Origin of the sequence: Blautia sp. AF19-13LB, from assembly GCF_003479105.1 — a bacterium.
GTDB classification, from domain to species: Bacteria; Bacillota; Clostridia; order Lachnospirales; family Lachnospiraceae; genus Fusicatenibacter; species Fusicatenibacter saccharivorans.
This window is the reverse complement of record NZ_QUGO01000004.1, coordinates 57672-115342: the sequence shown is the minus strand read 5'-3', so window position 1 is coordinate 115342 and position 57671 is coordinate 57672. Positions and strand designations below refer to the sequence as shown.

The following is a 57671-nucleotide window of genomic DNA, read 5'->3' as shown; positions in this document are numbered from 1 at the left end:
GCTGCATCATCTCCACCGGGAGATTGGCGATTTTCTGATGGTCACGGATGAACCCGTGCATGCCGTCGAGGTACTGGCAGAAGAAGCACAGGAATACATCTGCAAAGAAAAACCAGTAGATCAGATGCCAGTAGAACGGCATTTTCATCAGCACACCGATCACATACTGTATCATAAACCAGAGAAAATGAAGGGGCTTTGGCTCATCGAGGAGCGTCGGGATCTCCCACGCTTCCATATCCGCCAGCGGCATTGAGCCGGCCGGCAGTTCCTGCGCTGCTTTCTTTAACTGGCCTTTGCGGATTCTGACATAGCCGCGGATCAGGAAAATCACAGCGGCCATAAGACCCGTCATCACGCCGGAAAGGCTCTCCAGAAATGCAGGAGAAATACCGTTCTCAAACTTGTTTTTTCCATCGTTTGCCGCCACAGCCGCTTCAATTACCGCTGCCGCCTGCACACTGAACAGGGAACAGAAAAATTTCGCTGCCAGATACGTCACCGCGCAGACCGCAATTCCGCCAAGCAGAAACTGCCAGAGTGCTTTCGTTTTCCGGATCAGAATCCAGCTTGCGGCGGCCGGAATCAGCAGCAATAAGGATATGGCGCAGAAATACAGCGCCTCCCTTCCCGTCAGCTCCAGAAAACCGGCGGCAAAGCCATAGATGCCGGCGAATAAAAGCCAGACATGAAGCCAGGTCAGCGGGATCTGTACCGGTGTCTTTTTTATTTCCATGGTTTCACCTCCCAGCCGATTGCGGTGTACGCACGGTTCTGCTCCGACGGAACTTCTTCGCCCGGCAGATACGGAATCACCCACAGCACCTGGTTCTGCGCACCGGAGAGCAGATGAAGAGCCTCACGGACCTCATCGGTTCTGTTTTTGGATACGACAACGTAGGTGTGGCCGGTGAGCTCTTTTTCCGCCTCTTTGTGCAGAAACTCCGCGCTGCCTGTGAGATTGCCCCCAAGCTGCACGCACGCCAGTTTCCGGTTCAGCTCCGCTGTTTTTCCGGCGCCCGCTGCCAGATGGACACGCAGCTCCTCGCCGGTCTCCTCATCTTTCGCATTGCTCTTCACCCACAGATTCATCTTGTTTTTCACCATCCGCGCCGCAAGCGAAGACGTGATGCGGATGCTCTCCTCGACCTGCGCTTCCTCGCGCAGAATGTTGGCGTCCTCGATATCGAGAAGCACCGTAACTTCCACGCTCGTCGTCGCGTCAAACTGGTTGACCATCAGATCTCCCATCCGTGCCGACGATTTCCAGTTGATGCGATTCATCGGGTCTTCTTTCCGGTAATCGCGGATACCAGAAAATTCAAACGGGTCCTCGTACAGGCGATTCCGTGACAGAACCATGCCCGACACGGCACGGCAGATCATCTGAATCCGTGCAGTATCGACCTGGCGCGGGTAAACGTACATCTGTGTCTGCTGCGGGTAATCGCTGTAAAGACCCTCCCGGAAAAAAAGATCGTACGCTACGGCATGCGCACCGGTGATCTCGTAGAATCCTCGTTTTTTCGCCTGAAACGGCAGTGTTCTCGTGATCTGCTGATGAAACAGGAACGAAAAGACATCGCGTTTGTAGCTCTGGTCGGTGATGCTCGCGTTTGCTTTTGCCTCGCGGTCGAATTCCAGATTGCGGCTCATCGAAATGCCAAGCTCGAGTGCCGGAATCGGCAGCAGTTTGTCGTTTACGACGACCTCTTTTAACGTACTCTCCTCGCCCTCATAGATCGCGGAATCCTGGAAGCTGACCTGGATTTTCAGATTTTTCTGCCAGTTTTTCTGGTACAGCTTTTTCTGCAGAAACCAGGCGAGCGCCATTCCAAATAGTAATAAAAGAAGCATAGTCCGTTACCTTCCTGACCAGTTTTCGGTCGGCAGATCGATGCGGTTTAAAATTTCCTCGATCACCGATTCTGCGGCTCTTCCGTCGTCTGCGCCGATCTGCATGGTGAGACGGTGTGCGAGTACCGGAACAGCCACGGTCTTGAAGTCCTCCGGCACAACGTAGTTTCGTCCCTGCACCAGCGCGTGGCCCTGTACGGCACGTAAAAATGCGAGTGTTCCACGCGGGCTCACACCGCTTGCAATTTTGCTGTTGACTCTCGTCTCCTGTACGATGCGGACGAGATACTGTACCAGTTCCGGATGCAGGTAGACTTCTTTACACGCCTCCTGCAGGGTACGGATTTCTTCTTTTTGGCAGACAGACGACAGCTCGGCGAGCGGCTCCTCGGTCAGGAAACGGGCGATCATCTGCGTCTCTTCCGCCGGGCTTAATGCTTCCATCGAAAGTTTCATTAAAAAACGGTCCATCTGCGCCTCCGGCAGCGGGAAGGTTCCGAGCGTCTCGAGCGGGTTCTGCGTGGCGATGACGAGGAACGGCTCCTCGAGCGGCCGTGTCACACCGTCCACGGTGATCTGGCGCTCAGCCATGCACTCGAGAAGGCTGCTCTGCGTCTTCGGCGTTGCACGGTTGATCTCATCGGCAAGCAGAATGTTGCAGAAGGCAGGGCCTTTCGAGAAGACAAACTCTCCGCTTTTGGCATCAAAATAATTGAGACCGGTGACATCGGACGGCAGTAAGTCCGGTGTGAACTGGATGCGGCCGAACTCTGCCTCGACGGATTTCGCAAGGGATTTCGCCATGACCGTTTTTCCTGTCCCCGGGACATCCTCGAGCAGGATATGACCTTTGGCAACAAGGCAGGTCAGGACAAGCTCGATCGTGCGCTCGTTTCCGATCATGACCTTTGCGATATTTTCTTTTAATTGCTGCAATACATTATTTTCCATGTTTTGCTTCCTCCAATAGTAAGATTTAATAAAAAAATCCACCCCTCGCTGCTCTGTTTTGTGAGAACAGCACGATAAATTTATTTTACAGCACATATTTTCGGAATACAAGCAGAAAAAGGACGATGCTGTACATACTTTTCACAGCATCGCCCTTTACGGTTTCTTCTATAAATTAGCTTGTCTCTTACAGTGCTTTCCGGTACAGCGCCTCGATGTCCTGCTGACGGGACGCTCTCGGGTTGACGGCGATGTTTCCGCTCTTCATCGCATCTACCGCCATCGGCACGATTTTGCTCTCGATCTCCTCTGCTGTCACTTCTTTTCCCTTTGCCGCCTGGCGGATCGCATCGGTCAGGCTGGCCGGGATTCCGATGGCTGCGGTCAGCTCGCGGATCGCGCCGACCAGCATCATCGGCTCAAATTCATCGGCGTATGCCGGGATTTCGCTGATGTAGTTGTAGATCTTCAAATATCTTCCATGGTCTGCCAGTGCATTGTACTCTGCGATGACCGGAAGTAGAACGGCATTTGCCACGCCGTGCGGCACATCGAAGAAGGCGCTCACAGGATGACTCATTGCATGGACATTTCCAAGTCTTGCGTAGGAAAATGCAATACCCGCGAACAGCGAACCGGTCAGCATCGCCTCTGCGGCTTCGAGATCGGTTCTGCGCGCCACGAAACGGCGGATATTTTTACCGATCAATTCCATCGCTTTTTCTGCCATGGCATCGGAGAACGGAGATGCAGCTGTAGAAATATAAGCCTCCTCCGCATGGATAAAAGCATCAATACCGCACGCTGCCGCAACGAATGCCGGAGCGGAAGTTAAAAGTTCCGGATCGAGAATCGCGTACTCTGGAAGAAGTTCATAGCTGAATACGGTCAGCTTGTAATCTCTGCTGTGGTCGGTGATCACGGAAAATGCGGTCACCTCGGAGCCGGTTCCCGCAGTCGTCGGAATGGCAATCAGCGGGACAATTTTTCCCGGCACTTTGTGTGCGCCTTCGTATTCCGTGATGCTTCCGCCGTATTTTGCCGTCACACCGACGGCCTTTGCTACATCCATCGGAGAACCGCCGCCGAGTGCTACGAGAAAGTCTGCGCCGGAAGCAAGATAGCTCTCGGTTGCTTTTTCTACTGTCGTCACAGACGGATTCGCCTCAATATCTGTGAAAATATCGGCTGCGATGCCTGCCGCTTTCAGGCTGTCCGCTGCTTTATCCACAACGCCCATTTTTTTCAGGGTAGGACCGGAAAGAATCATCGCATGGGTTCCGCCCATCTTCTTGGCACACTCCGGCAGTTTGGCAAGCGTTCCTGCTCCGACAATAATATTCTGTGGAATCGAAAATTCGAATGGATTCATCTTATTTTTCCCCTTTCTTTCAGAAAGCGTGCCGAAAATTTTTCTTTCCGACACGCTTTGTTTTATCCTATCTCAGCTTCAGCCAGCCATTTTGGCAAGAACACGGTCGATTGCTGCATCGATAACAACGTCGAGTTCCGCATCGTCTGCCTCCGGCATCAGGGACGCTGCGTCCTCGTCGGAGATCAGCTCGATCAGGCTGCCGAACTTCTCTTTATATTTGAACTTGCAGACTGCAAAGAATACAACACCGAGGAGGCTCCAGCCGCCTACCATCAGCCACTCCTGCCATACCAGTGTTCCGCCGGAACCAGGAATGCAGTAAACAAGTATCATACATCCGGACATCAGAACCGCCATCGTTCCAACAAATTTGTATGCCGGAACACGGTACGGACGCGGCATATCCGGTTCTTTCTTCCGCAGGATCAGGAAGGAAAGAGATACCATACAGTAGGCAAGACAGCATCCAAAGTTACCTGCATCACAGATCCACACCATCATGCCTCGTCCTGCAAACGGAGCCAGCATAGTCAGCGCGCCGATCAGGAACAGGGCGTTGATCGGAGTTTTGTGCTGCGGATGAAGCTTTGCGAACATCGGCGGAATCATGTAGGATTCAGCCATAGAGTACAGAGCACGGGAACCGCCGATCATAAAGGAGTTCCAGGATGTGATGATACCGCACATACCGCCGACGATGATGACTTTTGCCATAACCGCTGTACCGAACGCTTTCGCCATCGCATCTGCTGTAACAAGTCCGGTTCCTGCTTCCGAGCTCAGGATTTCGGACGGGTTCAGCACATAGCCGACAGCCAGGATAACACAGGAATAGAAAACAACAGCGAGTACAACGGAGAGAATCATCATTTTACCGATTTTCTTTAACGGAACGTTGATTTCCTCTGCTGCCTGCGGGATAACGTCAAAGCCGATGAAGAAGAACGGGGTAACAACAGCAACTTTGATGATGTTCTGGAACATCGTTCCGGTGCTCTCGCCGACGAACATCTGTCCCTGCAGATTGCTGGAATCTCCGTTGATCACGGATGCCACAATCAGAAGGATACCAGCGCCGCCGATGATACAGGTAAGGACCGTCTGCAGGACGGCTGCTGTTTTTGCGCCCAGCACATTGATCAGTGTGATGAGGAACGCTACAATAACGGCTACGGCTACCCAGGAAGCATAGATATCAAATCCTGCCACGCTGTACATATAGCCTTTCAGGAATCCCGGCCACAGATATGTGATGATGGTTGGGAAGGCGCACGCCTCGAAACACGTAACACTGACGTATCCTAAAATAATCGCCCAGGTACAGATGAACGAACCGTTCTGGCCCATTGCCTTGTAGCTGAAGACGTGCTCGCCGCCGCACTGCGGCATCGCTGCAGTCAGTTCTGCGTAAGTCAGTCCGATGAAAAAGATCATGACACCGCCGATCGCAAACGCAATTGAAGCTCCGACAACGCCGCCTTTCTGAATCCAGCTTCCTGAGGATACGACCCAGCCCCAGCCGATCATGGCTCCGAAAGCGATGACGAGAATATCCCATGCACCTAATACTTTGTCAAATTCTGATTTTTTCTGTTCCATGGCTTATTCCTCCCCGCTTCCGTATTTCTTCTGAATCAGTTCCTCGAGATATTCCGCTGTGCCCTCCACACCAAGGAATGCACTGTTGATCAGAATGTCTCGGTTGTGCCGGTCTCCGCGATTGCTACCGGTCAGCGCCAGATGACGCTTGTGATACCGTTTGTCCTTCTCGAGCAGCAGAATTTTTGCATCGCTCTCGGAAAGGCTGTGGCTCTTCATGATATTCTGAATGCGGATCTCATCCGGTGCATAGATAAAAGCCCGGAGGAGCTTGATATCTTTGCTGTCCTTTAAGATGTAATCCGCGGATCGTCCGATGATGACGCAGGCCTCTTTTTCTGCCAGTTTCCGGATGATCTGCTTCTGTACATGAATCGCACGCTCGGTCAGGTCCGCATATTTGGAGAAGGATCCACGGACATCGCCCTCGGCTCCTTTTCCGGCAATCGTACCGCCCTCTTCTACACGGTTCATGATGTCTTTCGGAATTCCGACTTCTTCAATAATCTGATCCACCAGATCGCGGTCGTAGAACTTAATTCCGAGATCCTCCGCAATTTTCCTGCCGATGGCATTTCCTTTGGCTCCGTACTCGCAGCCGATTGTGATAACCAGATGTCCCATACCGTTTTCCTCTCACATTTAATTTCTCTGTTTTACCTGTTGTTTCCGATTCACAGAATGAAAAGAAAAACAGGACAGGGGCGAAGCATGGTTCTTTGCTTTTTGACGTCCTTGTCCTGTTCTTTTCACGCTATGAGATTTTCTTTGTTTCTATAAGAATTCTTTATTTTTCCAGAGCTTTTACGGTTTCTTCGATGATAGCAACTGCCTTGTCGCAGTCCTCCTCGGTTACGATAAGCGGAGGGATCAGACGAATGATGTGCGCTCCGATGGCTGTGATCAGCAGATGGCGGTCAAGGCAGCCATGTTTGACTTCTACGCCGCTGATGGTATCATCAAACTCTACGCCGACCAGCAGTCCCTGATGTCTGACTTCTTTGACATGCGGCAGTTTTGCTAATTTTTCTGCGAAGTAATCACCGACTTTCTTTGCATTTCCGGCAAGGTCGCGGTCGATCAGTTCGTTGACTTCTGCCAGTGCTGCTGCACAGCTGACTGGATGGCCGCCGAAGGTAGTTCCGTGAGATCCCGGGGTAAAGGCTTTTGCTACTTCAGCTGTTGCGCAGATTGCGCCAATCGGCATTCCGCCGCCAAGACCTTTTGCCATGGATACGATATCCGGTTTGATGCCGTAGTTCATGTAAGACATTACCGCACCGGTTCTGCACCAGCCGGTCTGTACTTCATCAATCAGAAGCAGCATGTCGTTCTCATCACAGAACTTCCGGAGTCCCTGCATGAACTCTTTCGTTGCCGGATGAACACCGCCTTCGCCCTGTACCGGCTCAACCATGATGGCGATGGTGTTTTCGGTACATGCATCTTTGAAGGCCTGCAGATCATTGTACGGTGCATAGGAGAAACCGTAGGTCATCGGTCCGAATCCAACCTGGCATCCGTTGCCCGGCTGACCGGTTGCAGACATGGCACCGAAGGTTCTTCCATGGAAGCCCATCTTTGCGGTTACGATGTGGTAACGGTTCGGGCCGTATTTCTCGATGCCGTACTTTCTTGCCATTTTGATCATGGCCTCGTTCGCCTCGGTACCGGAGTTCTGATAGAAGATCTTGTCCATGCCGATGGTCTCGCAGACTTTCTCAGCAAGCAGTGCCTGCGGGATGGTGTATGGATAGTTGAAGGTATGCATGATATCGTCGAGCTGCTCTTTTGCTGCTGCAACAACTTTCGGGTTTCTGTTTCCGGCGTTGTTTACGGCGATTCCTGCGTAAAAGTCAAGATACGGCGTTCCGTTTTCGTCGTACATGTACATCCCCTCTGCGGTTTCTGCAAGGAAATCGAAACGCTCGTAGGTCTCGATCATGTACTTGTTTACTTTGTCTTTGATGTCCTGAACCGTTAATCCTGTGTCTTTTAATCTCATAGTGTTATCCTCCCATAGCGTTGAAAAGATTTTTTAAATAAAAAACAAAAAAGCAAAGACTACTCGTTGGTAAGCGTCTTTGCTTTGTTTTTCGTTTATTATTTTGTACAACCATACAATAGCACCACTCCCTATATTTGTCAATTACTTTTTTTAAAAAAGTTTTTTATTTTTGCTTTTTCTTTAACACCCGCTTTTTCTATTCTTTTTTGATGCTTTTTCGTCTTCCGCCGTATTTTTTTCATATCCGTTGTTTTTTATTCTGATGTTCCAGCGGACTTCTGTCCATTATATTGAACAGTTCATTCAAAAAAAGAAAGCCTGTTATTCTGCGGCTTTTAGTGATAGTCGAGAAAGAAACACATGCAGCTCGTCTTCTCCGTCCCTCTGTTGCGGTAGATGTGGGTCTGGTCTGTCTCGAAACGGAATGCCTGCTTCAAGTGGATCTCATGCTCTTTTCCATTGCACTCCACGGTCATCACGCCGTCTGTCACCACCAGGTACTCTCTTGTTTTCTCTCCGTGGCCGCCGCTCACATACGTTCCGCCCGGTTCGATGTCGATGCGGTAGATTTCCACAAGCCGCGTGTCCTCATACGGAAAGCACGTCCACACAGTGTACTGCCCCTCCAGCTCTTTCGTCGGAACCAGATTCTCCGGTGTCACAAGATAACTATCCACCAGCGGCGTTGCAATCAGCTCCTGAAATTCAATCCGCAGGCCGCTCGTAATCTTCCCGAGCACGCCAAGCGACGGGTTCGCCGTTCCCTTTTCGATCTGCGAGAGCATACTCTTGCTGACCCCGGTCTGCTCTGAGACCTGGTCGAGACTCATCCCTTTCGACTGCCGGATCCGTTTCAGATTGACCGCCACATTTTCTGTCAGATAATCCATGTTCTTCCACCTGCCTTTCTTCGTATTTCGCTCATTGTAGCACACCTTCCTCCGATATTCCAGTGAATATTTTTAAACTTTCTGCCGCCTTTCCCCGCTTCGCCTTTCTTTTCTTCCTTTATCCGCCCGGGTTTCAGGCGCTTTTCTCTGCCTTTCCCAGGAAAAGCGCCCTTCCGCCGGATTTGTATTTTTGTCAGACCTTTTCCATCCGCATCTGCCGCAGAATCTTCTTTTCCATCCGCGACACCTGCACCTGCGAAATCCCCAGTTTTCCGGCGATCTGCGCCTGCGTCATGTCCTGAAAATAGCGCATGTAGATGAGCTGCCGCTCCTTCGCGGGCAGTCGTCCCAACAGCTCTTCCAAGAAAATCCGGTTCAGCAGCTTTTCCTGCCCGTTCTCTTTTTCCGGAATGCGGTCCATCAGAGAAATATCGTGGTTTTCCCCCTGATAGATGGTCTTCTGCAGCGATTCCACCTCCGCGCCGGACTCCATCGCCTCCACGATTTCTTCCACGGTAACATCAAGCTCCCCCGCTATCTCCGCCAGCGTCGGATCGCGCCCGTTCTCCCGCTCCAGCCGCTCCCGCACCGCATACGCTTTCCACGCCAGTTCCCGGATCGGGCGGCTCACCTTCACCATCCCCTCCGACCGCAGAAACCGCCGGATCTCCCCCGCAATCATCGGAACCGCATACGTCGAAAAACAGACTTCAAACGAAGGATCAAATTTATCAATCGCCTTCAACAGCCCAATGCTCCCGATCTGGCACAGATCCTCCATCTCCACCCCGCGGTTTGCAAACCGCCTCACCATGCTCCAGACCAGTCCCATATTTTCCTCTGCCAGTGTATCCCTTGCCGCTTTATCCCCTTCGTGTGCCTTTTCGATCAGGGCAAGCGTATGTTCCATGCATTCTGACTCCTATGACTTCCGATCCGGCCCTTACATTTCCGGATGCACACCGATTTTCCGTTTCATCACCACTTCCGTCCCCCATCCCGGATGCGACCTTACTTCCAGCTCATCCATAAACGCCTCCATAAACGAAAACCCCATCCCCGACCGCTCCAGCTCCGGGCAGGTCGTAAACATCGGCTCCATCGCCTTCTCCACATTTTCGATCCCGACGCCGGTATCTTTTACCGTCACCTGAAACACCTTCTCCTCCAGATCCAGCACACACTTCATCTGAATTTTCCCTTTTTCCTGACGGTATCCGTGAATCATCGCATTCGTAACCGCCTCCGAAATCGCCGTCTTGACATCCGCCACTTCCTCCACCGTCGGATTCAGCTGCGCCAGAAACGCCGCCGCAGACACCCGCGCAAAACTCTCATTGCAGGGACGGCTCTCAAATTCCAGCGTCATCGTATTCCACCGCATCTTCTCTTCTGTTTTCATCCTTTCTCGCATCATCCCATTCCCCTTTCTGCCCACTCCCCGTCCAAAACCTACTTCCACGTCTTCTCCTCTTCCACCTCAATCACCCGCGTCACCCCCGACATCACCAGAATCCTCCGCATCCGCTCTCCCACATGCACCGCTCTCACCTTCCCGCCAATCAGCTCCATCTCCCGAAACCTCCCCATCACCAGTCCAATCCCCGAACTGTCCATAAACACCGTCTTCCGAAAATCAAACACCACCTCCCTCACATTCCTCTCCACCAAAATCTCCCCCGCCTCCTCCCGAAGCCGGTCAGCCACAAAATGATCCACCTCTTCCGGAAGCCGAATCGTCATCACCGCATCCTTCACCCAAACACGATTATCCATTTCCTATCCTCCCTCTTTCCTGTCATAAAATAAAAAACACAAAAGATTTTTCGCCGTAAAGCGAATTTCATCTTTTGTGTTTTATCTTCTCACTTTTATACTTTTTTGCCCTTCGTCCCACGCACCCTCCGCGTAGTCAGTGGTATCAGCCCGACGAAACAGCGCCGCATCTCCTGCGGCATTCTGCCCCGTGGGCGTCCGTCCTCACTATTCCTCCGTCTTCACAGTCCCCCCCAGCGCCTCAATCTGCTGCTCGGCCTTAGTAGCCTTCTGGGTTCCCGGGAACTTATCGATGATCTCCTGGAACACCGAAATCGCATTATCGGTATCCCCACTCAGCCGATACGCATGCGCCAGATAGTTAAGCACCGTATAGTCACTGTCGTTGATATTCTTAGCCTTCGAAAGCTTATCAATCGCCTCAGTGTAATTCGCATCGTCAAATGCATTCACACCCGACTGCGAAAGCTCCTGGAACATAGACGACTGCATGCTCTTGTAAATAGTGTCATACACAGCCTTTGCGTCCACAGAAAGCACCTCCGGGTTGACCTCGGTCAGTGCGTTTGTTGCGTTGCTCGTGTTGCCCTGCTGCTGCGCTTCCACAGCCTTTAAAAGGTTCTCGTAGGAAGCCGCCGTATCCTGTGCCGTCTGGATCTGCTGCTGCGCAGAAGCCGTCGTTTCGTTCAGAGAATCCACCTGGCTCTGGAGCTGGTTCAGCTGGGCCTCCTGGCTCGCCATCTTGCCGCTGTATTCCACAACCTTCTCGTCCGCCTGCCGGTTAATTCGCTGCGTATTCGCAGGCCCGATCAGGAACCACACAACCAGTGCGCCAAGCACCAGCCCAATACCGATATTCAGCATCGTTGCCGCTGTAGACGTCTCGCGGAACGTCGGCGGAATAATCACCGTATCCCCGCTTACCACACGCTCACGCTCGTCCTCGCGCTGCTCCTCCGTGCGCTCCCTGCGGCCGAACCGCCGCGGCTCCAGCGACGTCTGCGTACCCGTCTGGAAATCAACCTCCTTCAGGAAACGAAGCGTCGTCGAGTTCGTCTTGTCAATTTTCGCCGCCTTTTTCAGAATCTTCCGCGCTTTCTCATACTCACCCTTGTGAATATAAATCAGCGCCAGCAGATGATATCCCTTGATCAGCTTCGGATTCTGGTTCAGAATCTTGCGCAGCTGGATCGCAGCCACATCCTCATTGTTCTCGCGGCAGCATTTCAGCGCACTGTTGTATTTCTTGATCGTCTGATTGATCATATCCAGCTTCGCCTGCTCCGCCTGCAGCGTCGCAATATACTCCGTCGCCACATTATTCTCCGGCATAATATTCTTGCTGATGATCCACTCACTTAACGCCGCAACCGCTTCACCCGTCTCAAAATAGACAAGGCCTAACAAGTTCCGCGCATGGATATTGTATTTGTTAAACTTCAGGCTCCGCCGCAGCATATCGATCGCTCCGGAAAGATCCCGGATCTCCGCCTTGTCGAGGCCCAGATTGTAGTACATATTCGAAAGAGAAAAACATTTTCTCTGTACTCTCAGGTTAAAACCACAGTTGGGACAGATCTCCATTCCGACGTCCACAACCGATTTACAATTCATACAGTTCATTCCGGCACCTTACTCTTCCTTTTCCGCTTCTGTCTCGTTTTCCTGTTCCGGCTTGTCGTTTTTCATCATTTCTTTCAAAATGTCGATCACATCCGTCAGATCACGGCTGTAAATCGCATCCTCCACCTCGTCCACATCGAGACATGGTTTAAACTTCTTCAGTTCTTCTTCGTAATTTAACATAAACAAAAAATTCCTTCCTGTATTCGCTAACCATTCCGCTTTGCAAGATATGCTTTCAGTTCGCCCGCCAGATACAGAGAACCCACGCAGAACAGCATGCCGCTGCCCTTTTTGCCCAGTGCCTTCTCATACGCTGCCCCGATCTCCGGTTCCGCGCAGACATCCGTGCATCCTGCTTTTCTGAAGTCCTCTGCAAGCACTTCCGCCGGTACGACGCGGCTTCCGTCGATCTGCGTTGCAACAACATGGGACGGATGAATTCCCTCGCAGATTTCACCGATCATCTCATGATAGTGCTTGTCTGCAACTGCCGTGAACAGAATCGTGATCTCGTTTTCTTTCGCAAAATAGCCTGCCGTGCTGACAAACTGTGCAATGCCGTCCTCGTTGTGCGCGCCGTCGATGATGACGCCCGGCGCAGCCATTTCCATACGGCACGGCCATTTGATCTTCGAAAGGCCTTCCGCAAGCACGTTCTTAGGAATGTCGTGCACGTCCTGCAGAATATGCATCGTGTAGAACGCAAGGCTTGCATTCATCATCTGGTATTTTGCCACGTACGGAATCGCAAGCTCTGCTTTTTCGCCGCCTGGGTATGCAAAGGTAAAGGTGATGCCCTCGCGGCTCTGTGTTTTCATCTCATAGAACGACGGCTCCATCGGCCATGCCGGGCTTCCCATCTCTTTCGCCTTTGCGGCAATGACAGAAGCCGGACCTGGCTGGCTGGCGTCGTAGATTACCGGGACACCGGCTTTGATGATGCCGGCTTTCTCTCCCGCAATCGCCTCGAGGGTGTCGCCGAGATACTCGGTGTGGTCGCGGCTGATGGACGTGATGATGCATGCCAGCGGCTTTTCGACCACATTTGTCGCATCCAGCCGTCCGCCAAGGCCGGTCTCCATGACCAGGTATTCCACGCCGGCTTCTTTGAAAATCAGCATTCCCATCAGGAACAGCGTCTCAAAATAGCTCGGATGGCCTTCGCCCTCCGCCTCGTATTCTTTGGCTGCTTTTTCCACTTTGAGAAATGCGTCGAGAAACTGCTCATCCGACACATCTTCCCCGTTGATCTGGAACCGCTCGTTGATGCGTACAAGGTGCGGGGAGGTAAAAAGTCCTGTCTTTTTGCCGCCTGCAAGCAGCATCGCATTCAAGTACGCGCAGACGCTTCCCTTTCCGTTCGTGCCCGCCACATGGATAATTTTGATCCCTTCCTGCGGATTCCCAAGGCGCGAAAGAAGCTCCCTCGTATGTTCCGGCGGATGCTTCACCGTAAATTTCGGTATTGTTTCGATATAATCAACTGCTTCTGTATAATTCACTTTATTTCACCATTCTTCAGTATTTTAGGGCTGCTTTCAAACCCTAGTATCATTATAATCGAGTGACCGGATATGTCCATAGCAATTTTCAAAATTTTGTCCCGACTTTTCGACTTTCCCCGTAAAAAGATACAGTGGGACGTCAAAATCCGCCCCACTGTATGATCTTTCGGACACTCTTTTTAATTCTGCAGACCGCCGTCTTCGGCCGGTTTATCGCTGTTTTCTGTTTTTGACGGCTCAATCTTGTCGCCTTCGCCCTCCGGCGCACCGGACGGCGTTGCCGTCAGTTCATCCTGCGGCGCAGTGCTCGTATTGGCATTTTCCTGCGTCACATCCGTTTTCGTGCTGTCCGGGTTCGGCGTCGGTGTCGGTGTAGATACCGGTTTTGGTTCTTCATACGTCTTCGGTTCTGTCCTTGTCAGCACCTTTTTCGTCGAGCTGTTGCTCTGCTGCGCGATTGTAATCTGATCACCATCTTCCAGGGTCAGACTATGCACCATCAGAATCGACGGGCTGACATAAACGGTATCCTGTATCTCCTCGTTGACTTCCACACGGCTCGACGCCGTAAAGTTTTCTCCGTAAAAATACCAGGTATCTTCTCCGGATTTTTCGATTCGTTCCAGCGTTACCGGCAGAACACCCATCTGCAGCTGCACACGCTCATACGGTGTCTCTCCGTCTTCTCCGTAAACGTACCGTTTTCCATACAGCATATCATACTGCAGCACCTCGAGATCCACCTGATAATTCTTCGTATTCCGTCTCGTCTGATGATACCGGAAAATGGTTCCGTCATGAATTCCCACACGGTTCATAACCTCTGCTGCAATCTGGTAGGAAGCAATGTTTTCCTGTTTTCTTTTCAGTCCCATATTATCCCAGATTACGTATTCGGTCTGATACAAATAGCGGTTCTCCAGATCTTCTACTTTCAGTCCCATCGTTGGCAGATGGTCCCCGTACATCACAAGTACCACCGGCTCCGGATAATCCGCAAGCTTTGTCGTCAGCTCTTTGACAAATTTGTCCATCTCATGAATCTGATTTACATAATATTCCCAGGAGTAATTATTTTTTTCCCGGTCTTCCGCGCCTGTCACTGTAATCTCCGGATCGTCAAGTACCGGCTCTGTCGGATAATCACCGTGGCCCTGTACCGAAATCGTATAGATATAATCCGGTTCGTCTGTCGCATCGAGCGTTTTTATGATCTCTTTTGTCAGAATATGGTCTTTTACCCATCCGGTTGCCGTCACATCCGAGATATCCGGCATATATTCCTCCGAGGTAAAGGTATCAAAACCAAGACGTGAGAACACACTTCTTCTGGAATAGAAGTTTGCTTCATTGTTGTGGATCGCATGGGTCGCATAGCCAAGATTCTTTAAAACATACGGCGCACTCTCACACGTCTCCTCTGAAAGCACCGATTTGTACGGATACTCACCCGCTCCGAAATACCGGAGGCTCATGCCGGAAATAGTTTCAAACTCTGTGTTTGCTGTTCCGGCTCCCACCACCGGCACGCGGAGATAACCGGAAGAATAATCCTTCATCAGCTGCCGGTAATACGGGATCGGATCCTCGGAAATGTTGAGGAAATTAACCAGCTCCGGATCGAAAAAGGACTCCAGCTGCAAAAAGATAATATTCGGTTTTACCGTATCATCCTCTTTTTGTTCGCCTTCACTCGTCTCAATCTGTTTCACGAGCTGTTCGGAATAGCCGTTCGGCTCTGAAATTCCCGTATCAAACAGGGTGACTGCCAGACAGTACGGATAGCCGTAATCCTGGTAGGCAAATGCGATGTTGACGAAATAGCTGGAAAGCACACGCTTTGCAAGCGCCAGATTCGTTGCTCCCGTAAAGAGTACAATTACCAGAGCAATTAACGGCACATTCAGATACCAGCGGATTTTCCCCTGAAATTTCGGTCCTTTGATCCAGACCCATACAAAAAATGCCAATAATGCCACAAGGGCTGCTACGACGAGGATCATGGTACCTTTCGACAGATACTTCGTCACGACCTTTGCGCCGTCACTTAAATTCCGCAAGTCCGGTCCGGTAAACGGCGTGACGCGGTTTGCCAGAATCACACCGTTAATGATGCCGAGCAGCAGCCAGAAACAGCTCATCACCAGCCGTACCAGCACACGTCTGCGGAACAGATAAACTACCATAAAAGTAGTGAAGATCAAAAATGCATTGTACAAAAAGACCCATGGGCTTTCCACCATGTAGCTCCATGCAGATGCCAGCGAATGGCGGGAAAATGCTTCAATCACCAGATACAGAATACAGCATCCCAGGGCCTGCAGCGGCAAAGAGAGCCAGTTGCAGACTTTCACTACGGTTTCCTTGTTTCCATGCAGTTTTTTTCCTTTTTTCATTTATTTTTTCAGCTGCTCCAATCTTGTCTGAACCTGCTCCATCATCTGCTGATAGTTCGCCAGTTTTTCTTTCTCTGCCTGAACTTTTGCTTCCGGAGCTTTGTTGATAAAGTTCGGGTTGCCAAGCATGCCGTTGGAACGTGCGATCTCTTTTGTCAGACGCTCTTCCTCTTTCGTAAGGCGGGCGATCTCTTTTTCCAGGTCAACCAGCTCGGCAAACGGAATGTAGATCGTTGCCTGCGGGATCACTGCGGATACCGCATCGTCTGCGATGCCGGCTTTGTCTGCCTGTACGTGAACTTCGCTTGCTCCTGCCAGAGTTCCGAAGAATACAGCACCGTTTTTGAAGGTTTCCTGTACAGCAGCATCTTCCGTTACAACGAATACGCTTGCTTTCTTTGACGGCGGTACGTTCATACTGGTGCGGACACCACGGATGCTTCTTACCGCCTCTTTCATCATCTCAACGGCTGCCTCATCCTCTGCGTATGCAAAGTCTTCGGTCTCTTTCGGCCATGCGGCGATCATGATGGAATCCTCGTCCGGATTCAGTGTGCAGTAGATTTCCTCTGTGATGAACGGCATAAACGGATGCAGCAGCTTTAATGCATTGCCAAGAACGGTTTTTAAGGTCCACAGTGCAGCGCCCTTCGTCTCGTCGGTCTCGCTGTACAGACGCGGTTTTACCATCTCGATGTACCAGTCGCAGAACTCCTCCCAGATAAAGTCGTAAACCTTCTGTACGGCGATACCGAGCTCGTAGCGGTCCATGTTGTCCGTTACTTCCGTTGCCAGCGTGTTTACCTTAGAAAGAATCCATTTATCTGCCAGTGTCAGTTTGTCTTTTGGCATTTCAGACGGAACTTCTGCTTTTTCCAGGTTCATCATGATGAACCTGGAAGCGTTCCATACTTTGTTTGCGAAGTTACGGCTGGCTTCTACACGCTCCCAGTAGAAACGCATATCGTTTCCAGGTGCATTACCGGTCATCAAAGTCAGACGGAGAGCATCTGCACCGTATTTGTCAATGACTTCGAGCGGATCGATACCGTTTCCGAGGGATTTACTCATCTTGCGTCCCTGGGAATCACGAACGAGTCCGTGGATCAGTACGTGGTGGAACGGAACCTGTTTGGTCTGCTCCAGTGCGGAGAATACCATACGGATAACCCAGAAGAAGATGATGTCGTATCCGGTTACGAGTACGTCGGTCGGATAGAAGTAATCAAATTCCGGTGTTTTCTCCGGCCATCCTAACGTGGAGAACGGCCACAGAGCAGAACTGAACCAGGTGTCCAGGGTATCCGGGTCCTGGGTGAGATGGGTGCTGCCGCATTTCGGGCATTTTTCCGGCATTCCGCCTCTTACAACGGTGATCTCGCCGCAGTCATCACAGGTGTAAGCCGGGATGCGGTGGCCCCACCAGAGCTGACGGGAAATACACCAGTCATGGATGTTATTCAGCCAGTTCTGATAAATTTTGCTGAAGCGGTCCGGGATGAAGTTTACTTCGCCGTTCTTCTCTGCTTCGCTGGCAGCTTTTGCCATATCTGCCATTTTTACAAACCACTGCGGTTTGATCATCGGCTCTACGGTTGTCTTACATCTGTCGTGAGTTCCTACGTTATGAACGTGATCCTGAACCTTTACCAGAAGACCAAGCTTTTCGAGATCCTCTACCATGGCTTTTCTTGCCTCGTAGCGGTCCATGCCGGCGTATTTGCCGCACTTGTTGTTCATGGTTCCGTCATCGTTTAAGATGTTGATCTCTTCGAGGTTGTGGCGTTTTCCTACCTCAAAATCGTTCGGGTCGTGTGCCGGTGTAATTTTAACGCATCCGGTTCCGAACTCTTTGTCTACGTAAGCATCTGCGATAACCGGGATTTCACGGTCGGTCAGCGGCAGTTTCAGCATTTTTCCTACAATATCGGTGTATCTTTCATCCTCCGGATTGACAGCTACGGCAGTATCGCCGAGCAGAGTCTCCGGACGGGTCGTTGCGATTTCTACGAAGCGGCCTTCTTCTCCAACTACCGGGTAGTTGATGTGCCAGAAGTGGCCTGCCTGCTCCTGATATTCAACCTCTGCATCGGAGATGGAAGTCTGGCATACCGGGCACCAGTTGATGATGCGGCTTCCTTTGTAGATCCATCCTTTTTCATACAGACGGCAGAATACTTCTTCTACGGCTTTGGAGCATCCCTCGTCCATGGTGAAGCGTTCTCTCTCCCAGTCTGCGGAGGAGCCGATCTTTCTTAACTGGCTGTTGATGCGTCCGCCGTACTCTTTCTTCCACTCCCAGCAGTGCTCCAGGAATTTTTCGCGTCCGATTTCATCTTTGTCGATGCCCTGCTCTTTGAGCATATTGGTAACTTTTACCTCGGTTGCAATCGCCGCATGGTCGGTTCCCGGCTGCCAGAGGACTTCATATCCCTCCATCCGTTTGAAACGGCAGAGAATATCCTGCATGGTGTTGTCGAGTGCATGGCCCATGTGAAGCTGTCCGGTTACGTTCGGAGGCGGCATCATAATGGTAAACGGTTTTTTGTTCGGGTTTACAGTGGCGTGGAAATATCCTTTATCCAGCCATTTCTGATACAGTCTGTCCTCGAGTCCTTTCGGATCGTAGGTCTTTGCGAGTTCTTTGCTCATGAGATCCTCCTTTTATGTTTGGTGTATTGTGGTATTTATTCCCGCAGAGGCTTGTCTTAAATCAAAAACGCCCTTCACATACACATAACATGCATGCAAAGGGCGAAAATTCCGCGGTACCACCTTAATTTGTATCTCGTTTCGGAGTCTGTAACGTGACTCATGCGTGAGAACCTAATCATCACATCTTCTGTGCTTTTCAGCTCTCCGGTTCAGAAGCTACCTTCCATGACCACCTTCCCGGACAGCCTTTCAGCCGGTGAACCGTCCTCTCTTTTGGGGCCTGCCATGTACTCCTCTTCCTCATAACCTTTTCTTTTTCTGTTGGAATAGAAACTGCATTTATCATAATCGCGTTTTTTTATTTTGTCAAGCCGCCGCGGGCAAAAACCTTTCTTCTTATGGAAGTTCTAAGATTTCACGCGCTTATTTTCGGTGAATCCGCGATACACAGTACTGCATTTCTGCGCGGCCGTACGACGCGTAGCGGACCTGTTCTTTCGAAAACGGCTTCGCATTGCTTGGCCGTCCCAGGTTTTCGCCGTGGATCACCTGATCCACAAGGTCGATGAGATCTGCGAGAACGCCGAGGCTGAGCGGATTGTAAACCGGATGCGCCGTCGATTCAAACACCTGCGTGTGATGACCGCCGAAGAATTTCATGCGGCCGCCCTTTTTCACCAGCCACGCCATCAGACCAACCAGACCATCGTAATACTCTTCCAGGCTCGTTCCGCCCGGCACCTGCATCCAGACACCGCAGCCGCTTCCGATCGCATCTCCGGTGAACAGGTAATTCTGTTTCGTCTCCAGCACGACAACACTGCCCGGCGTATGGCCCGGAGCCTGACAGATGGTAAGTTCTGTGCCGCCAAGCGAAATGACCGAATCCGTACGGATATCATGAATCTCTTCCCACGGTTTTAGTTTTCCCGCCGTCAGCATCACGAGCGTCTCCGGGTCCATTTTCTTTTCCTCGTGGCACATGTAAACTTCGTCGAATTCATCGATGTGATACATGTGATCCGGGTGCGCATGCGTGATAACCAGCAGCAGAGGCTTATCTGTCAGCTCCCTTATCACTGGCAGAATCTTTGCGCCTGCTGTGATGCCGGTATCAATCACAGCCGCTTTCTCTTCTCCTTCTACCACATAGAACGACGAATTTCCCGCGTCAAGAATACAGTAAATTTTTTCTCCGATTTCTGTTACCTGAAAACCTTCCATTTTGTAAAACCTCCCTTTTGTTCACCGGAACATACTGAACCCTATGTTGAATAAAATCCCCATAACAATAATAATAACCCAGATCAGAGCTGCAATTCTTGCTTTTGGCGTATGGGATTGTGTTCGGAGCGGCTCAGGAAATTCCCCTTTTTTCTCCCAGTCGGCAATCCGTTTTTTTGCCTCCTCTGCCTGTTCTTCCTTCACATAAACAACGCGTCCCTGATACGGTATTCCAGTTGTAATCTGCAGAATTTCTCCGGCTCCTTCGCTTTTTCCATAAGCCATGATTCCATGACGCTGCAGCATCTTTACCATCTTTTTTGTAGTCTGTTCATCTACCGTACGATACACCTTTCGATACCCCATATCTTTCCCTCCTGTGCTTTGTGCCTTAGATCCACCTTCCGCTATTTTATGCTATTTTCTTTTTTTCTCTCAGCATCATCACCCACGCAATCCGTAATCGAAGTTGATTGTGAACAGCATCGTAATCTGGCCAAGTGAAATATGATATCAATGTCCTGCGTTCTCTTCCCCGATGATAATCGAAAGCAGCGTATGATCCAGCATGATCGTGCGGTTCCACGGATTGAAAATCACACCGCTGATCTCCTTTGTTTCGGATGCCATGTGGATCAGCTGTTCCAGACTCACGAGAAACGTAGATTTCACGCTGCTGCTCCCCTTTAATTCCTCATCAAAGCTCGTAAACGCGGCCCACCAGACTTTTCCGTCTGCGCTCTTTACCGTTCCGATCCGGATCTGATCGTCGCCGGATGGCGGTTCCACGGAAAGAATCGCCTGTCCGCCCTCTTTCATTCTGCGGCGGATTACCGTCAGCACATGTGCCAGCAGTTCCGGCGTCGGCTCCTTTTGCAGTCCCAGAATTGCTTCCTCTATCGTTTCATTCCCCTGCAGCCCTTCGTCCTTTAGAGTTTCCATTTCTTTTGCCATTGCTCTTGTCCTTTCTTTTTCGCTTTTCCCACACAGAATCTGTGTACCATCATCCCCGACAGCTTCGGCACTTCCGATGACCTTTACTCTGCGCCTACCCAGATGCCATCTTCCCCGCAGAATCTGCACTCTTTTGATAAATCCAAAACGTTTTCCATCCGCTTTAAGATCTGATCGTACTTCCCTTCCCGCATCAATGCAATCGTCACCGGATCCGTTCCGATCTGCAGATGGCGGAAGCCGCGTTTTCCTTCCTCCGTCCACGGCAGAGTCAGCTCCAGTTCAAAGCCGCCGCTGCTTCCGTACAGCTCACCCGGCTGTTCGTCCGCAAACAGCTCGAAAAACGGCTGATAATATGCCTTGAAATAATTCTCCTCTGGAAACCAAAGTGTCCCGTCCCCGGTCCGCTCCGGCTCTTTTACAACGGCATTCAGATAGCCTCTCTCGTAATACGTCATGCACGCCGCGCTCTTCGCCAGCGGATTTTCATTGATCTTCTCGATCTCCGACGCCGCCCGGCATCCGTTTCCAAAGGCCGCCTGGCTGTTCTCGCTCCTGCCGACCGGCTCCCAGACGCTCCATGCGTTCTGCTTTCCGTATCCGATCAGATCCTGGCGGTATGCACCGTTGTATTTTACAAATTTTTTCTCCCCCGGCTGCTCGATCAGGTTCAGCGGTACCATACAGTCAATTCCGTACAGCTTCTGCGCAATCAGCCGCGTGTAGATGATGCCGAGATAATGACAGATTGCACTGCGCTCCGCCGTGTCGAGATACATAATCTGCTCCGCTTTTACCAGCTGGTCGCCGCGTGTTTCGAGCACACTCTCCACCATCGCAATCCGTGACTGCAGCTCCGCCTTCCGTTTTCCGCGGTAGCGCGCCGACAGACGGCCGTACGGCATCGTGCTTGCAAGAACCGCGTGCAGCAGCTCCAGATTCGTGTATTTGATCATAATATCTTTCTTATTTAAACCGAGCTCTGCGTCGGTATCGACTTCCGTCACATTGATGATATATGTTTTTTCTTCGGTCAGTATCATTTGTTTTGCCTCTCTTTTTCAGTACTCTCTTCCATGCTCCTTCAGCCAGCTCTGCCACACTTTGTAATCGGGCATCTGCTGTGCCACCACCGCGTAAAACCGCGCGGAATGGTTCATCTCTTTCTGGTGCGCCAGCTCGTGGATAACGACGTAATCCATCACGCGCTCCGGCATCAGCACCAGTTTCCAGTTGTAGTTCAGGTTTCCGGCGCTGCTGCAGCTGCCCCAGCGGGTTTTCTGCTCACGAATTGTGATTCTGCCATACGTTACGCCCATCTCTTTTGCAAAATGTGCCGTCTTTTCCGCCAGCATCTGCGCCGCACGTTTAACCGCCGCTTTTCGTTCTGCTTCCGTCAGACGGTTCGCTGTTTTCTGCTCTGCGGCCGCCAACGCTTTTTCCCGGTGTGTGTGAATCCAATCCTGTTTTTCTTTTAAGAATGCTTCGATTTTGTATTTTGCCATCCGTTTCGGTGCGCGCACCACCACGCTTCCATCCGCTTTGACCTGGACGGCGAGCGTTTTGCGGGCGGAATACACGATCTCATAGGGAATCTGTTTTAAAATCCGTTCTGCGCGGTCTTTCTGTTCCATTTATTTTTCCTCAAAAGCTGTCTGTTTTACCATTTTTTTACCTGTTTTTCATTATACCTTTTTCCCGGCGGAAACGCAATCGGATTGCTCACAGAAAAAAACGCGAGCAGAATCACCGTTTTTCTTCCGGCAATTCTGCTCACATTTTTCTTTCTCTTATTTCAGCTCAATTTTTTTCTGCTTTCTTCGGATGCACAGCCTCACAAATAAAATCGCCGCCTGCACACAGAGAATCATCACCAAAATTCCAATCATGGACAGCGCTGTTGCCCCCAGTCTGATCAGTTTTCCCATTCTTTTTTCCTCACTTTTCTTTCTATCGTGCCAGAACCGGATCGGCTGCCGCATCCCACAGCAGGCTGTCCGTCTCACTTTGTTCCAGGTATCCATATTTTACCATTGCCGCCAGCACCTGCTTTTCCCGCTGCAGCGCCAGATCCGCGTGGCGCGACGGCGCGTAGGCGGACGGTGCATTCGGGATTCCGGCGAGGAGAACGGCTTCGCTGTCGGTCAGATCCTGCGGCTCTTTTCCGAAATAACCACGCGATGCTTCTTTGAGTCCGTAATAGCCATCCCCGAAATAAATAGTGTTGATGTACAGCTCCAGAATTTCTTCCTTGGAGAGCTGTCGTTCCACATAAAGTGCTGTCCACGCCTCTGCCGCTTTTCTGGCAAGTGTCTTATTCTGATCGTAATACATGTTTTTTACCAGCTGCTGTGTGATAGTACTGCCTCCCTGCTCCGGTTTCATCACGCGGATGTCATGTACAACCGCGCGCGCCATGCTGATCCAGTCTATCCCGTGATGTGTGTAATACCGGTGATCCTCGACAGCAAGCACCGCTTTTCTGTACAGATCCGGCACCTGTTCAAGAGAAGCCCACTGTGCTTCGCTTCTGATTTCCTCTACCGCCTGCGCGAGCGGCTTTTCCTTCACTGCCTTCTGATAGGAAACATATCCCTGGATTGCCCAGAACATTCCGGCCGTCAGCAGAATCAGGCAGAAAAATGCCAGAAAACCTCCAACCATTTTTCCCGCTGTTCCCCGGTGTTTTCGTGTTCTTTTTCTCATAGTTTCAAACCCCTTTGTTGTTCTTTCCTGCTTTCTATCCTACCATATCTCCCTTAACGCCTTCTTGCCTCTTTCTTAGGAATTCATTAAAATTTTGAAACTGTATGAAATGCATTTTGCACGTTTTTTCAAATAACCGCTGCTGCTGCGGAATACTTTAACCGAATCAGGCAAGTAGCGAAGCGGATTGCGAATATCCGCTTGACAAAACAGAAAAAGACAGACACCTGGCAGATTGTCAGGATGCCTGTCTCTTGTTTTTATCTTTTGGTTTTTCAGAAACGCTCTGTGATTATGCTGCGGTTCCGTAGTTCATTACATGAGCTGCTGACAGTGCTTTTCGAACGGCTACACCGAGAATTTCAGCTACTACAACGGAAATCACATCTTTTACGATGTACGGAACGGAAACTGCCAGGAAGGAAGCCGGGATCGTGTTTCCTGTTACAATAGAAAACTGTACCACACCGAATGCGTGACATACCGCAAGACCTGCGATTCCAAGAACGAATGGTTTGCCCGGGAAGCCTTTTTTAATTCCGGCACCGCAGAGCATTGCCATCGGAATAAATCCGAAAATAAAACCGCCGGCCGGTCCGAGAAGAGCGCCGAATCCACCGCTCATGCCGGCATAAACCGGAACGCCGATCGCGCCGAGGATCAGATAAAGAGCGGACGATGCACCTCCCAATTTCCAGCCAAGCACGTAGCCGCAAAATGCCATTGCAAAGGTCTGCAGCGTCACCGGAACGCCGGTCGGAAGCGGAATCGTCACAATGGACAGTACCGCAAGCACTGCCGTCATCATGCCGGTCAGTACAATCTGTTTTGTGGTAAGTTTTGATTTTTTCATGAATGTAAGTCCTCCTCGCAGGTTCTTGTATCCAATTCTTTCTGCTTTCGAATTGTTAACCTTGTTTCAATATAGGTTAATATTTCATTTTTGTCAATCCCTTTTTTAAAAATGCAGAGAGTTCTGCTACGATTCTGTTACACTTCCTGAAAATAGCGGTCACCCTCTTGTTTTCTGTTTTCTTTCTATGGTATACTATATAGTCTCGGAGTTTTTCTGGGAATGTTCACCCGATACAAACGATGAATTTTTATTCCATTTGAAAGGAGATACCCTCTATGAAACCTTCCGAAAATCCTCTCGGCTCGGAACCGGTCAGCTCTCTTTTGCGGCGTTTTGCGATTCCGAGCGTCATCGCGATGCTCGTCAGCGCCCTCTATAACATGGTAGACCAGCTCTTTATCGGTCACAGCATCGGCGTGCTCGGAAACGCAGCGACCAACGTAGCGTTCCCACTCAGCATGGTCTGCACATCCATCGGTCTGCTCTGCGGCATCGGCGGTGCTGCAAACTTCAATCTCTGCATGGGCAGAAAGGATCCGGAGCACGCGAAATCCTATGTTGGAAATGCCATCTCCATGCTGGCAATCCTCGGTGTGATCCTCTGCGTTGCCGTTCAGCTTTTTCTGCGTCCGATGATGCTTCTCTTTGGTGCGACGCCGGATGTCATTGATTACGCCTGTACTTACACCAGAATTACCTCCATCGGCTTCCCGTTTCTGATCGTCACAATCGGCGGCTCCAACCTGATCCGCGCGGATGGCAGCCCGAAATTTTCCATGCTGTGCAACCTGGTCGGCGCGATCGTCAACACGATTCTTGACCCGCTGTTCATCTTCGTTTTCCACATGGGCATGGCAGGTGCAGCGCTCGCCACGATCACCGGACAGATTTTATCGTTCGCGCTCGTTGTCTTCTATCTGCGCGGTTTTAAAACGCTGCCGCTTTCTCTTTCCGATCTGAAGCCGAAAATAGCCTGCTGGGCACGGATCGCTGCGCTTGGTGCAACTCCGGCATTCAACCAGGTGGCAATGATGGTTGTTCAGATCGTTATGAACAACACACTGACCTACTACGGCTCCAATTCCGTCTATGGAAGCGACATTCCGCTTGCATGCGCCGGTATTATTTCAAAGGTGAATATGCTGTTCTTCTCCTTTGTCATCGGCATTTCCCAGGGACTTCAGCCGATTGTCAGCTTCAACTTCGGTGCACAGAAATATGACCGCGTGAAGGACGCTTATAAAAAAGCAGTTTTTGCGGCGACTGCCATTTCCATCGTCGCCTTCCTCTGCTTCCAGCTCTTTCCGCGCCAGATTATCGGCATTTTTGGTTCCGGTTCAGAAGAGTACCTGCATTTTGCAGAGCGGTACTTCCGCATTTTCCTGTTTTTCACATTCCTGAACGGTATCCAGCCGGTCAGCTCAAACTTCTTTACCTCAATCGGAGCACCGAAGAAGGGTATTTTTCTTTCGCTGACGAGACAGATTATTTTCCTGCTTCCGCTGCTGCTGATTTTTCCGTATCTCTTCGGCATTGACGGCGTGATGTACACTGCACCGATTGCAGACCTTGCAGCCGCATCAGTCAGCATCGTTATGGTCGTGCGGGAATTTAAGATCATGGCAGAGCTACAGAAGGCTACTGCCTGAAAACAGGTTTCTTTCCCGGAGCGTTTCTGCAAAAGACTTTTCGTGAGCTGCGGTTGCCAGGGTCCTGTTAAAATACGGATCTTAGATCATTGCCGTGTAAGTAAAAAAATCGTATGCTGTTGCTTTTTCCACAACAGCATACGATTTTTTTATGCGTTATCCACACTTTTCTTTATTTATTCACATGCATCCACATCAGTCCATGCGAAGAATCATGGTCAGGATTCGTTTTGCACAAAGAGCGATTTCGTCGCGGGTGATGTATCCCTTCTCAAATGCCTCCTGTACGCGCTCCTCGTATCCGTTTGCCATTTTGATATCATTTCCGGCTTTTGTCTCGCGGTAATGCTCGCCGTGGGTCCACCAGTCGGTCGTTACCATTCCCTTAAAGTCCCACTCACCGCGCAGAATACCGGTCAAAAGATCCTTGTTCTCAGATGCCTGAACGCCGTTGATCAGGTTGTAGGACGACATGATTGTGTATGGATCTGCCTCTTTTACAATGATCTCGAAGGCTTTCAGGTAAATCTCACGCAGCGCACGCTCGGAAACGCGGGAATCGCTGTCTTTTCGGTTTGTTTCTTTGTTGTTGCAACAGAAGTGTTTCACACTTGCCCCGATGTGCTCGGACTGCATACCGCGTACCATTGCCGCACCGGATTTTCCGGCCACAAGCGGATCCTCGGAATAATACTCGAAGTTTCTTCCGCAGAGCGGGCTTCTGTGAATGTTGACAGCCGGGGTCAGCCAGATGCCGATGTTGTTTTCTTTGACTTCCTCTCCGCCGGCTTTACCGATCTCTTCGATCAGCTCCGGATCCCAGGTGCAGGCAAGCAATGTTGCACACGGCCATGCGGTCGTGTTGACGCCACACTGCGGCTGAATGCGAAGGCCTGCCGGTCCGTCTGCGGTCATGATATTCGGGATGCCGTACTCAGGCAGATTTCCCATGCCAAACGTGTTGGCAACTCCTGTGTTCGGCTGACCGCCGAGCAGATGAATGAGTGCTTCTGTCGGAAGCTTATCTACAAACTCGTCGAGCGTTTCTTTTCCTTCGACCACATTCATCAGGTTCGGATTCGTCTTTGCTGCTTCCATAAGCTCGCCAAAGCTCTTTCTCTCCTGTGCTTTGACTGCCGGGAGGAAGCCTTCCAGAGTCAGCTTATCCTGACGCTCCAGTCCTTCTTCCTCGACAGGGCCGTTATCGGTCGGAAGCGCTTCGTAGGTTCCATCCGCAAGGAGACGTTTTTCCAGCTTATGCGGAGCGGCAAGGCTGGTGTACTGTGCAGTCACTTTTGCCTCTGCCAGATCGTAGGTGAAGTCCAGTTTCTTCGCATCTCTTACATTGTTTCCAACGTAGAAGACGTAGCTTCCTGCCTCAAGAACATAGGCAGATTTTGCAACCTTTCCAAGGTCATCAAAAGATGCCATATCTTCCACTGTAAAGGAAAGAACGACTCTCTGTGTCTCGCCTGGCTGCAGCAGTCTTGTTTTCCGGTAAGCGCCAAGCTCTTTGGCCGGCTTGCCAAGCTTGCCCTGCGGTGCGCCATAGTAGAGCTGTACAACTTCTTTTCCGGCACGTTTTCCGGTGTTGGTAACAGCTGCTTTTACAACAATCTTTCCATCCTTCTCTTCTGCCCCCAGAACTTCTGTCTCAAAGCTGGTGTAGGAAAGACCGAAGCCGAACGGATAATTGACCTTCTCCGCTGCGCCAGGAATCGTCTCGAAATAACGGTAGCCAACGTAGATATCCTCGTTGTAATCCACGTAATAAACGGATTTATGGAAGTTCTCGGTGGATGGATAATCCTCGAGGGTTGCTGCGTAGGTATCAACCAGTTTACCGGATGGGTTGACGTCGCCTGTTACAACGTCCGCTGCCGCGAGGCCGCCTTCCATGCCGCCCTGCCATGCCATCAGCACCGCCGGAATCTCTTTGCAGTCTTTGAACCAGCTGGTATCAACCATACCGCCGACGTTCATGACAACGATGACATTTTTAAAGTTTGCTTTTACTTTTTCTACCATGGCTGCTTCGCCGTTTGTCAGGCAGAAGTCGCCGTTTTCGAAGATGCTGGCGCTCAGCTCGATCTGTTTTTTCTCATCCTCAAACAGCTCATAGCCTTCATCGTTGATCTGGCATTTGCGGTCCCAGCCCTCGCCGGAGAAACGGCAGATGGTGATGATTGCGGTATCGGTATATGCTTTCGCTTTTGTTACCAGCTCGTCCGGTACTTCCGGCTCTCTTGTCATGCCCGGTACAGCGCCTGCAGCATACTGTTCTTTTACATTTTTCTCATAGAATTCCGGAAGTTCATGGAACAGAGAAACCTCCCCCTCGGCCTCTTTGATCTTCATGCCTTCGTAGAAGTTGCGGATATACGCAACGGTAACGTCACCGCTTCCGCCGCCGCCTTTTACGTAATCAATCGTTCCTTTTCCAAATAAAGCTACTTTTGTGCCTTTTGCGAGCGGCAATGTCTCATTCTCGTTTTTCACCAGAACCATACCCTCGCCTGCTGCTTTTCTGGAAAGTGCGATATGTTCCGCGCTTCCTGTTACCCTTTTTCCGTCTTTTCCCAGCGGCAGAACCGGCTGGTAAAGACTTCTCTGCCATTTACCCATTTTAAGCTTACCTCCTGTATTTTCCGGTGCGCAGATTGCTTTCCGAACGCGCCCCATTCTGTCTCTATGATACGAAGTTTTGGATGGGATGTCAATTGATTTTTCAGCATTTTATCCTGTTTTTTGTTTCTTTTTCTTTCAGTTTTATTCTATTTTACCAATTTTTCAGGCACCAGTCGTTTTCCTTTCTCTCAAAATCTTGATCCGCAGGTGAATGCTCCGTCTGCGTCTCCCCGATATTTCTGCTGCCTGTCGCCTTCCTGTTATATCAGACACTTTTCTCCTTTTGTGGATTGCCCGAAATATAACAGCGTTCTATACTAGAGCGTGTCTGAAAAATCTCGTGATCCTGTTTCTTTCGGAGATACAACAAAAGAATGGAGTTTTCTTATGAAGGTACTGATTTTATCCTGCAATACTGGCGGTGGCCACAATGCTGCGGCCTCTGCATTAAAAGAAAGTCTGAATTTTTATCACCACGAAGCCGAGGTTCTGGATCTGATGAGCCTCGGGCGAAAGCATACCTCCGCACTGGTCGGCGGAGCTTATGTGAAGCTTGTCTCCGTTTTTCCGGCCGGCTTCGGCGCACTCTATCAGCTTGGTGAGCTGGTACGGAAATTTCCCTGGAAATCCCCCGTTTACTATGCAAATGCGCGGCTTGGAAATGCGCTTGCAGATTATATTGATCAAAACCATTTTAATGCCGTTGTCACCACACATCTTTATCCGGCGGAAACACTGACCTGGATGAAACAGAAAGGACGGCTGACGATTCCCTGCGTTGCCGTTGCCACCGATTACGCGTGCATTCCGTTCTGGGAAGAGACGAACTGCGATTACTATGTGGTTCCGCACAAGGATCTGATCCCGGAGTTTGCATCCTGCGGTATCCCGGAAGAAAAACTGCTTCCTCTCGGTATTCCGGTGCGGCCCGCATTTGCGCGCCCTGCATCCAAAGAGGATGTGCGCCGCCATCTCGGTCTTCCCGAGAATGCTCCGCTGTTTCTCGTCATGAGCGGCAGTATGGGATTCGGCAAAGTGCATCTGCTCGCACATGAACTCGTTTCCCGGCTGGAAAACGGCGAACAGGCTGTGATCATCTGCGGAAATAATAAAAAACGGATGCGTTCGCTCCGGCTGCAGTTCCATAAGAACCCAAATGTACATATCATCGGTTTTACACGCCACGTTGCGGAATATATGGCCGCTGCCGATGTGCTGTTTACAAAGCCCGGGGGCTTAAGCAGTACCGAGGCCGCTGTGCGGCGCGTTCCGCTCGTACACACTGATCCGATTCCGGGTTGCGAAACAAAAAACCGTGCTTTTTTTGTCTCACGCGGAATGTCCGTGACCGGCGCACATCAGAAAGAGCTGGCAGAGGCCGGTATTTCGCTTGCCTGCGATGATACACGTCAGATTGCGATGCGCGATGCCCAGCATCAAAACAGCCATCCGCAGGCGGGAACGTCAATTACACACCTTTTGGAAAAATTAGTTTCGGAGTAACTGCTTATGATGCTTACTGCTTATCTGTTTTATAGTTTCTTCGGGTACCTCTCGGGCAGCGTACTGTATTCGTACCTGATTCCAAAATACTTCTGCCACGTGGATGTCCGAACTGTGAATGAAGATCAGAATCCAGGCGCCTTCAACGCCTTTTCAGTGGCTGGACTGCGGATTGGACTGCTCTGCGTCCTGTGCGATATCGGGAAGGGATTTCTGCCGGTGTTTCTGGCGGCGCACAGTTCCGCTGTTTCGATGGGTTCCTGGATTTTCGCCCTGATTCTGCTCGCCCCGGTGGCCGGACACGCATGGCCGTTTCTGCAGCCTGCGAAAGGCGGAAAGGCGATCTCTGTCTCGTTTGGCGTGCTGCTCGGCCTCCTGCCGGATCTGCGGCCGGCGCTTCTTCTGGCGGCGTTTTATCTGACGTTTTCGCTGATTCTCATTATCCAGCCACACAGTCTGCGCTCGATCGTTTCGTTCTCCGGGTTTGCCGTTGCCGCACAAATTTCCCGCTTTCTTCCGTCCGTGCGGCTCGGCAGTCTGCTGGTATCACTCGTGGTGTGCTTCCGCCATCTTTTCAGCCTGCGGGAGCATGAGACCGAAAATGCTGCATTTACAATTCAGTCTTTGTCTGCTAAAATAAGGAAAAAGCAGAAAAAAGAATAATATTTACAGTTCATTTAAAATAGCGGCAAACAATTTACTTCAGGAGGATTGACACATGATTTCAGAAAAAATGGTAACTCTCGGCACAAAAAAATCGGTAATCCGCGAAATTTTCGAATACAGTAAAAAACGCGCTGCCGAGATCGGCTCAGAAAACGTCTTTGATTTCAGTATCGGAAACCCAAACGTGCCGGCTCCGGCCTCCGTTCATGAGATCATCAAGGAGCTGCTCGATTCCAAAGACGATTACTATCTCTTCGGCTACACCTCCGCGCAGGGCGATGCCGATACCCGCGCCGCCGTTGCAGCCGACCTGAACAAACGCTTTGGTACCGCGTTCCATGCCGACAACTTCTATATGACCTGCGGTGCAGCCGCTTCGCTCCGCATCGTCCTTGGCGCTTTAACCGTTCCGGGCGACGAGTATATCGTATTTACCCCGTACTTTCCGGAATACCGTGTTTTCATCGAATCTGCAGGCGCAGCCATGATCGAAACGCCGGCTGATTCTTCCACGTTCCAGATCGACTTTGACCGCCTCTCGGTCACTGTCACAGCGCACACCAAAGGTGTTTTCGTCAATTCCCCGAACAATCCGTCCGGCGTTGTCTACACAGAAGAAAGCATTCAGAAGCTCGCTGCTTTTCTGGAAGCAAAATCTGCCGAATACGGCCATCCGATTTATCTGATCGTTGATGAACCGTACCGCGAGCTTGTCTACGGAGACGTGGAAGTTCCGTATCTGACAAAATATTACAAAAACACGCTGGTCTGCTACTCCTACAGCAAATCCCTCTCCCTGCCGGGCGAGCGTATCGGCTACGTTCTCGTTCCGGATGAGGTCGATGATGCAAGAACCATCTACGCAGCCGTCTGCGGTGCCGGACGCGCCCTCGGCTTCGTCTGCGCACCAAGCCTGATCCAACACGTCATCGCCAAATGCGCAGGACAGGTTTCTGATCTTTCGGTCTACAAGAAAAACCGCGATCTGCTGTATGATTCATTAACCGCCTACGGCTTCACCTGCGTTCACCCGGACGGCGCTTTCTATCTCTTCATGAAAACTCCGGAACTGGACGCGTATGCATTCTGTGAGAAAGCGAAAAAACACGAACTTCTTCTTGTACCCGGCGATGACTTCGGTGCACCGGGATTTGTTCGGATCGCTTACTGCGTTACTACCGCACAGATCGAGCGGGCACTGCCGGCATTTAAGGAACTGGCAGGAGAGTATTTTGCTTAATTCTTCAACTGTCAACTTTTCTTAAATAGATGTTGGGGTCAAAAGGCTTTTTGACCCCTTTTGACCCCAGTATCTTACATATAGTAAAAAACGGACACTGCTTCATCTTTGAAACGCAGCGTCCGTTTCTCTTTTATTCTCCTACATCCTGTTTTCCAATCACAACTTTACATCTTTTCTTCCACATCCCTGTTCTGACACACGCATACCGCTCGCTTTCGATGATCTGTTCCATCGCTGCCGCTCCTTTCTTTTGAGCTATCTCAATCGCATAAGGCGGGCAGGACTTGAACCTGCATTCTGTGCCTTATCCTCTACGAAAAATTTGCTGTACGTTCCACAAACATGAAACATTTTTCTGCACAGGTTTTGCCCGTTAAACTACCGCCTTATTTTCAGCCACATTTTTTGTAGATACTGATGTGTATCAAATGCTGTTCCACCCTGACTTGCTTTATATCATCGGTGGAGATGCTATTTTCCTGCCTCAGCCTTCTCTCTAAAGCTCAGGATTTCCTTCAGAGACCTTGGTTCATAATTCATCCATGGCTTCATACATCCCACATTGTATGCCTGCGGTCTGCACTCATAAATGTGTCTGCTGCATTCCTGCTTTCTGCACGTCTCTGTTCTTTTTGTGAATGTCCGTGCTTTGTTCTGTATATACTATATTACATATTTTCGATTTTTGCATTTAACTTCTGGTTTAATTTTTCATGTGATATGTTTTCTGGTTTTTCCCAGCTCCACACAGTACTGTCCAGACCTGATTTCCCTTTGGACAGTGCCTTTAGCTCTTCCACGCAGAATTCCGTCGCGCGTACGATGTACTCGTTGGCCATTTGTCTGGTAAGGATGGACAATTTCTCTTCTTTTCTCTGGACGAATTCCCCGCGGACTTCTTTTATAAGACCTTTCACATCGAATTCAGCAAGCTGTGCCAATGGCTCTTCTGTAAGATCCAGCTCCTGGATCATTTCCTGGAAAAGGCCATATTTTTTCGAAACATATTCATTTAATATCTCGTAGTCACGATGCAGTTTTTCTACATTTCCAGGAACGCTCGAATTCCAGCCATGCTCCCCATACATAAATCTCCGATATAGCATATCCTGGATCAGATGAAGATAATAGCCGAGATATAAATCATCCTTCTCCATGTATTTCCCGTATCTGTCGCGGAAACATTCGAGATCGTATGTGTATCTGGTATTTTCGCAGATTTTCTTCTTTAAATGGCTATTTCCCGCCACCGCCCCATCCGGCAGAATCACCCCAAGGAACAGGCGGTTGATATCTCGAAACGAGACTTTCTTTCTCATCTCCTGTACAATTGCCAAGTGAATCATGCTTGATGCCATAGTGTCCTCTTTTCCTTTATTCTTCTACATTCTATTTTCCAATATCAGCTTTACATCTTTTGAAAGCTTTCTATCCATACTGCTAACTTTAACATTTTCATGCCGCATTTCCAGTTCTGACGCATGCGTACCGCTCGCTCTCAATCACTTTTTCCATCGATTTGACCGGTGTGCTGTCAATATTGTTCAGGAGATTCTGGAATGTCGTAACCGACTGGCCGCTGTATAGCTGGACACCTTTTCTCCGACTGTCGGCATGGAAAATATCGTTTCGGCTGTCTACATTCCAGAAAATAATATTCGGCAATTGGTAGCCGCAATACTCGTACTTTTCTTTCATATGATCATAAAACATCCAATTGCGGTCTCCGCATCTGTCGATCTCCATGTCAGATACAACGATCAGCGCTTTCGGCATTTCTTCCGGCGGTACATCGTGATCCATCGCTGTTTCCAGAACCCGCTCAAATGCAGCCTGAAGATTAGTATTCATCCCCCATTCCGTACGCTCGACGTATTTGATTTTCTGCAACAGGGTTTCCCCTCTCAGAGAAACAAATTCCGGCTTCTGGCTGAACGTCATGAAAAGATTGTGGTAAGCGCCCCGGTTCCGCTCTGCAAAGTAAATAGCAAGACCAATGGATGTCGCCAAGGGTCTTCCACTCATGGAACCGGAAACATCTGCAATGACAATTGCATTCGTTTCCTGCGCCACATAATCCGGCAGCTGCCTCCACTGCGCCTCCAATACCTGATTCCATTGACGTCCATACAGAACTTTTTCCACGAGATCATACGGGTACAGCGTCTCCGCATGAATCTTTTCTTTTCCATCCAGTGCCTTCGCCAGATACTGGTTAAAACGCTTTTCATCATGTTTTCGAAATGCGTTCCTGTAAATCATCATGGCTCTTCCGGAGACCTCCGGGTAAACGATCTCCTCCCACTTTCTTTCTGACATTTTCACTTCCAGCACACCGATATATTTCCGCAGAGAACGGACGATTCTTTTGAAGTTGTAAACAGGATAGCCGAGTTTCTGCGCCGTCAGAATGCCGAGTTTTCTCGTCTCCGTATTTTTAGAGTCTGCCGTTTTGATCCATTTAGCAAGCAGGGAAACGCTTTTTCCCTCCTGAAAGTTTTTCAGATCTGCTTCCAGCTGCTGCTTCATGGCACTCCACATCTCGTCCTCAACGCCAGTTCCGATCAGGCAGTACCAGTCGTCAAAACGGCCGAAAACACCAATCAGATCAAGGTTGGCAATAACTGCCTGCGGATGGTACTCGGCAAGATACTGTAGTAGAATCCGAAAGACACGTCTCTCGCCGAGACCTTCCCGGATATCACGCGCATAAAACAGGATTTTCAATGCGAACAGCGGGTCTGCCTGATATGCTTCCGCAAACAGAAGCTCAATTCTTTCCGGATCCGCTCTGCGCAGGGATCCAATTGTCGCAAACAGATCCAGCCGCGCATCGCCGGTTGTGTTCCGTGCTGTTGCTCCATTTTCTGTATAAGTTTTTGTCGCCTGCTCCCGTATCCATTCTGCAAAATCCATCGCTGCCGCTCCTTTCCTTCGTTCCACTGTTTTCTCCAGACATCCTTTTCTGGATCTATGGACTCCATTCTTTCTCGTTTGCTCTTCTGTTTTTTTCTGAGTGAGGGCCGGATTTGAACCGGCATCTTCGCCATTACCACTGGAAAAAAGTTTGCCGTTACGGTCACGCACATGACCGTTTTTTCGCGCTCTTTCTTTTAAGCTACCTCACTCGCGTAAGGCGGGCAGGACTTGAACCTGCATTCTGTGCCTCCCTATTCTCCTCAAAAAGTTGCTGTGTGTTCCACAAACATGAAACCTTTTTTTCTGCACAGGTTTTGCCCGTTAAACTACCGCCTTATTCTGTTATTTTAGTGTTTCTGTCTTCTGTCCCCAGCTCAGGATTTCCTTTCGGGATCTTGATTCATAATTCATCCATGGTTTCATGCATCTTTTCCAGATCATTTTCTGTAATAGCATTTTCCCCAGTGATTTTTTTCTTCCCGATTCGGATTTTAGGGTCTCTCACCGTAAAATTTCCAGTCGCAGATATCCCATGTCTCAGAAATTTTTCGAAATGCTTTTGATTTTCCCCACAGTGTTTTCGCCCGTCGAACCCTCTTATTTGCCGCGCGCTTTGCCCAACGGGAATTTTTGCATCGGCCTTTGCTGACGGGCGTTTTTTTACAGCTTCGGCTCATCAGCCTACTCCCCATCCAGAATTTTCTGATAGAGAAGTCTGCCTTCCTCCCCGGCAAGCCGTCCGCAGATTTCTGCCCGTTCGGCGATAACAGGGATCTGGATATGTGCTTTGGCATCTGCCAGCTGTAGCAGCATCAGGTTTTGAAACATCGCAAAGCTGGCCATTTTCGTATGGCGTCTGACGTGCTTTAATTTCACACTGACGTGGTCATCATGATACTTCACATAATACAGGAGCTCCTGTACATCGAAACACGGAATCACATACCCCTGCCGGTCCAGCTCCGGGATCACGATATCGCGCACGATTTCCATGCTTTTTTCGGGATGACCGTAGTAATGCATGTCCGGATCACACTCGTGTTTTCCCCTGCACTGTGCTTCAGGCTTTCCGATATCGTGCAGCAGCGCCGCCAGATAGACCATATCATTTTCCATCCTCCGCGGAAGATTGCAGACCACATGGAGGGAATGCATCCATAAGTCATACTGATGTGCACTGTTCTTCTGATCATAGCCGAACATGGTTTGTACGGCCGGAATCAGTGCTGCGATTTCTTCTCGCCCCGCATCCATCTCTTCCGCAGTTTCTGCTGTTTTCAACACATTCAACAGCTCGCTTAACTTCATGTGCTCATTCCCCCTTTCTGGTCTTTTTGTGAATATCCGTGTTTTGTTATGTATAGATGTTGGGGTCAAAAGGTTTTTTGACCCCTTTGATACCAGATTGCTACGTGCTTTGCACTCCCGCAATCTTCATGTATATACTGTATCACATGTTTTCGTTTTCTGCACTTAACCGCTGGTTTAATTTTTATGCTGTTCGCCCGGCGCAGAACCCGATCTGCCGGCTCTGTGGTTTCTTTTTCAGTCCGATCATCTCGAAATCGTCCGCTGTCAGAAGACATGCCTCCTCTTTTCCCAGCGTACCATTCTGATGTTCCCGAATCAGGCGGTCTGCCTGGCGCATGATAGCGTGGTCCAGCAGGTTTCTGACAAACCGTCCATTGCCGTAATTTTCTTCCCGACAGGCATCGGCGCAGATGGAAAAGCATTTTTCCCTTGTTCTTTCGTCCATCCGGTATTCCGATTTTTCCAGCATCAGATCCAGAATCTGCGTCAGTTCTACCGGTGAGTAATCCGGGAAATTCAGGTGAAAGGCAATGCGGCTTGCAAGACCTTCATTCTGCTCCAGAAACTCCTTCATCTTCTCCGGATATCCTGCAAAAATGACAATGACCTCATCCCGGTAATTCTCCATCTCCTGCACAATGGTATTGATTGCCTCGGCGCCATACGTGCGGTTGTCTTCTACAAGAGAATACGCCTCATCGATAAACAGAATGCCGCCACGCGCCGCCTGAAATTTACTCTCAACAATCTGTGCTGTCCAGCCGACGTACTTTCCGACCAGATCCTGCCTGCCGCACTCTACAATGTGGCCATATTTCAGCACTTCCTCTTCCTTCAAGACCTGGGATAGCAGACGCGCCACGGTTGTCTTTGCTGTCCCTGGATTTCCGGAAAACAGCATATGCATAGATGACTGAACCCCCGGAAGACCCATCTGTTTCCGCATTTTCTGCATCTTGGCCGCCGCCAGGATCTCATCGGTCACTTTCTTTACATCCGACAGTCCTACCATTTTCTGCAGTTCCACATACGGCTTGTCTGTCTTCTTTTTCAGTTGAATTTTGACGAGGTCTTTTTGTTTGTAGGCCTTGTAAATATGCGTTTTTAATCCGCTTCCGTACCATCTGTTGTAGGCAGAAAAGATATCCGATACAGAATACAATTTCTTTTCTTTCGGAAGATACCGCGTCAGCTCTTCTATCGTGTAGTCGTGATACTCTGTCTTATCCGCCAGACGTTTCAAATAGCCCGTCGCCCGTTCCAGATCTCCCTGGCCTTCCTGAATCTGAATCAGATCCGCGTTGGAAAGAATTTCCGCTATCGTCTCATCCGATACGCTGCGGCTTCCGGAAATGTCCACAAAGATAAACAATGTAGAATTTCCATACTCATTCAGTTTCTTCCCAAGTGTTTTCGCCAGATCATAATTGCCGGTGGCATACATTCCTGTACTCTTTTCACCTTCCAGATTCAGAATCACTGTTCCGCCTCTAGCACTGGAGAAAATATTGTCAAAATTATCTTCCCGCTCTGCCTTGTATGTCATCTTCTGCACATCGTAAACTCTGCCGCTCAGCAATCGTTGATTCTCCAGCAGTGCCGGAATCAGAAGATCTATCATATCATCCGCAGCCGCTTTGTCACCGGCTGTGATCAGATAATGAACCGGATGCCCAACAAAACGTTTTTCATTTTCCGGGGCGTAAATCCGCTCCATTTCGTCATAGAAGCTTTCCGATGCCATAATTTCCTGCATCTGCTCCGCCTGCTTTTGTCTGGTCATATTTTGAGCGGTATAAATCCGTTCACTTACCTGATACGCAACAGGTTCAAAAAAACTGTGATGTTCTGGTTCTATCGCAAGTTTTAATTTTTCCTTCAGCGACCCGCTGTAACACTCCGTCCAGTTATTCCGTTCTGCCCGAACCAGTTCTTTGCAAAACGCATCATTTGTGATCTCCTCACACGCAAGCAACTCAATTTCCGGCAGTATCTTCTGAATACAATCCACACATGCCCGGGGAACCACTTCCATCTCAAGTGCAGCCACAATCGCCATCTGACCATTCAGAATATCACTGATCATAATGAAAAACTTCTTTTCTGTACGGTAGGCAGTGTAAAACTTGCTGTTCCATTCCGCAGCATCACTCCGTCTGGAATAGAGACGCTCATATCCTTCCTTCGTTGAATCCTTCTGTTCCAGATTCAGTTTTGAACAGTCTGCTGTGTATTTGTAAAGAATCATTCGCTGCTACCTCCCTTGGAGCTTTTACTGGTAATCCTTCTGTTGTCTCTTTCTACCTGCTATCTTACCACCTGCCGTATCCCATATGTGGACAGGTTCTTGTCTATACGAAAACCAGACAATTTTCTGGTTTTTCTATTTCTCCATAACAGGTACTTACTTCTTTTTTCTTCTGCATTTCTGTACAGTATTTCGACACTGGAATAACAGCTACAATCACAACATGTTCTTTTTTCTCGCAGTTTCCCAGCAAGCCAATCATATACCGCAGCTCTTCTTTTCTGTCGGCAAAATTTTTTCTGCTTGTCATCATCGGCACTTCATCAATCACAAAAACAGAAATTGCTCCATTCTCTGCTTTCTGCGCTATGATTTCTGCCATTCTCTCCACCATCATCGCTGGTGTATCATCAATTTCTATCTTGGAAAGCTCCTCCTGCCCGTACATGCTCTGCAGAATCTTCCACATCTCCTTCTTTTCATGCTGCAGTGAAAAAAGGAGAACTCCATCCTCGCTGGTTTTTCGCTCTTTCCAGCCATATGCAACCGCTTTTTTCGTTTTTCCGCTCGCCGCAGATCCCGCCAGGAAAATCATCCTTCTGCCCCTCCCTCATCTTTCAGAAAAATTTCAAGCATACGTCCAATTACCATATTGTCTCGTTCTACCAGATCTCTGGCTGTTCCAAACATGAATCGAAATCTCAAATCGAAAATCATTCTGGCCTGCTGTTCATCCAGTCCATACTGCTTTTCCAGTGCCAACGCTGCAATCCCCTCATTTGGGTAGTCCGCTTTCATGATCTGGCAAAGTTCATCTTCATGGCATTGTGCCCAGCTTTGTGCTTCCAGCATGTGTTTTCTTTCCAGAAGCATGTTCTTTCTTCTTACCAGATACTCTGCAAAATACTCCAGCTCTTCCTGGCTGTATCCGATCCACTGACCCGAAATATCCCAAAGTGGTTCTATTTGTTTCATTTCCCGAAGAAGATGCTCTTTTTCCTCCAGAAAAGCTTTCCATCTCCCCTGTTTTTCCCGTTCAAGCGGCTCTTTTTCTTTCTCAGGAGCTTTTTCCCACTTCTGCAGTATTTCATTATAGTCCTCCGCTTTTTCCACCATGGTAAGAAATACCTGTTTTGCTTCAGAATTTTTTCTCATAACAGAATACAGAATAGCCAAAAGTGCATCCAGTACATATATTTTATTTTGCCCGCACTTTTTCTCCAAATATTCCTGTTTTGAAACAAACAGCCTAATCACGCCATCTCTGTTGTTTGTGCGAGACGGAACGATGATATAGGCCTTATCCTTTTCTTCAGGAAAATCTTCTGCCCTTCCTTCAAACACGACTTCCGTGGCATCTTCAACGCAGATTTCCGTCAGTGGATCAAAACATTCCAGAAATTCTAAAATACCCATATTGCACCTCTCCTTTATTTCCCGATCTGATCTGCGGTTCTTTTCGTTTTCCCGGGTTTCCGCTTTTTGGCCTTTCGGATATAATTTTCACTGAACTGCTTTTCCCGTTCAATCCAGTCCTGCGTTCTCTTCTCAATCACAAATGGAAGTTCTCTCCAGATTATCCTGAGCTGTTCTTCTGTGATTTCCGGTACTTTCTTTAAAATTGCATCCCGCAGATACACACCGCCTCCGCTGCAGGAATCCGGGAAACAGTTTTCTTCGCTGATGGCATCCAGAATTTTTTTATAATATTTTCGATACATCTGATATGCTTCGTAATGTGCAATACGGTTCACATGATCTTCGATTCTGGATTCCTCCTCCTGTTTCAGAATTGTTTTCTTGTTGATTCCGCCGCTGTTCACATTCGCATAATACATCGCATATGCTTTAGCTTCTTCCAGACTTTGGAATGTGCGGAGAAATCTGCCGAAGTTATGAATATCACCATCTGAAAACGTAATCCAGTCATAATATGCCAATTCCGGCGGAAAATGATTTTCTTTTCCGTAAAGCTCTGCACATTCCTGTCTGCTGACAGAATGATAATCCCACGGACCGATGATATCATCGTAATCCGCGTAGAAAAGAATATAGGCTTCCACCTTTGCATCACTGTATATCAGCATCGGGCTGTGCTCCTCGTACTGATACAGAATCGAGTATTTTACACCCTTGATTTTTCCGTCATTCCTTCTCATCAGCAGTGCGTAAACGCCCATCTCAGAATTGTCCGGAATATTGTTCACATGCATCGGTTTCCAGTTAAATTCATTCTCCGTCAGTTTCTCCTTCTCGCGTTTTTTCCGGCATTCCGCCATTTCCCGATCCATTCTTTCCCTGTACAGAACGCTTCCGATGTAATCATATCGTTCCAGATGCTCCACGCCAATCGCCCGGCCGGCCAGATCGATGGCATAAAAATGCCAGAAATTTTCCTTTTCCCGTTTCGCCTCCGCAGCCGCTTTGCTGTACTCATCCAGAATGTCTTCCCGAATCAGTGCTTCTTCTTTCTCCAGATATTTCCAGCCATGCTCTTCTGCTTTATATTTATGACGATAACCAATTCTTTCATCGGTCGTCTCAAAGATCGGGAAAAGCTCGGTACTTTTGTAAAATGGTGTCTCTTCAAATCCGAAAATATACTCTTTTCCCTCTTTACTGAGCAGACATACACATCCCGGGCCGCCCATTCCAGAAGGGGGATCCTCCTGTGCAAACACAACGGTTTTCCAGAAGTCTTCTGTTAAATCTGGTAAATCAAACGTGTGATCTCTATCCATATCTCTGGCTCTCTTCCTTTCCTTTTTCCGTTGCATAAAAAGTTCTCTTTTATTCTGTTCTCAGATCTTCTCTCGGCTGATTGGAAAGCACAATCACCATCTGCTTTCTGTGAACCGTTTCATACTGAACATCCATCCACGTTTTCTCAACATGTGGACACTCTTCCATTCCGATGCCGTACACATACATATCATCGTATTTCTCCGGTATCTCCCTCCGATATTCATAGTATTCAGATGACCAGTCATTTCGATTTACAATAGAAAAATGTCTGCCGATCTGCAGATACGGTTTTAGATCCCGGAACAAAAGCTTCTGTTCCACACTCCGTTTGATATCCCGCGGTTCTTCCGAAATCATAAGTTCCATCGCCGGATTCATTGTATCATCTTTACTGCACCAACATTCTCCTTCCGGTTCCGGCAAAGCCGTATAGACATCTCTGGAAAATTCCACATCCACCATTCCGACTCCATAGATGTAAAAGCCGGCATATTTCTGTTCCGGAATGTCCGACATCATCAGATAATCGTGGTAATAACCATCCTCAAAACAGATAGATAAGCGGACGTTGCGTGCAACATATTTTCTCAGTTCTTCAAATTTAATTGCCATACAAAAAATTCTCCTTGTTCAGTACCAGTTTTACTACTTCGTGTGCGAAAAAATTATCTTCTTTTTCGAAAATGTTACCCAGCACAACCATGACCGGGCCGCCCTCTACTTCTCTGAACCCCAGCTTCCGCAGCAGGCTGATCGTTGGTTCATTTTCTGTCTGGGTTGTCACATACAGCTTATCGATGAAAAGATTCTTTCCGTTTGCAGAAACCCCATCACCAAAGAGCTGATTAATCAGCTCTCGGCTGGCTTCTTCACAGTAGCCGTTTCTTCGGTATTCTCTGGCGATATAAAATTCAATTTCGTATTCGTCTTCCATTTCTCTATGTACGCCTACGTAGCCGATAAACTTGTCTTTCTGCTGTTTGGGAAAAATGGAATAGGTGCAAAGCTCATGATCGGTTCTCTCAAAGTAGTTGGCAAACCCCATCACATGTTTTTCGGATGGGCTGACTCCGCAGAATATGTAGAAGTCGCCATCATCCCGCAGCATTTGTAAAAATGCCTCGGAGTCTCTGTCCGTCCGGCTTGGGAGAAGGAATAATCTTTCAGTTTCGATTGCAGATCCTGTGTTCATTTGTGATCTCGTCTCCATTCTTTTGTACGTTGACTGTGAGTTTTCATGTTTCAGGAGTGAGGGCTGGAATCGAACCAGCGACAATAGATCTTTTGCTGTACCGACCACACCCATGATCGGCTTGGTTTCTCTGCTCTACCATGGCTGAGCTACCTCACTCATATTTCTCTTTTAACTTTTGTATTCCTTATGTGATTCCACTCTGTCAGGAACCAGCCTGCTCCGCCGGAATATCTCCGCCAGTTCTTCTGCGATCTCACTCCAGCCGGCTTTCAACAGGAATTCTTTTGTTACGTCTGCTTCCTGAATTGCGAAAAGTTCGTTCAACGTCATATCGAGTTGTTCCTCCTGATCTGTTCGGTACTCTGATGCATCCGCCGGTGTTCTGATGTACTCCTATTATTCCACTTCTCTCCGGCATTTGCATTGAACTTGTGGTTTACTTTCCGGGTATGCCTTATCTTATCATGGAACCGTTCCTGCATGTGGACACTCTTTTGGCCACTTTTCTGTTTCACAGGATTTTACTTTCACTGTTCCCGAATCTTCAGATACTGCTCTGCCATGCAGCTAAGACTCTCTTCATCGATAATTTCAAGGAACGCATTTTGATTCCCGTACAGCGCTTTTCCAATCCGTTTAATCGCCTGAATCCCGACCACAAGCTTCTCATCTGGATATTCACAATAATTGAGTAATCTGCGAAGCGTCTTAAGGCTTGGAATCTCTTCTTCCTCCACATACTCAGATAATTCGATGTCTCTCATCATGCTTGAAACTGTAAAGTTGTATTCTTCCGCTGTCCGCAGAAATCGCTCCGCGTTGAACCAGTAATTTTTCCCATCCTCGCGGAGAATATTGGTGAATTTCTGAAGCAGATGCTTTTCCTGCAGGGTCACAGCACTTTCTCTCTTCACATCAGCTGGGATACGATAGACGGTTTCTTTTGTAATTTGATTTTTCATTTTGCTCCTCCTTCAGTATCTGGCGCAGAAAAACTTTTTTGTCACTTTACAATATATTTCCTATCATTCTGCTGATTCTCTTTCTCATTTGAGTGCTCCTGTTTCAAAACAGCTTCAGATAATCCCTAAACACGATTGCCTCCACCGCCGGGGTTTCCGATGCAAATTGTGCGTTTTCGATTCCATTGGTGAGCAGCAGATGTTCCCAGAGTTTTCGATCCTTTTGAAAGTCAAATCTGCAGTCATCCAGAACTACATACTCTTCAATCTCCGGATGTGCTTTCAGGTATTTCAAAATCCCTTCTCCCCTTTTGTACATCTGATCCTGTGTCTGCCCATCGATCGACAGCCCGCACAAAGCAAGTTTAGAAATGAGATACACATAATCATCATCTGTCGGTTTCATCTCTTTCCAGTCGGAAGATAAAACAAGATCTGCTCCTCCAATTTTTTCGATTGTCTTTGCCAGGACTTCCACTCGTGCATCATCAATCCCCGTATATCCATCCGGGGTTTTCTGGACTGTGGTTGTGGTATTCAGCACTCCGTCAACATCCAGAAATATCACAAAACGTTTATGTCTTTTACACATGTATCTTTCCTCCCTGACCTTGGATCTGAAACAGCTTTTTGTTATGTGCCTATTCTATCCGCAATAGGCGTTGTTTGTGTAACGCTTCTTGCGGAATAAAAAAATAATTCATACTACAATTCCATTTTTCATTTCTGCAGATTTTCTTTTGACTGGAGATGGTATCGCCATCTTCCCGTCGTTTCCTCAAAGCTGTGAATCTGGATTTCTTCACGCATGGCAAGCTGCATAGCCCGTTCGCCAAAGGTTTCCAGATCTCTCGCCTTTTCTCTTTCCAGCGCAGCATGTTCTCTCTCATATGCAGCAATTGCATTTTCCCAAGTGGAATAAATTCCAAGCCACTCATCCTCATCATGAAATTCCTCATAGCCACGCACCAGTAGATAATGAACCTTACCTTGTTCTGTCATCGTAACAAACGCCTCCTTACGCACCCTGCAAAAATTTTTATATTTCCCTATTTTTACACACTTTCCAGAATTTTTCATTGAACTTCTGGTTTATTCATTGGTCTGATAAAGCCCTTCCAGTTCTTTCATTTTATTTCGGATCAGTTCCTGTACAGACGGCGTCTCCACGATGACATCCCTTGAATTCATCATCGCCCAGTTTGCCATAAAATACGCGGTTCGATATACCAGCACCCGATCATATTCCTCTGTTCCACCCTTTAGGAAATAAAACTCATCATCAAACGTATGATACATGATCGTATAAGCATTTGGCGTTTTCCGCACCCGTAAAATAATGGGTTCCACACTGCCATAGCTGCCGCCCTGGTGTTCCGCTACATAACGATACTTATCCAGCTTCCTGTTCTCGTCTTCCAGTTCAGACATCGGACGGTATCTTCCCTCACCCGGCTCGAGCACCTGAATCTCGTCCATGCGTTCAATCGGATAATTGGACAGACCCTGATATGGCTCATGGTTTCCGACCAGCCACAGCTTCCCATTTGAACTGCTGATGAAATAAGGTGAAATGACATAGACCTTTCCACCATCGACATAAGCACGCTCCCCTGATTTCGTATACTGTATGAGTTTAAATGAGATTTTTCGAAAAAACTGTCCTGTCTGATTGCTCAGTGCTTCAAAGATTCTGCTCATATTCTCATGCAGATTTGTATAGTGGCACGGTTCTGCTCGGCGGACGACCTCTTCGCCTTCCATCTGCGGTATTTTCGGATATTTCCGTTCTTTTGAAACCTTCGCTTTTCCCACATCATCTAATAAATATTCCGGGGAAAACCTTTCCAGATAGCAATGATATTTCTTAATATTTCCTACTCCGGCACAGGTGATCAGATCTCGAATAATTTCCTGTTTTTCCTCCATCGTTGCTGTCATGGTAAAAGTATGTTCAATCAGAAATGGCAGTTTTTTCTGACTCAATGGATGATTGTAATAGATAATATTCTTTTTATTATCTATCTTTCCATCCTCATCCATCTCGGTGATCGTAACGATGCCTTCCGCTTCCAGTTCAAAGACATCCTTTTTTACAGTTCTGATCTGGTTATCGCGTTTGTTCTTTTTCTTCTCTTTGTCTCCCTCTACGGAAATTTCCCCATAAACAGCATCGCGCAGTTTCCAAATGGATATTGGTCTTTCTATATTTGTCTCTTGCATTAGCTCCTGTAAAATTTTAAATTTTATATCGTTCTTTAAGCCCATTGTTTGTATTCCTCCACTTAATCTGAGTATCCAGTTGCTGGATTTTTCCTTGATCCTATTTCATTTTCGGTCTTTTTTTCTTTGTTGAGGCCATTCTAGCATTCGCAAGCGTTGTTTGTGTAACGCCTTATAAATTTTAAAAAATCATGCTGCCCATTCTCCGGGCAGCATGCATAACATCATCAAATTGCTTTTCTTTTTTCTATTGTCCTTCTTTCGGGAGTTTCTGTCCATTACCAGATTCTTGTTTTTTCAATCGCAGCAAGAAATGCCAGCATAGAAATTCTGCTATTGGTCAGCGTGCCTGATTCCGACAGAAAATCGTAAATCACGGTGCATTCCTTTCTTTTCATGACAGCTTCTGCCAAAGTATACAAAGATTTCACAAATTCCTGTTCGGCGCGGTCATATTCTCCTAATGCTTCTTTATCCTCACGTCCGTTAACCGGATCAAAACATGCCCTCACATACGCTGCCCTGGCTGCTTTTCGCTGCATCTCAAGATATTCTGCCTGTACCTGATCCGCAATTCCATCCAGTTCCTTTTGCAGCGTGTTATAAATTTCATTCAGCTCTGTGCGTTCGTACTTCTCTTTCGTGTCGTAAGACGGTACCTTGGGTTTCCATTGGGATGCCAGTTTGAAACTTTTGTTTTTCAAATCGACAACATACGCATAGCGCAGACGCATGGTTCCACTCCATAAACCTGTCCGCAAAAACGGATGATTGGAATAGAAAAACTCGTAGGAACAGGATGAAAAATCCGCTCCGGATTGATCATATTTTTCCTGGTTATATTTATGTTTGAACATGATAAGGACTTTATCTTCTACCGTGGCTTCATACAGAAATCCACCATATGGATCATCTAATCTTTCCTTACGCAACCAACGGACATCAAACGGGGCGCGTGTCAGGAATTTCATTCCTACATCGCCCCACCACATTATCTCGTTTGTGTTGTGGAAGAAATGACCGTAGGTGCGGATGTCGCGGTAGAAGTTATCAGTTTGTGGGTTGAGGATTGAAGAGACTTGTTTAACTAACTCATTTACATTCATTTATTTTATTCGCACATTCTTTAATGAAATAACATAATTTTTCCACAATTACTTCTGCAGATTCATTAAAATTCACCGGAAAATTATAATAAACACTATTTTCGTCATATAACATTGAGTCTTCTCCACTCGCTGGATAATACTTTAATGAGCGTGGTTCTGCCTTTTCATAAATTTTTATTTGAAAAGAATTCAATACACAACTTACTTTCATATTACATTTAAAAAATCTGACAAACATCAAATCATATTTAATATTTTCATATTGTAATGGTATAAATTGAAATAATTTTAGACTCATATTTATATTAGTTTTTGAATACATTGTAGCAGCTCCTCCTCCATCAATCCCTCCCTTTTTATTTTTCCTTATGTACTCTGCTCTCGTTGTTGATAGTACATTGAAAATTTTTTCTCTTTTATCTGCTATTGATTCCGAACAACTTTTCAAAAGCATTGGATCTAATGGCAATAAATGAACATTTTGGGTTGTTTTGTCATATATAAATGACTCAAAAATTTTTTTGTCTTTTTCCGTAGGTGGATAAATTAATATTTCATACTTCTGATTAAACAAATATAACTTTCCTGCTACATATCCATCTCCAATGCCTATTTTATAATTAGATCCATCATCATTTATTACGTACATTCTTTTTTCTACCTTTCTTTCTTATAAAGCACAAACTTACTGTCAAAATCATCATTACTATCCCACCAAATCCCCCAATCATCACCCCTCTCCCTGAACTCAGGTAATCTAATATCTGCAACGCCGCCGCGACAATCGAAACGAATCCAAATACCGCGATAATCATACTCACTCGTGATTCCCGCTTGCTGTCGATGTGATCCTGTTCTTCGTTTAACAGTTCGATTTTTTCTTTGATCTCATCCAGTGCTTCATTCACGCCATTTTCTTTCTGCAGCGCTCGATATGTCTCACAGACATTATTCCATTTTGACACCTGGGATGGTGTCAGTGTTCCGTATGCGATGAATTCCAATGCTTCTTTTTTCAGCTCTCGAATACTCTGAGCTGAAATCCCCTGAAATCTCTCATGAATTTTTTCATTCAACAGCATACAAGTATATTTTTGATACATTACAATCATCGTTAGTGCCAAATCGTCTTCTGCTCGTTCTGACAATGCTTCTGCTGTAAGTGGAACTGTTTTCCCCGGTTTGGGACCATACGCATAGGCAATCTCCTGTGAGGTAATTGCACATGCCCATCCATAATAACCATCATTTACATCCCTTGCTCCGGACGTATACTCAACATCTTTCTCCGACAAATCGGAAAACTCCTTCGTTACATCAATCAGCCGATGTTCATTATAGGCAATTTTCTCCGCAATCTTCTGTTCTTCAAAACGTTTCGGAAGTGCCGCCACATTCAGTCGGTAAGCTTCTTTCATCATGTAGCTTTTTGTTTTTTCGCTTTGTCCGAACCATTTTAACTGAACACCATATTCCTTATGCCATGATTCAAATACTTCCTGTTCTAAAATTGCTAACAGGCTGTCCTGAATTTCTTGTTTTTTATCATCTATGTATCCCGGATTGATTAACTGATAAATTTCCTGGACGTCTTTATTTTTATATGCCAGATACACGGTTAAAAAGGCAATTCCATTGTTGAAAGAAAATACCTGCAATTGCGTCAGATCATACGGAAAGGAGATCTTTACTGCTTCTTTCCATTTTTTCTGCATCGTTGCAGCCTTCTCCTCCAGCATACACCTTTTGACAAATTCGCCAGAACGGCATTTTATGGATAGAATTTCCAGAAAATCATCGGAATCAAATCCGGAGCGATCCTTTTCTTCATCGGATTTCTGGTTTGTATTCATTTTTTTCGCACTAAACGGTGTCTGCTGAAAATCCCCTTGATATCGAAGAGGAAGTATGATATACAGACCTCGATCTATTTCTTCCGTATTTTTAACGTCTTCCCAGTATTTTTCCATCGCTCCCCCACTTCATCAAAGAATTACCGTAGTTCCTACTTCTATGTTTTCCAGCAGCCACTCTACATTTTTCTGGCTGATCCGAATGCAGCCTGCCGTGCCAGTATCTCCGTTGCTGATTGGCTCTGCCTGCTCAAATGTTTCGGATGTCACACTGTCCATGTAAAGATCACTGTGAATAAAGTAGTCTTCGAAAATCACCAGATAGCCAAAAAATTTTATCCGCTCATATTTTTTATGATAACCGCTGATATATTCTTCTTTTACCTTTGATTTTTTTACAATATCAAACACACCATAAGGAGTTGGTGAATCTTCGCGGCCGAACAGACATGGCATTTCCTTGATTTTTTCATAAATCGTATATTCACACGGGACAAAATCCTTTCGGATGCTGTAATTCTTCCGCAGAGCATGCTCATCTGCTTTTTTATAAACTTCAAGCTGATGTGCCTGTTGATTCAATTTCAACAAAAAATTTTCTGTACTGATTTTCTTTTTGACGATATAAATGTCATTTTCCATTACTTTTCTGTTTTCTCCCAGACTCATTTCATTAATTTTTCATTACACACTTTAATTATTTTTTATAATAACGCAGACCGCTTTCTTTTGCCATTCTTTTTTTCATTATTTTAATATAAATTTGTTTTTTTCTCGTTTATTCATCTTTTATCTGATAATTCACTCTATCCGCGATCATGCACTTGAAAAGTATGATTTATATTCTTGCTTTCCATCTTCTACCCCAAGAATTTTTCCCGTCACATCATAACAAAAAACATCATGGATCAGCTGTTCCAGTTCGCATTCTTTTGCTCTTTGCAGCATTTACCTCGCATAATATTCTTTCCCTGTATCCAGGCAGATTGCCGCCAGTCTTCCATTGCTTTTCCCTGCTCCACAGTCGATCGCAATGTGATGGTTTGCTTTAAAAATATACCCTGGGCGGTTGTTCCCAAGGATATTCTGTGTCGGTGTATGTCCGCTGACTACAATGATATCATCGAAATACGGAATCTCGTAATCAATCCGCGTCCATACCAGATCCTCTACCGAATATTCTTCCAGACGTTTTGTTTCCGAAAAATGATCCAGTCCGGCATGCACCAGCCAATATTCCTGCCCATTAACAATTTCTTTTCCGTATGGGCGGAACGATTTCATATATTGTACTACCTGGTGCCGTTCTTCCTGCGGCAGTTTACGAAAATCCTGGATTGTACTGGTACTGCCGTTCTGCGTCCAGTCGGCAAAATCCTGATACACCTTCGGCGGCAGTTTATCCAGAAAATTTCTCGAAACTTCCGGCACCAGAAGTTTGAGATTTGGCAGCGCCATAACTTCATGATTTCCTATGATCGGAATGATATTGGAATGTGCCATCATGTATTTCAGGATTTTCATTGGCTCTGGTCCACGATCGACTACATCGCCTAAGATATAAAGAGTATCTTCTTTCCGAATACCAAACTGCTCCAACAGCGTCAGAAACTGCTCATACTGTCCATGAATATCGCTCATCGCGTAAATCATCGATTCTTCTCCATTTCTCTTACCAGATCGCACAGCTCTTCTTCCCAATCACTGATTTCCGAATACCAGATACAACCATACACTCCGGGAAGCTTCATATTTCTGGATGAGCATACGATAACCTTTGTCTGTTTGCCCTGCTCCTGCAGGAGCTGAACCAGCTTTTCTCCCGCCTCCGTATCACTGACAGCTCCCTGCTTCATGGGATAATGCATATCTGTGATAATCAAATCGAACGGATCCCCAGTGTCTTCTGCATTCTTCAGCATCTGCAGACCATCCTCGACATTTGACACCAGTTCAATTTTAGCCACGCCACATTGGTTCAATACCTTGCGGATTGCATTTGCTTTGTAAACGCTGTCTTCAAAGTTCAGAACCTTCATTTATCCTCTTCCCCTCTCCTGTTTGTCATAGCCTATTCTACTTAATTACAGGCGATATTTGTATAACGCTTTTTATTCTTAAAAAATTAATCTTGTCTGCCTTTCATGAAGTCATATTTTTGGTTCGCTTTTACGTTCTTTCAGAGCCCAGTTTATAGAAAAGCCCGAAAATAATGAAAAAAGACAATGCTGCAAAATGCGAATCGCAAGGAACAAATTTTAAAGCGTACCAGGGTACGACGAAAATCTGTGACACAGTAATTCACACTCTGTGGTACTGAATTTTTTGCATTCTTTTCGGGGTTGCTATAGATTCTATTTTCTACCTCCAAACACCTGATTGAATGTATCATAATTCAACGTATCATTTCTGCCGCAGAACACCGCATATTCTATCGTTTCGAAATATGATGCATATTTTTCCTGTACGCTCCGAAATGCCCGTGCTACAATTCTCGGTGGGTTGCAGAAAGCGCCACAGCCAAACGCGCCTAAAATCAGAACTTCCGCTCCGTTCGATGCTGCCGCCTGAAAAACACGTTCCAGTCTTTGCATCTGAAGTTCGTACAGTGCTTTCTCACTAATCTTAACCGGCGCATTTCCTGCAGACGGGTTCATGGCATTGCTTGGTTTCTTTCGGAGATTCGGGGCTGCACAGGTAATGATGTCTACCTGATACCAGTCTTTTTCTTCCGTTCGTTCCGGCGCAGAGGTGTCGGTCTTAAATACGACGACTCCCGGTGTATACAACAGATCATCATTATAAAGTGGATCGCCTGCTTTCCGATGCGGTTGATAGAACTGATGCCACATCGTTTTTGTATCCAGGCATGGATAAAGTGTGCTGCATCGGCAAAGGCATTCTTCCTGTGCCGTACTTCCCCGTGTTACACCGCCGCCGGGATTAGTTGCAGATGCAAAATTCAGGACGCAGACTCGCTTTCCGGCTTTTGCGTATGCAGAGGCGGCTTCGAAGCTTCTTTTAGATGAAACAATCGTTTTGCAAGATGATTCTCCAGGTTCTGGAAGTGCAATTGCCTGCGATGGAACATACAGCTTTTGGTTCTGAATCGAAAACTGAACTGCCTGCTGGAGCTTCTGGTTTGCTTTTATCAAATCCATGGAGTCCTGAAAGATCGCGATATTATTACTTCTTCTATCCATTGCAATTCTCCTCTCGTATCCCAGTCACACAATGCTGTTCTGCTGAAAATTATACACCTTATCCTCCAACTTCGTTCAGGCTTTTACATAGTCCGCATCGATAAAGCAGCCCCTTGCCTGTCGAAATGCACCTGGCTGCTTGCCGCCTTCCGTGGCATACAATCCTGTATCCCAGCAGCCTGCTGATAAGCTGTTGTCTTTCAGGATCAGTAAGCATACCTCGAAGTCATTTGGATAATCGCCATCCTTTATGTAGTGGAATCCGGTGAATGTAACGCGAATATTCTCTGCCATGTTTGCTGTCTTTTCTTCCATTTTTTTCTCCTCATGATAGGCTTTTTCTTTTGAATATTGCCATTTTATCTCATATCGAACGGAAAATGTTGACAGAAACTTGTCTGTATATAAAATTCAGGGCAATATCTCTGCCCTGAATTTTATAACAAATTGTAACTATTCAGAGCCCCATCTCGATTCCACTTACGCTGCATCTCTTCTTCCATCACACAACACTGTTTTAAATGAAATGCAATTCCATACTGCACCATTTTTTTATAGCCCTCCTGCCACAATATCTGCGTATAATTTTTATCCCGAATCTGCTCCAATGCCTTCCGGCAATCTCTTTCCAGATCTTTTTTCTCATCTGTATACTTCACTTCTATCACAATTCCTGTTTCTGCATCTCCAGTTTCAATTACAATATCGCTGAATCCTTCTCCCGATTCTCGATTGGAAGATACACACCAGTCATTTTTATAGCTTAAGATTCCAAGCAGAATTCCATGATAGAAATTTTCTTTCAGTGATTTCCGCACAAAGGTATCGCGTACGCTGACCGTCTTCTGCAAATACAAATTCAAAAGGCTTTCCACCTCTGCTGATTTTCCCCCAAGCAGTGCCTAGCAAAACTGTTCTGCCATTTTTCCGTCTTTTTTCACTTCCTGCTGAAACAGTGTAAGAATCCGTTCTGTTATGATATTTCGAATTTCCCGGTTTGGAATTGCAAGGCAATAGCGGCCATCGCTTTCTCTTCCGCGCTGTGTCAGGTATCCAGTCATGAAAAGTGTACTCCACAGATGATCCATGGTCGAATACAGGTCATTGTAGGTAACCATTTCATCGATTTGTTTGATCACTGTTTTTCCATTTATCAGCCATTCCAGTTCTGTTTTTGTGAGCATATCCGGTTCATTGATACTGTCGATAAAATGATGAATCACACTGTTCCCGCTTGTATTCATCCAGTAATTTTCCGGCTCGGCCTCTGGATTATGAATATGATCATTGCAGTAATTCACAACATCCCACGGACAGTACACATCTGCTTTTCCGAATCGGTATCCGTCATACCATTCTTTTACCTCGTCGTATCGGTTATCCATTTCATAGTCATGCAGCATGGTCTTTACTTCTTCATCTGTAAAACCGAAGGTTTCATCAAATTCTGTATTTGTAATCGAATATACTTTGAAATTGTTCAGTCCGGTAAAGATGCTTTCTTTTGCAATGCGCAGGCAGCCCGTCAAAACGGCAAAGGCAAGACTACTGTTTGTCTTTAAAACATTTCCGAACATATTTCGAAGCAGCAATACCATTTCATCATAATATCCATTTTCATGGGCTTTTGCCATCGGAACATCGTATTCGTCAATCAGTACAACCACTTGCTGTTCATAGTGAACTTCCAACAGTTCTGTCAGTTCCTGAAGACTGCTGGTAATGGTGTCTTCTTCCATATTTCTTGTCAGAAGTTCTAAAAAAAGTGCTTTATCAACCCGGCTCAATTTGTCGCTTTCCAGAAGAAATTGAAATCTTCTTGCCTCACGATTGATTGTTTTTATGAGCTGCGCACGGGCTTTTTCATAGGAATCGGCATCAATTCCTTTTAAGCTGATGGAAATAACGGGATATTTTCCCATATATTGTTCACAAATCTCTGTATTCTTAGAAATCTTCAAGCCGTCAAAAAGTGCTGGATCCGTTCCAATTTCAAAGAAATGCTGAATCATACTCATATTCAGGGATTTTCCAAAACGGCGTGGGCGCGTAAAAAGCGTGACCTCACTTCCGTTATTTAAAATCTGTTCTATGAGGGAAGTTTTATCTACATAATAGTAATTTCCATTGCGAATCTTTTTAAAGTTGTCAATCCCGGTCGGGAGTTTTGGATTTCTCATCTTGAAACCTTCCTTTCCAACTTTTGCGGCTTTTGACACCAGCAGCTGTGCTTATGTTCTGATCTCTATTTTAGCTGGTTTTATTTGCTTTGGCAATGGTTCTTATCGGTTTCTAATCTATCCAATTTTTTATGATCTTATACTGGCTCCTGTCACTAAAAAGAGCTGAATAGGAAAGCAAAATAAAAATAAATAGGGAAAGAATAATAAAAAATATATTATTAAACTTTCCCTATTTAAATAATTCAATTAATATTTATATTTATTACTTTTTGAATAATTAATCCCAAAGCCAATCATTTACATTTCCTTCATAATTTCCATTTGAATCCCATGAATCCCCAGTTGAAGGATTATAAGAACCTTCAGTTCTATTTCCGTTACTATCTTCTTGCCAAAGATTAATATTATCAGAACTTCCATAATAACTTCCACCAGATGAACTTGACCCACCACTGTAATCATTTCCAGAACTAGAATCATAGCTAGAACCACCAGAATAATCAGAGCTTGAGCTTCCACCACTGTAACTATAATCATTACTGTCGTCATAGTAACTAGAACCACTTGAAGATGATCCGGAACTTTGTTCAGCAGCTTCTTCAGCAGCTTTTCTTTCTGCTTCTTCCTGAGCAACTTTGGCAGCAGCCTCTTCTTCTGCTTTCTTCTTTGCTTCCTCTTCAGCTTTCTTTTTAGCCTCTTCTTCAGCTTTCTTACGAGCTTCTTCCTCGGCTTTTTCAATAGCATTTACTCTGTCATTGTATTTTGTTACATAATCATCAATCGTACTGTTATATTTGTCAAAGCTGTCCTGCTCAACGGTATTATAATTTTCGAAGTCATTTTTCAAAGTATCTTTGAATGTCGTAAATTCGCTGGTAGCGTTTTTGAGTGCTTCCTTATCGTCCACTTTTTCAACATCATCACCAATTTTATCCGCAATTATTTTGATCGTGTCGTCATATTCGGAGACAAAGGAATTCTTCATCTGCGCAATAATTTTTTCATAGTGTGCAGAACATTCCTCATAATCGCCTTCTGTCTTTTTATACTTTTCCGCACTCTCCATCTCTTGTTTCAATGCTTCCAGTTTTTTATTTCTGTCTTCTTCTTTTTCAAATCTCTGATATTCCCCATCAATCTCACTGTTTTTTGTCTCAATTGCCTGTAAGCGAAGCTCCTCCTGATGACGGTCATACGCTTTCTTTGCAAAAACTCCGATGACACAAATGCAGACAATCGCAATACCAATTACAGCAAGCATGATGACTGTCTTTTTGTTTTTGTTCTTTGTTTCCATCTCGAAACACTCCTCCTTTTTCTTTCTGTTTCCCGAAAAATCCATGTTTTCTATGTTCTTTTCCATATTTTTATTGATTTTTCGTTACTCATTTTTTCATCACATTCATTATATCGCAGCTCGTTTTTCTTTACTATTTCTTTTTATGTAATTTCCAAAAAATCCTCACTCTTTGATTTCACAAGATTTTAAAATAACACTTTCCTTCCATCTTATCTTACGTGATGTTGAAATACCCCGGAACACAGTTCATCTCTTCCTGCCCTCCGGGGTACCTCTTAATCTAATTCAGCCACTTTAAAGCTCTTCAAAATGCGAATCACCTGTTCTTCTTCTTTTTCTGTAAATGTACCGTCTGGTGCTTCTGCGATAAATGCAACTGGTGTCGGATAGTCAAAAGAAAATTCGTCTACGTCCCCAGCCTGACCTGCAAATTCAATCTCGCCAAGACGGGATGTCGGTATCACTGCGAACAACGTGCTGTCTACAGGAACATAATCATCATCAATGCCAGCCATCATCTCGCCTGTGATATGTACTCGTGCTACCATAAATTCGCCAAGATCTGAACAGTCACGATCGGTTCCCCATGGATATCCAGGCACGAAATTAGAAGTGTCTGCCTGTGAAACCTGTGCCTTCAGCATATCACGCGAATAGCCGCCAAGCGCGCCTTGGCAGTACCAAAACGAAACGGTAACACCTCTCTCGTTTGTCAGAACAACGTTTTCTCTGACCGCATCCATGGAACCGCCAACTTCCTCCGTCTGAATTTCCCAGCCTTTTGGGATTTCAAACTGGAATGCCGTGCTGTCACACTGATTTACTTCTCCATACCGTGTAACATAGATATCTCCCTGCTCTCCAGTTTCCGTCCATTCCATATCCTTCTGCCAGTCTGCACTTGACTCCCAGTGTTTTGACCAGATTGGATCAAAGGTCCGGTCAAAAAGATCTGTTTCCTGCATTTTTTTATCAATGACCGGGATATCAACCACTGCTTTTCCTTTGATTCTCGGGCTGATGGAAAGCTCCAGTGAGCCCGCATATCCACCCAGGTCGTCCTTCACGGATACCTTTGCCTGGCCTTCTGCTTTTCCAACTGCTCCGCCAGAAAGATTCAGGCCAGCGCTGTCATATAATTTTGCGCTCAGCCGGATGTCAATGTATGCTTCCAGCCTTCCGTTCACCTCAACCGTACTCCACTCAAGTCCGTCTGAATTCAGATTTCCTTCTTTGACTTCTTCTACTTTGCCTGTTCTGCTGTCATACTGGAATCCCAGGGTGCTGTCGGCTGTTGCACCGTAAGAGCTGTGAATGCCGCCCTCCAGACTTCCCGCTGCCCCGACAACGGATTCCATATGATTTGTAATAACAATCGGTACAATACCGGCGTTGAACTCGATATTCGGCAGTTTTCGTTCGTAAACGGTTTTTTCCTTTTCAAATTCTTTCTCGCTGTTTGCGCCGCATTCCAGGGAAATACCGGCTTTGCTCCTTACTGCAATTCCACACTGGACTTCACCGTCTTCGATATCAATCTGAAGTTCCAGCCAGCATCCCCATCCTGCCTCTCCTGAAAACTGAACGGGTTCTTCTTCAACATTGATTGAGACACTGTAATCGTAATCACTGTTTTCTTCCTCTGTCTCTTCTTCCGATTCATCTTCGGACAGTCTTTTAATAATATAAGCGCTGTTATTTCCTGTTTCACTTGCACCATCCTCCGTCAGCCGGAACTGTTTGATAATATGTGCCTTTTCGAATACATCCAGCAGGGTCGCCGGCTCTGTTTCTACCCGGTAACCCTGATTCGTTTTTTCTATCTGCACTACTTTTCGAATAAATCCAGAAGGCGCTGCACTGATTTCTCCCGCAACAAGAACATCTCCGGTCTGGTAACCAGGATCTTTTTCAAAGGTGAGACTGTTGTCAGAAACTTCCGTTGGCTGATCTTCTGATTTCATCTCATTGGTAATCACCTTTACATTGTCTTTTACAATGATGTCAGGATCATCCGTACTGTTTTCTGCTGTGCTCTCATCCGATGTGCTGTTTTCCGATACACTTGTATTCTGTTCTTCCGGATTCTGTTCCGGCTTTGTACTCTTCTGTGTATTTTGAGCTGCAAAAATTCCAAACAGAATCAATGCCAGAATGATTGTGCCTGCCAATACTGCGCGGATCCATTTTTTCATCTGTACCTGCTCCTTATTCTGCCTGTCAAAGCGGATATTCGCAATCCGCTTCGCCACTTACTTGATTCGTTTAAAATGTGGTGCATCAGATTTACTGATTCACCACATTTTAAACTTCTTTGTATTACGGAGTTACCGTTTCATCTTCTGCCACGTTT

Annotated in this window: 56 protein-coding genes, 3 tRNA genes and 1 other annotated feature (2 of these 60 cut by a window edge); of the genes, 4 read left to right on the top strand and 55 right to left on the bottom strand. The window is 47.2% G+C overall.

Features of this window, described 5'->3' with window-relative positions; genetic code table 11:
* The 24 genes from DWX32_RS05595 to DWX32_RS05490 form a co-directional block, all read right to left on the bottom strand.
* Positions 1-736, bottom strand: partial view of a DUF4129 domain-containing protein gene (locus DWX32_RS05595; protein ID WP_118659396.1) — the 5' portion only. The gene continues 644 nt to the left of window position 1, outside the view; 736 of the gene's 1380 nt are visible here — the first part of the coding sequence; it begins with the start codon at positions 734-736; its stop codon lies off the left edge, out of view.
* Positions 727-1857: a DUF58 domain-containing protein gene (locus DWX32_RS05590; protein WP_118659395.1), complete on the bottom strand. Its 1131-nt coding sequence runs from the start codon at positions 1855-1857 to the stop codon at positions 727-729. Before DWX32_RS05590 ends, DWX32_RS05595 begins: the two co-directional genes overlap by 10 nt.
* Positions 1858-1863: 6 nt before the next feature.
* On the bottom strand, positions 1864-2808 hold the full coding sequence (locus DWX32_RS05585; protein ID WP_055219993.1) for an AAA family ATPase: 945 nt from the start codon (positions 2806-2808) through the stop codon (positions 1864-1866).
* Positions 2809-2995: 187 nt separating this feature from the next.
* Positions 2996-4180, bottom strand: a complete 1185-nt coding sequence (locus DWX32_RS05580; protein ID WP_118659432.1) for an iron-containing alcohol dehydrogenase family protein — start codon at positions 4178-4180, stop codon at positions 2996-2998.
* A gap of 78 nt (positions 4181-4258) precedes the next feature.
* Complete coding sequence (locus DWX32_RS05575; protein ID WP_118659394.1) at positions 4259-5782, bottom strand: APC family permease; 1524 nt, start codon at positions 5780-5782, stop codon at positions 4259-4261.
* 3 nt (positions 5783-5785) lie between these two features.
* Entirely contained in the window at positions 5786-6406 is a 621-nt protein-coding gene (locus DWX32_RS05570; protein WP_117509835.1) for a cytidylate kinase-like family protein, read from the bottom strand.
* A gap of 163 nt (positions 6407-6569) precedes the next feature.
* Positions 6570-7787, bottom strand: coding sequence for an aspartate aminotransferase family protein (locus DWX32_RS05565; RefSeq protein ID WP_117509834.1), 1218 nt, complete (start codon positions 7785-7787; stop codon positions 6570-6572).
* A gap of 338 nt (positions 7788-8125) precedes the next feature.
* Positions 8126-8680 (bottom strand): helix-turn-helix domain-containing protein, encoded by a 555-nt coding sequence (locus DWX32_RS05560; protein WP_118659393.1) that lies wholly within the window; start codon positions 8678-8680, stop codon positions 8126-8128.
* A 193-nt stretch (positions 8681-8873) separates the two neighbouring features.
* Entirely contained in the window at positions 8874-9590 is a 717-nt protein-coding gene (locus tag DWX32_RS05555) for a SigB/SigF/SigG family RNA polymerase sigma factor (RefSeq protein ID WP_055220004.1), read from the bottom strand.
* Between the two features lie 33 nt (positions 9591-9623).
* Complete coding sequence (spoIIAB, locus tag DWX32_RS05550; protein ID WP_270423031.1) at positions 9624-10094, bottom strand: anti-sigma F factor; 471 nt, start codon at positions 10092-10094, stop codon at positions 9624-9626.
* 38 nt (positions 10095-10132) lie between these two features.
* Positions 10133-10456: an anti-sigma factor antagonist gene (locus tag DWX32_RS05545; RefSeq protein WP_022461763.1), complete on the bottom strand. Its 324-nt coding sequence runs from the start codon at positions 10454-10456 to the stop codon at positions 10133-10135.
* A gap of 207 nt (positions 10457-10663) precedes the next feature.
* Positions 10664-12079, bottom strand: coding sequence for a tetratricopeptide repeat protein (locus DWX32_RS05540; protein ID WP_022461762.1), 1416 nt, complete (start codon positions 12077-12079; stop codon positions 10664-10666).
* 9 nt (positions 12080-12088) lie between these two features.
* Positions 12089-12262: a hypothetical protein gene (locus tag DWX32_RS19795; protein WP_022461761.1), complete on the bottom strand. Its 174-nt coding sequence runs from the start codon at positions 12260-12262 to the stop codon at positions 12089-12091.
* 26 nt (positions 12263-12288) lie between these two features.
* Complete coding sequence (locus DWX32_RS05535; protein ID WP_055228045.1) at positions 12289-13584, bottom strand: bifunctional folylpolyglutamate synthase/dihydrofolate synthase; 1296 nt, start codon at positions 13582-13584, stop codon at positions 12289-12291.
* Between the two features lie 182 nt (positions 13585-13766).
* Positions 13767-15983 (bottom strand): LTA synthase family protein, encoded by a 2217-nt coding sequence (locus DWX32_RS05530; RefSeq protein ID WP_118659392.1) that lies wholly within the window; start codon positions 15981-15983, stop codon positions 13767-13769.
* Positions 15984-18635, bottom strand: a complete 2652-nt coding sequence (locus tag DWX32_RS05525) for a valine--tRNA ligase (protein ID WP_055266296.1) — start codon at positions 18633-18635, stop codon at positions 15984-15986.
* 95 nt (positions 18636-18730) lie between these two features.
* Positions 18731-18951, bottom strand: a binding site (T-box leader).
* Positions 18952-19061: 110 nt separating this feature from the next.
* Positions 19062-19862 (bottom strand): MBL fold metallo-hydrolase, encoded by an 801-nt coding sequence (locus tag DWX32_RS05520; protein WP_118659391.1) that lies wholly within the window; start codon positions 19860-19862, stop codon positions 19062-19064.
* Positions 19863-19883: 21 nt separating this feature from the next.
* On the bottom strand, positions 19884-20228 hold the full coding sequence (locus DWX32_RS05515; protein WP_117509828.1) for a putative signal transducing protein: 345 nt from the start codon (positions 20226-20228) through the stop codon (positions 19884-19886).
* A 147-nt stretch (positions 20229-20375) separates the two neighbouring features.
* On the bottom strand, positions 20376-20816 hold the full coding sequence (locus DWX32_RS05510) for an SseB family protein (protein WP_226906325.1): 441 nt from the start codon (positions 20814-20816) through the stop codon (positions 20376-20378).
* Positions 20817-20899: 83 nt separating this feature from the next.
* A complete protein-coding gene (locus DWX32_RS05505; RefSeq protein WP_118659390.1) occupies positions 20900-21859 on the bottom strand; it encodes a hypothetical protein in 960 nt (319 codons plus the stop codon).
* A gap of 18 nt (positions 21860-21877) precedes the next feature.
* The gene (locus DWX32_RS05500) at positions 21878-22450 is read right to left on the bottom strand and encodes a M48 family metallopeptidase (protein WP_118659389.1); all 573 of its coding nucleotides are present in this window, start codon (positions 22448-22450) and stop codon (positions 21878-21880) included.
* Between the two features lie 156 nt (positions 22451-22606).
* Positions 22607-22744 (bottom strand): hypothetical protein, encoded by a 138-nt coding sequence (locus DWX32_RS19540; protein ID WP_156327580.1) that lies wholly within the window; start codon positions 22742-22744, stop codon positions 22607-22609.
* A gap of 22 nt (positions 22745-22766) precedes the next feature.
* Entirely contained in the window at positions 22767-23522 is a 756-nt protein-coding gene (locus DWX32_RS05495; RefSeq protein ID WP_243037559.1) for a transglycosylase domain-containing protein, read from the bottom strand.
* A 292-nt stretch (positions 23523-23814) separates the two neighbouring features.
* The gene (locus DWX32_RS05490; protein ID WP_022461328.1) at positions 23815-24375 is read right to left on the bottom strand and encodes a biotin transporter BioY; all 561 of its coding nucleotides are present in this window, start codon (positions 24373-24375) and stop codon (positions 23815-23817) included.
* Between the two features lie 278 nt (positions 24376-24653).
* Between DWX32_RS05490 and DWX32_RS05485 the strand changes: the two genes are divergently transcribed.
* The gene (locus DWX32_RS05485; RefSeq protein ID WP_118594854.1) at positions 24654-26027 is read left to right on the top strand and encodes an MATE family efflux transporter; all 1374 of its coding nucleotides are present in this window, start codon (positions 24654-24656) and stop codon (positions 26025-26027) included.
* Positions 26028-26222: 195 nt separating this feature from the next.
* Here the strand turns inward: DWX32_RS05485 and DWX32_RS05480 are convergent, their stop codons facing one another.
* Entirely contained in the window at positions 26223-28652 is a 2430-nt protein-coding gene (locus DWX32_RS05480; RefSeq protein ID WP_118659388.1) for a glycoside hydrolase family 3 protein, read from the bottom strand.
* 390 nt (positions 28653-29042) lie between these two features.
* Between DWX32_RS05480 and DWX32_RS05475 the strand changes: the two genes are divergently transcribed.
* The 3 genes from DWX32_RS05475 to DWX32_RS05465 are packed head-to-tail and all read left to right on the top strand — an operon-like array spanning position 29043 to position 32064.
* A complete protein-coding gene (locus tag DWX32_RS05475) occupies positions 29043-30158 on the top strand; it encodes an MGDG synthase family glycosyltransferase (protein ID WP_118659387.1) in 1116 nt (371 codons plus the stop codon).
* 6 nt (positions 30159-30164) lie between these two features.
* On the top strand, positions 30165-30821 hold the full coding sequence (locus DWX32_RS05470) for a glycerol-3-phosphate acyltransferase (protein WP_243002071.1): 657 nt from the start codon (positions 30165-30167) through the stop codon (positions 30819-30821).
* 55 nt (positions 30822-30876) lie between these two features.
* Positions 30877-32064 (top strand): pyridoxal phosphate-dependent aminotransferase, encoded by a 1188-nt coding sequence (locus DWX32_RS05465; RefSeq protein ID WP_118659386.1) that lies wholly within the window; start codon positions 30877-30879, stop codon positions 32062-32064.
* Between the two features lie 272 nt (positions 32065-32336).
* Here the strand turns inward: DWX32_RS05465 and DWX32_RS19535 are convergent.
* From DWX32_RS19535 to DWX32_RS05340, 30 genes are all read right to left on the bottom strand, one after another.
* Positions 32337-32455: transfer RNA gene (locus DWX32_RS19535), tRNA-Phe, on the bottom strand.
* Between the two features lie 280 nt (positions 32456-32735).
* Entirely contained in the window at positions 32736-33425 is a 690-nt protein-coding gene (locus tag DWX32_RS05460) for a hypothetical protein (RefSeq protein WP_117814101.1), read from the bottom strand.
* 97 nt (positions 33426-33522) lie between these two features.
* Positions 33523-35010, bottom strand: coding sequence for a DUF2828 family protein (locus DWX32_RS05455; protein ID WP_242998490.1), 1488 nt, complete (start codon positions 35008-35010; stop codon positions 33523-33525).
* Between the two features lie 189 nt (positions 35011-35199).
* Positions 35200-35322, bottom strand: a tRNA-Phe gene (locus DWX32_RS19530).
* Between the two features lie 345 nt (positions 35323-35667).
* Positions 35668-36294 carry an HD domain-containing protein gene (locus DWX32_RS05450; protein WP_118659385.1) on the bottom strand — a complete coding sequence of 209 codons (627 nt, stop codon included), beginning with the start codon at positions 36292-36294 and terminating at the stop codon, positions 35668-35670.
* 184 nt (positions 36295-36478) lie between these two features.
* A complete protein-coding gene (locus tag DWX32_RS05445) occupies positions 36479-38545 on the bottom strand; it encodes an AAA family ATPase (protein ID WP_118659384.1) in 2067 nt (688 codons plus the stop codon).
* A gap of 103 nt (positions 38546-38648) precedes the next feature.
* Complete coding sequence (locus DWX32_RS05440) at positions 38649-39140, bottom strand: DnaB-like helicase C-terminal domain-containing protein (protein ID WP_055228060.1); 492 nt, start codon at positions 39138-39140, stop codon at positions 38649-38651.
* On the bottom strand, positions 39137-39961 hold the full coding sequence (locus DWX32_RS05435) for a hypothetical protein (RefSeq protein ID WP_118659383.1): 825 nt from the start codon (positions 39959-39961) through the stop codon (positions 39137-39139). Before DWX32_RS05435 ends, DWX32_RS05440 begins: the two co-directional genes overlap by 4 nt.
* Positions 39962-39975: 14 nt before the next feature.
* Entirely contained in the window at positions 39976-41286 is a 1311-nt protein-coding gene (locus DWX32_RS05430) for a hypothetical protein (protein ID WP_118659382.1), read from the bottom strand.
* 49 nt (positions 41287-41335) lie between these two features.
* On the bottom strand, positions 41336-41902 hold the full coding sequence (locus tag DWX32_RS05425) for a hypothetical protein (RefSeq protein WP_118659381.1): 567 nt from the start codon (positions 41900-41902) through the stop codon (positions 41336-41338).
* The gene (locus DWX32_RS05420) at positions 41892-42482 is read right to left on the bottom strand and encodes a GNAT family N-acetyltransferase (RefSeq protein WP_158579559.1); all 591 of its coding nucleotides are present in this window, start codon (positions 42480-42482) and stop codon (positions 41892-41894) included. Before DWX32_RS05420 ends, DWX32_RS05425 begins: the two co-directional genes overlap by 11 nt.
* A 54-nt stretch (positions 42483-42536) precedes the next feature.
* Positions 42537-42641, bottom strand: a tRNA-OTHER gene (locus DWX32_RS19525).
* A gap of 12 nt (positions 42642-42653) precedes the next feature.
* Positions 42654-42815, bottom strand: coding sequence for a hypothetical protein (locus DWX32_RS19520; RefSeq protein WP_158579558.1), 162 nt, complete (start codon positions 42813-42815; stop codon positions 42654-42656).
* A gap of 197 nt (positions 42816-43012) precedes the next feature.
* Positions 43013-43447: a hypothetical protein gene (locus DWX32_RS05415; protein WP_117814087.1), complete on the bottom strand. Its 435-nt coding sequence runs from the start codon at positions 43445-43447 to the stop codon at positions 43013-43015.
* A gap of 103 nt (positions 43448-43550) precedes the next feature.
* Entirely contained in the window at positions 43551-44039 is a 489-nt protein-coding gene (locus DWX32_RS05410; RefSeq protein WP_117509815.1) for an HAD domain-containing protein, read from the bottom strand.
* Between the two features lie 128 nt (positions 44040-44167).
* Complete coding sequence (locus DWX32_RS05405) at positions 44168-44449, bottom strand: hypothetical protein (RefSeq protein WP_117509814.1); 282 nt, start codon at positions 44447-44449, stop codon at positions 44168-44170.
* Between the two features lie 90 nt (positions 44450-44539).
* Entirely contained in the window at positions 44540-45670 is a 1131-nt protein-coding gene (locus tag DWX32_RS05400) for a WYL domain-containing protein (RefSeq protein ID WP_158579557.1), read from the bottom strand.
* A 278-nt stretch (positions 45671-45948) separates the two neighbouring features.
* Positions 45949-46641: a hypothetical protein gene (locus DWX32_RS05395; protein WP_118659378.1), complete on the bottom strand. Its 693-nt coding sequence runs from the start codon at positions 46639-46641 to the stop codon at positions 45949-45951.
* A 121-nt stretch (positions 46642-46762) separates the two neighbouring features.
* Positions 46763-47428: a hypothetical protein gene (locus DWX32_RS05390; protein WP_117509811.1), complete on the bottom strand. Its 666-nt coding sequence runs from the start codon at positions 47426-47428 to the stop codon at positions 46763-46765.
* Positions 47412-48749: a hypothetical protein gene (locus tag DWX32_RS05385; protein WP_118659377.1), complete on the bottom strand. Its 1338-nt coding sequence runs from the start codon at positions 48747-48749 to the stop codon at positions 47412-47414. Before DWX32_RS05385 ends, DWX32_RS05390 begins: the two co-directional genes overlap by 17 nt.
* 15 nt (positions 48750-48764) lie before the next feature.
* Positions 48765-49274 (bottom strand): L,D-transpeptidase, encoded by a 510-nt coding sequence (locus DWX32_RS05380; RefSeq protein WP_158579556.1) that lies wholly within the window; start codon positions 49272-49274, stop codon positions 48765-48767.
* Between the two features lie 306 nt (positions 49275-49580).
* Positions 49581-50285 (bottom strand): metallophosphoesterase, encoded by a 705-nt coding sequence (locus tag DWX32_RS05375; protein WP_118659375.1) that lies wholly within the window; start codon positions 50283-50285, stop codon positions 49581-49583.
* Positions 50282-50671 carry a response regulator gene (locus DWX32_RS05370; protein ID WP_118659374.1) on the bottom strand — a complete coding sequence of 130 codons (390 nt, stop codon included), beginning with the start codon at positions 50669-50671 and terminating at the stop codon, positions 50282-50284. The genes DWX32_RS05375 and DWX32_RS05370 overlap by 4 nt, the downstream gene beginning before the upstream one ends.
* A gap of 315 nt (positions 50672-50986) precedes the next feature.
* Complete coding sequence (locus DWX32_RS05365; protein ID WP_118659373.1) at positions 50987-51835, bottom strand: TIGR02452 family protein; 849 nt, start codon at positions 51833-51835, stop codon at positions 50987-50989.
* A 75-nt stretch (positions 51836-51910) separates the two neighbouring features.
* Entirely contained in the window at positions 51911-52150 is a 240-nt protein-coding gene (locus tag DWX32_RS05360) for a hypothetical protein (RefSeq protein WP_117814644.1), read from the bottom strand.
* 122 nt (positions 52151-52272) lie between these two features.
* The gene (locus tag DWX32_RS20570; RefSeq protein WP_330421817.1) at positions 52273-52698 is read right to left on the bottom strand and encodes a PD-(D/E)XK nuclease domain-containing protein; all 426 of its coding nucleotides are present in this window, start codon (positions 52696-52698) and stop codon (positions 52273-52275) included.
* A 39-nt stretch (positions 52699-52737) separates the two neighbouring features.
* Complete coding sequence (locus tag DWX32_RS05355) at positions 52738-54015, bottom strand: AAA family ATPase (RefSeq protein ID WP_330421816.1); 1278 nt, start codon at positions 54013-54015, stop codon at positions 52738-52740.
* A 280-nt stretch (positions 54016-54295) separates the two neighbouring features.
* On the bottom strand, positions 54296-55315 hold the full coding sequence (locus DWX32_RS05350; RefSeq protein WP_147398472.1) for a hypothetical protein: 1020 nt from the start codon (positions 55313-55315) through the stop codon (positions 54296-54298).
* Between the two features lie 278 nt (positions 55316-55593).
* Positions 55594-57513: a hypothetical protein gene (locus DWX32_RS05345; protein ID WP_118659371.1), complete on the bottom strand. Its 1920-nt coding sequence runs from the start codon at positions 57511-57513 to the stop codon at positions 55594-55596.
* A 124-nt stretch (positions 57514-57637) separates the two neighbouring features.
* Positions 57638-57671, bottom strand: the end of a protein-coding gene (locus DWX32_RS05340; RefSeq protein ID WP_118659370.1) for a PEGA domain-containing protein. 3815 nt of this gene lie beyond the right edge of the window; only the last 34 of its 3849 coding nucleotides appear in the window; its start codon lies off the right edge, out of view; it ends in the stop codon at positions 57638-57640.

What these genes read in the sequence shown, in the direction of transcription:
- DWX32_RS05485 (WP_118594854.1), top strand. Translation starts at nt 24,654, where the DNA reads ATGAAACCTTCCGAAAATCCTCTCGGCTCGGAACCGGTCAGCTCTCTT.
- DWX32_RS05560 (WP_118659393.1), bottom strand. Translation starts at nt 8,680, where the DNA reads ATGGATTATCTGACAGAAAATGTGGCGGTCAATCTGAAACGGATCCGG.
- DWX32_RS05375 (WP_118659375.1), bottom strand. Translation starts at nt 50,285, where the DNA reads ATGATTTACGCGATGAGCGATATTCATGGACAGTATGAGCAGTTTCTG.
- DWX32_RS05500 (WP_118659389.1), bottom strand. Translation starts at nt 22,450, where the DNA reads ATGGAACAGAAAGACCGCGCAGAACGGATTTTAAAACAGATTCCCTAT.
- DWX32_RS05440 (WP_055228060.1), bottom strand. Translation starts at nt 39,140, where the DNA reads ATGATTTTCCTGGCGGGATCTGCGGCGAGCGGAAAAACGAAAAAAGCG.
- DWX32_RS05580 (WP_118659432.1), bottom strand. Translation starts at nt 4,180, where the DNA reads ATGAATCCATTCGAATTTTCGATTCCACAGAATATTATTGTCGGAGCA.
- DWX32_RS05470 (WP_243002071.1), top strand. Translation starts at nt 30,165, where the DNA reads ATGATGCTTACTGCTTATCTGTTTTATAGTTTCTTCGGGTACCTCTCG.
- DWX32_RS05555 (WP_055220004.1), bottom strand. Translation starts at nt 9,590, where the DNA reads ATGGAACATACGCTTGCCCTGATCGAAAAGGCACACGAAGGGGATAAA.
- DWX32_RS05390 (WP_117509811.1), bottom strand. Translation starts at nt 47,428, where the DNA reads ATGTACGTAATAAATGATGATGGATCTAATTATAAAATAGGCATTGGA.
- DWX32_RS05370 (WP_118659374.1), bottom strand. Translation starts at nt 50,671, where the DNA reads ATGAAGGTTCTGAACTTTGAAGACAGCGTTTACAAAGCAAATGCAATC.
- DWX32_RS05570 (WP_117509835.1), bottom strand. Translation starts at nt 6,406, where the DNA reads ATGGGACATCTGGTTATCACAATCGGCTGCGAGTACGGAGCCAAAGGA.
- DWX32_RS05350 (WP_147398472.1), bottom strand. Translation starts at nt 55,315, where the DNA reads ATGGAAACAAAGAACAAAAACAAAAAGACAGTCATCATGCTTGCTGTA.
- DWX32_RS05395 (WP_118659378.1), bottom strand. Translation starts at nt 46,641, where the DNA reads ATGAAATTCCTGACACGCGCCCCGTTTGATGTCCGTTGGTTGCGTAAG.
- DWX32_RS05475 (WP_118659387.1), top strand. Translation starts at nt 29,043, where the DNA reads ATGAAGGTACTGATTTTATCCTGCAATACTGGCGGTGGCCACAATGCT.
- DWX32_RS19540 (WP_156327580.1), bottom strand. Translation starts at nt 22,744, where the DNA reads ATGGGAAAACTGATCAGACTGGGGGCAACAGCGCTGTCCATGATTGGA.
- DWX32_RS05525 (WP_055266296.1), bottom strand. Translation starts at nt 18,635, where the DNA reads ATGAGCAAAGAACTCGCAAAGACCTACGATCCGAAAGGACTCGAGGAC.
- spoIIAB (WP_270423031.1), bottom strand. Translation starts at nt 10,094, where the DNA reads ATGCGAGAAAGGATGAAAACAGAAGAGAAGATGCGGTGGAATACGATG.
- DWX32_RS05505 (WP_118659390.1), bottom strand. Translation starts at nt 21,859, where the DNA reads ATGATACTGACCGAAGAAAAAACATATATCATCAATGTGACGGAAGTC.
- DWX32_RS05400 (WP_158579557.1), bottom strand. Translation starts at nt 45,670, where the DNA reads ATGCAAGAGACAAATATAGAAAGACCAATATCCATTTGGAAACTGCGC.
- DWX32_RS05515 (WP_117509828.1), bottom strand. Translation starts at nt 20,228, where the DNA reads ATGGGGTATCGAAAGGTGTATCGTACGGTAGATGAACAGACTACAAAA.
- DWX32_RS05490 (WP_022461328.1), bottom strand. Translation starts at nt 24,375, where the DNA reads ATGAAAAAATCAAAACTTACCACAAAACAGATTGTACTGACCGGCATG.
- DWX32_RS05530 (WP_118659392.1), bottom strand. Translation starts at nt 15,983, where the DNA reads ATGAAAAAAGGAAAAAAACTGCATGGAAACAAGGAAACCGTAGTGAAA.
- DWX32_RS05460 (WP_117814101.1), bottom strand. Translation starts at nt 33,425, where the DNA reads ATGGCATCAAGCATGATTCACTTGGCAATTGTACAGGAGATGAGAAAG.
- DWX32_RS05480 (WP_118659388.1), bottom strand. Translation starts at nt 28,652, where the DNA reads ATGGGTAAATGGCAGAGAAGTCTTTACCAGCCGGTTCTGCCGCTGGGA.
- DWX32_RS05365 (WP_118659373.1), bottom strand. Translation starts at nt 51,835, where the DNA reads ATGGATAGAAGAAGTAATAATATCGCGATCTTTCAGGACTCCATGGAT.
- DWX32_RS05590 (WP_118659395.1), bottom strand. Translation starts at nt 1,857, where the DNA reads ATGCTTCTTTTATTACTATTTGGAATGGCGCTCGCCTGGTTTCTGCAG.
- DWX32_RS05385 (WP_118659377.1), bottom strand. Translation starts at nt 48,749, where the DNA reads ATGGAAAAATACTGGGAAGACGTTAAAAATACGGAAGAAATAGATCGA.
- DWX32_RS19795 (WP_022461761.1), bottom strand. Translation starts at nt 12,262, where the DNA reads ATGTTAAATTACGAAGAAGAACTGAAGAAGTTTAAACCATGTCTCGAT.
- DWX32_RS05355 (WP_330421816.1), bottom strand. Translation starts at nt 54,015, where the DNA reads ATGAGAAATCCAAAACTCCCGACCGGGATTGACAACTTTAAAAAGATT.
- DWX32_RS05420 (WP_158579559.1), bottom strand. Translation starts at nt 42,482, where the DNA reads ATGAACACAGGATCTGCAATCGAAACTGAAAGATTATTCCTTCTCCCA.
- DWX32_RS05585 (WP_055219993.1), bottom strand. Translation starts at nt 2,808, where the DNA reads ATGGAAAATAATGTATTGCAGCAATTAAAAGAAAATATCGCAAAGGTC.
- DWX32_RS05450 (WP_118659385.1), bottom strand. Translation starts at nt 36,294, where the DNA reads ATGAAGTTAAGCGAGCTGTTGAATGTGTTGAAAACAGCAGAAACTGCG.
- DWX32_RS05510 (WP_226906325.1), bottom strand. Translation starts at nt 20,816, where the DNA reads ATGGCAAAAGAAATGGAAACTCTAAAGGACGAAGGGCTGCAGGGGAAT.
- DWX32_RS05415 (WP_117814087.1), bottom strand. Translation starts at nt 43,447, where the DNA reads ATGAAAAATCAAATTACAAAAGAAACCGTCTATCGTATCCCAGCTGAT.
- DWX32_RS05410 (WP_117509815.1), bottom strand. Translation starts at nt 44,039, where the DNA reads ATGTGTAAAAGACATAAACGTTTTGTGATATTTCTGGATGTTGACGGA.
- DWX32_RS05345 (WP_118659371.1), bottom strand. Translation starts at nt 57,513, where the DNA reads ATGAAAAAATGGATCCGCGCAGTATTGGCAGGCACAATCATTCTGGCA.
- DWX32_RS05380 (WP_158579556.1), bottom strand. Translation starts at nt 49,274, where the DNA reads ATGGAAAATGACATTTATATCGTCAAAAAGAAAATCAGTACAGAAAAT.
- DWX32_RS05465 (WP_118659386.1), top strand. Translation starts at nt 30,877, where the DNA reads ATGATTTCAGAAAAAATGGTAACTCTCGGCACAAAAAAATCGGTAATC.
- DWX32_RS05405 (WP_117509814.1), bottom strand. Translation starts at nt 44,449, where the DNA reads ATGACAGAACAAGGTAAGGTTCATTATCTACTGGTGCGTGGCTATGAG.
- DWX32_RS05360 (WP_117814644.1), bottom strand. Translation starts at nt 52,150, where the DNA reads ATGGAAGAAAAGACAGCAAACATGGCAGAGAATATTCGCGTTACATTC.
- DWX32_RS05430 (WP_118659382.1), bottom strand. Translation starts at nt 41,286, where the DNA reads ATGGATAGAGATCACACGTTTGATTTACCAGATTTAACAGAAGACTTC.
- DWX32_RS05425 (WP_118659381.1), bottom strand. Translation starts at nt 41,902, where the DNA reads ATGGCAATTAAATTTGAAGAACTGAGAAAATATGTTGCACGCAACGTC.
- DWX32_RS05545 (WP_022461763.1), bottom strand. Translation starts at nt 10,456, where the DNA reads ATGGATAATCGTGTTTGGGTGAAGGATGCGGTGATGACGATTCGGCTT.
- DWX32_RS05435 (WP_118659383.1), bottom strand. Translation starts at nt 39,961, where the DNA reads ATGGGTATTTTAGAATTTCTGGAATGTTTTGATCCACTGACGGAAATC.
- DWX32_RS05495 (WP_243037559.1), bottom strand. Translation starts at nt 23,522, where the DNA reads ATGAGAAAAAGAACACGAAAACACCGGGGAACAGCGGGAAAAATGGTT.
- DWX32_RS05565 (WP_117509834.1), bottom strand. Translation starts at nt 7,787, where the DNA reads ATGAGATTAAAAGACACAGGATTAACGGTTCAGGACATCAAAGACAAA.
- DWX32_RS19520 (WP_158579558.1), bottom strand. Translation starts at nt 42,815, where the DNA reads ATGACGTTGAACGAACTTTTCGCAATTCAGGAAGCAGACGTAACAAAA.
- DWX32_RS05540 (WP_022461762.1), bottom strand. Translation starts at nt 12,079, where the DNA reads ATGAACTGTATGAATTGTAAATCGGTTGTGGACGTCGGAATGGAGATC.
- DWX32_RS05575 (WP_118659394.1), bottom strand. Translation starts at nt 5,782, where the DNA reads ATGGAACAGAAAAAATCAGAATTTGACAAAGTATTAGGTGCATGGGAT.
- DWX32_RS05520 (WP_118659391.1), bottom strand. Translation starts at nt 19,862, where the DNA reads ATGGAAGGTTTTCAGGTAACAGAAATCGGAGAAAAAATTTACTGTATT.
- DWX32_RS05445 (WP_118659384.1), bottom strand. Translation starts at nt 38,545, where the DNA reads ATGATTCTTTACAAATACACAGCAGACTGTTCAAAACTGAATCTGGAA.